Source organism: Paenibacillus sp. JJ1722 (assembly GCF_048282685.1).
GTDB classification, from domain to species: Bacteria; Bacillota; Bacilli; order Paenibacillales; family Paenibacillaceae; genus Paenibacillus; species Paenibacillus polymyxa_B.
The window spans coordinates 5548419-5606089 of record NZ_CP182500.1 but is presented as its reverse complement, the minus strand read 5'-3'; the positions used below and the strand labels follow the sequence as shown (position 1 = coordinate 5606089).

Sequence of the window (57671 nt, the reverse complement as noted above, 5' to 3'; positions counted from 1 at the left end):
ACGAATACGCGGCAGGCGCTGGTCATAAGACCTTGTCCTTCGTACCCGTGTCCAAGCCAGTATCCGATGCTAACGGAGCGGTGAGTCCAATTGATCTCATGGTAGCTAATGATGCCAGCAAGCTCGTTGTCTATCCAAATTCCGGCGGTCAGACTACCGTTCTCTGCGGCTTGTTTCAAGGCGCCCTGCACGAACTGCTCTGTGTGGCTGATTTCCGTGGTAGAGTCTACCCATGGAAGCCATTGACGCAGGCGGTCACGGGACATTTCGATCAGCTCAAACAGAGGCTGCACATGCTCCTTGGTGAGCGGCCGAAGGACTGTGCGTTCGTCCAACGCATATGTAAACATGATTGATCCCCTCTTTCACTCGGAAAATCGCTAAACCAGCCAGTCTAGCATTTAATCCCATGCTACCTTATTCTGCGAGAGTCGTCAAAAGGGAGAGGAAGCTTCAAATTCTATAGGTCCCACCCGGAACCGTTCATGCTCGTATACATATTTCAGATCCAAATCCCCTACAAATTCGCTTGGGGATACACTGCCAGATACAGTGGCTTGCAGAGGAAGTTGTTCGGCATCATACATTACGACAGAGCTAAAATCGAGATGCTTTGTAAATTGGGCTGGATCATCGTAAAATACTGATGCTTTAGGGTCCATCGTATGTGTAGCACCGTCAATCGTAACAGCAATATGGACCTGGCGGTCGTGATCACGTAGCTCCACTGAGCTGTGTACGCGCTGGGACACAGCATCTGCTGCCGATTCGACCGCATATTCTTCCATCGTGCGTGCGTTAACAATATGCAACTCCTGCAATTCGACACCCGTTCCCGAGGCACGCGTGAGGATTACGACGGCTTCACGGACACCATCCCCGTTCACATCCCTGTAATATAATTGTGGTGCGGTGGAGATATCTGCCGAGCCCGACCATCGGAATGTGCGGAGTTGCTGACCGATTTCCAGTACAGCCGAATGGAATAATCCCTGTGACGGATTAACAGCATATAAGCGGACGGATGAGTCTTCTGGAGCGCTGGCTAGCGGACGAGATTGTACGATTTCGTTCACCGGGTCCGGTGAAGGATGGCCGGAAGTCATGACGGAAGAGGACAAAAGCATAGACAGCAGGATCACAATGAGCAGCTTAAACACGGGTGGGTCTCCTTTTCCGGACAAAATAAAAGATATATACACTATAACGAATTTATTTGCCGAAAATGTTAACTCTTTTTCATAACTTGTCACTTTTTTTGCTGAAGCGAGCATAAGGATTTTCATTTTATTGAGTTATGCGGTGTGAAAGGGTATATTTAAGGGAACAGGTTTTACACAGATTATACGGAAGAAAGGTTGATTAGCGTGGAGAAGCCGATCACTCCCCCCAATTTTATTAAAAATGTTATTGAAGAGGATTTACGTACGGGTAAGGTAAAGGAGGTTGTTACACGATTTCCGCCTGAACCTAACGGATATTTGCATATTGGACATGCCAAAGCTATCTGGATCAATTTCTCGCTGGGAGATGAATTCGGAGGACGCACAAATCTGCGTTTTGACGACACCAATCCGGCGAAGGAAGACACGGAATACGTGAACTCCATCCAGGAGGACGTGAAGTGGCTCGGTTATGAATGGGAGGAAAAACATTTTGCCTCCAATTATTTCGAAGAAATGTACAAGCGTGCCATCCTGCTGATCCAAAAGGGTAAAGCCTACGTGGATGATCAAAGCGCGGACCAAATCCGTGAAACTCGTGGCACACTAACCGAACCGGGGCAGAATAGCCCTTATCGGGATCGAAGTGTTGAAGACAATCTGAAGCTGTTTGAAGAGATGCGTGCAGGCAAATACCAAAATGGTGAAAAGGTGCTGCGTGCCAAAATTGATATGGCTTCAGGAAACATTAATTTACGTGATCCGGTTATTTACCGCATTTCACACACAGCACATCACAATACAGGCGACACATGGTGTATCTATCCAATGTACTCCTATGCTCATCCGCTGGAAGATGCGATTGAGGGAGTAACGCACTCGCTCTGTTCGCTGGAGTTCGAAGATCAGCGCCCGCTGTACGATTGGGTTGTAGCTGAATGCGAGATGGAAAAGGTACCGCACCAATACGAATTTGGACGGCTGAACCTGGCTCAAACCGTAACCAGCAAACGTAAGCTCAAGCTTCTGGTCGATGAAAAGCACGTAGATGGTTGGGATGATCCGCGTATGCCGACGATTTCCGGTTTACGTCGTCGCGGCTACACGCCGGAGGCCATCCGCAGCTTCGTATATGAGACAGGCATTTCCAAAGCCTACGGAGTCATCGATTTGCAGGTACTGGAGCATTTTGTACGTGAGGATTTGAAGCTTAAGGCACCTCGCACCATGGCAGTCATAGATCCGTTGAAGGTGGTTATCACAAACTATCCTGAAGGACAAGTTGAAATGCTGGAGGCGGAAAATAATACTGAAAATCCGGAACTCGGTACACGTCAAATTCCGTTTTCCCGTGAAATTTATATTGAGCGTGAGGACTTCATGGAAAATCCGCCGAGCAAATACTTCCGTTTGTTCCCTGGTAATGAAGTACGTCTCAAGCATGCTTACTTCATTAAATGCAACGATGTGATTAAGGACGCAGACGGAAATGTAACGGAAATCCACTGTACCTATGATGTAGAAACCAAGAGCGGATCAGGCTTTACTGGACGTAAAGTGAAAGGCACAATCCACTGGGTAGAGGCTACTCAGGCTGTACCTGCCGAATTCCGTTTGTATGAGCCTTTGATTAACGCAGAGGACACGGAAGAGATTGAAGAGGATGCATCGGAAAAAACATTCCTTGACCAATTGAATCCGAACTCTTTGGAAATTGCTCATGGCTATGTCGAGCCGAACATGAAAGAAGCTCAATCGCAGGACAAGTTCCAATTTTTCCGTCATGGTTATTTCAGTGTCGATCCGAAGCTTTCCAAGCCGGGTGAGCCTGTATTTAACCGTGTTGTTTCGTTGAAAAGCTCTTTCCAATTGCCTAAGCAATAGATTGTTGGAAAGTGTGGGAGAGATGGTAGCTTCGTGCGACCAAGTTGAAAAGGAGTCTGCCGTCGGCAGACTCCTTTATTTTACGCATGCACACTCTTTATCCATGATCATTGACTTGACGATACTCTATTGTCTTTGCTAACAAGCCAGAAGGGAAGAGGGGATAGCTCATTCCTCTAGTGTTGTTAAGGGGCTTCTTCTATTCGTTAGTGCCCGCTGGCAGTCCTGGCTGATAACCGTTCTTGTACAGCATATACCACATGATAGCGAATCCCACAGAGCCAAGTAGGGCGAAAAAGACCCCTGCATGGTACATCATTTCTCCGCCAAAGTTCTGGAATAGCCAACCTCCCGCAAAACCTGCTACGATACCGGATATACCACTCCAGGTCAAGGTATATACGGCCTGTCCGGATGATCGGTATGCTGCAGGGGTAAATAGGACGGTCAACTGGGTGCCTACATAGAAGTATCCACCGAAGGTGACGCAATGAAGTGCCTGAATGAACACGATCTGAATCGGGTCTGTGGCCAGAGCCATCAGTTCCCACCGTAAGGCAAACAGCAAACTGACGAGTGCCAAACAACCGACCATCACGGTCATTCTTTTCTTCAAGAAGCGATCAAACAGCAAAAATACAATAATTTCGAATACCGATGACATAAAAACAGCAAAACCAAGCATCTGTTTGGACCCACCCAGTTCGGTGATATACAGGGACATAAAGGCGCTGTTGATCGAATTCGGGATGGATACAAGGATGCCCAATAAAATAAAGGATATAAAGTATCCGTTCATTAAAACGCTGCCAAAGCCACGCAAATGAATAGTTGCTGTCTCCACAGTGCTTTTCAGTGGTGGGATCGACAAGGTGCAGATCAATGCAGCCAGAAGAAGTACCGTAAAGATGGTGGATATGCTGGATATCCCCGTTTGGTCAATAACTATGCCAGCAACTGCTGCTGTCACAGCCCAACCGAAGGAGCCCCATATACGGAATGAACCAAATTTCCGGTCTGTGCCCTCAATATAGCTGAGAATTAGGCTGTTGCTTTGCGCAAATAAAGGGCTTTGGAAAAAATAAAAACCAATCATCGCCACATAAATCATGATATACGTATGGACATGAAATAAAGCTTGTAGCAATGACAAGGTACCTATAATCATAAATAGCAGAATACGTCGGAGGTTACGGCTTCGGTCGCTTGTATAGCCCCAAAAAGGGTTCGCGAATACGGATACAAAAGGTCCGATAGCCATCAGACTCCCGATCTCCAGCTTGTCCATGCCGATATCTTGCAGATACAACGGGAAGAAGCTGGAGAAAATGACCATAGCTCCATATAGAAAAAAATTATACAGTTTTAAGGAATATAGAGGAGTCTCTTGAATTTCTCTCTTTTGCAAGACAAGCCATTCCTTTCTTAGCCCGATAGAGAATTGCGCATCGATGCCGATCTGTGGGAGGTTCTTTATTCCAATGTATCATGTGTTGAAAGGGTTAACAAACCAATAAATTAACAATTATGTAATAATTAAATTTTGTTCAAGAATTCATATGCATATTTGCAATTGTTTTCAGAAAAAAAGGAGGATTTATTTGTGAAAGTGACTGGGATTATCGTCGCAGGAGGACGTTCCAGCCGAATGGGACAGGACAAGGCTCTGCTTGAGATTGATGGAGCTACTGTGCTTGAACGGACGTATACTACATTGCAGCAGGCGGCCCAGCGGGTTGTAGTAGTCACTCGTGACAGCCAAGGATATGGTCTGAGTGGTATGGAGACAGTGCCAGATGTTTTTCCGGGTATGGGGCCCTTGAGCGGTATCCATGCAGGATTATCTGCATCTACTACGGAGTGGGGGATGGTTGTCGCTTGTGATATGCCCTTTGTACAGCCAGAGGTGCTGCATGACCTGCTCGTTGTAACTGAGAAATGGACGGAGTTGCAAGGGACGACGGAACCAGCATTGCAAGCAGTAATCTCTTCTATGGATGGACGTATACACCCGTTGCTGGCTGTGTACCATCGGAGCGTGCTGCCGTCTGCCGAGGAATGTTTGCGCAGTAGACGGCTTCGTCTCACCGATTGGTTGGACAAGCTGAACGTTCGTTATGCGACGGTAGAGGATTTGCCGCGGGTGAGTGAAGACATGTGGCATAAGGCCGCGTTCAATATGAATAATCCGCAGGACTACGAGCTGGCGTTAGAGCAGTTGAAGCATAGTGTACAACAGAATACGCAGAACGTGAAGAATTTAAAGGAAATACGAGAGGATTAGAAACGTACAAGCTTCCTGCGCGAGGACTATTTAGGAGAGCAAATACTAGAGAAATATGATGGACTAAATTTGGGGGAATATAATTATGCTGGAAGCTATTATCCATGCTGTTTTATTAGCGCTGGGTTTGATTTTGCCTTTGGGGGTACAGAATGTATTTGTGTTTAATCAAGGGGCGTCCCAGTCGCGGTTTCGCAATGCACTGCCTGCTGTCATTACAGCGGGTATCTGTGATACAATCCTGATCACGCTTGCGGTTGGGGGCGTGTCTCTTATTTTGCAGCAATTTCTATGGCTCACGAACGTACTCTATGCAGCGGGCTGTTTGTTTCTGCTGTATATGGCCTGGACTCTATGGAGGTCGAAGGCAGCTTCCTCAGGAGAAAGTCAGGCGATGCGCCCGAAACGACAGATGATTTTTGCCGCTTCGGTATCGCTATTGAATCCACATGCCATACTCGACACTGTTGGGGTAATTGGAACCAGCTCCCTTCAATATGACGGCGGGGAACGCTGGGCCTTTGGTCTGGCTGCCGTGTCCGTATCTTGGATATGGTTTATCGGTCTGGCAACGGCGGGGCGTCTCGTGGGACGTATGGATTCAGAAGGGAAGTTTGGGACTGTGCTCAACAAAATATCGGCACTGATTATTTTAGGCCTGGCGATGTATATGGCGATAAATTTTATTACCAGTATGTGATCCAAGCCTGGTTAGAGGAAAAACTTCAAAACAGCGAATACCCCGCTCAAAGCAAAGGGAACACCGATCAAAAACAGCATAAAGGCCAGACAGCCAGCACCATTTATACCGCCTGCAATTCGGGCGTCCCGAGGGTTGGATGGATTGTATAATACCTTAATTTTGCTGCCAACCCGGTTGAGGCTTAGGTTGGTGCTATAAGGATTCCAGAATTCTACGGCTTCACCTGAAGCTGTATAGAAGCGTACCTTTAATCGGCGGGTGTAGCTAGTATCTACCGGATCATCTCGGTCAAAGGGAACGACATCAATATCTACTTCGATATGCGCATCAACGATTTGCCCCTTGGTACGGACCCAGTGGCGTTTACGATAACGATGACGACGGATCGTTCTGGATCCCAAATAGATGAGTAGCAGTCCAATCAAGCTGAACAATGGCATCAGCAGATCGGAGCTAAAATGAAACCAATACACATTGAAATCAATTGAGATGATAATCTACTCCTTTAAACAAAGCGATAATCAATATATCGGACTTTTTTTAGAAACAGTTTAATTCTTCCATAGAGATAACGGCAGAGCTGTATGGAATATAAAAAGATCCTACTTCACCGGGAAGTGGATCTTTTTAATAGCTGCGAGGATTACTTTTTGCTCGATAGGGACATATCAAAATCAACATCCTTGATAAATTCGATAACCTCACCATTAGGGCTGTGGACTAATGCATTTGTTACAATCAGAGGAGGTTCCCCAAGTGTAAGTTGATTGGGTTCCACAAAGGTTCTTGCTCCGTGGGCAAGGGCTTTTTGATATATTTCATCTACATTGTCTACGTAAAATGCCAAGTGTAATAAAGCCCCGTGAGCAATCTCTTGCTCGGATGAAGCTTTTTTTCCTTGGGCAGGAATGACAGCATCATTATCAAAAATTTCGAGACAGGTTCTCTGATCGGGTGAGATCAGCATGGAAGCCTCTTGAATTCGAAAAGACGGAAGACTCCAGTGATGTCCTCTTTTAAATCCCAATACCTTGGTATAAAATGCAATGGTCGCTTGATAGTCACGGGCTTGTATGGCAACATGCGCTAGTCCCTTTACGCTCATTTCAGATCCTCCTTATATGTAAGTGAACCTTATTATATGAATAATTATGTGGTGCTTATATATTTAAAGTAAGGTTTTTATACTATATTAATTATTAAATAAAAGTTAATTTGGGTGAAAAATATTATTTTTTAAATTCAGGTTAGGAGGGCTCGATATGCAGCATCACATTGACGATATAGATTACAAAATCATGAAATTGCTACAGCATGACGCTCGGATAACTATTTCCCAAATCAGTAAAGAAATCTCGATGTCACAGCCGTCTGTTAAAGAAAGGATAACCAAGCTTGAAGAACGAGGGATTATTTCTGGATATAGCACCGTATTTAATTTACGGGAAATGAATCGAGGGACGACTACATTTATTCTAATAAAGACAGAACATTGCCAAGAGCTGGTTGAATTTTGTAGAGAGGCGAAGGAAGTCACCGATTTATTTCGCATTAGTGGGGAATTTAATTATCTCATTAAGGTACAAACCGCGTCGGTAGAGGAAATTGCAGAGCTTCAGGATTCACTAGTCAAGCTGGGTCCTTCGAAGTCGCATATTTGTATGAAAAATATACTGGAAAACAGGGTTCTGCTGTAAGCAACTCGGAAAAGCTCATATTTGGAATATAGAGCATTCGGAATAACTGCTTTGTGAAATGAAAATAAGCGAATATTTAGATGAAATAAAAAAAGTGACGCTGAATTACAACAGCGTCACCGTAATGCCTTGCTCCAGACGTTTCACGTCCTGGAGCTCGATCTTCCCGGCCATGGCGTGCAGAGCTGCCGCTGTGCCGCAGGCCGCTCCCTGCCGTAGCATGGCCGGGAGATCCAGCCCTGTCGCCGCGCCGGTGACCAGTCCGGCGACCATGGCGTCACCGCTGCCGAGCGCGCTGACAATGTCCGCGTCTGGCAGGCTTACGCGGTAGCGCGCATCGCTCGTTACCGCCAGCGCCCCGCGCGCGCCGAGCGAGATGACGGCCAGCTGCGCTCCGGCTTCCAGCAGCTTTGCTGCCGCCGCTTCAGCGGCATCCGGGCGCGCTGCGTCGATTCCCGCAAAGTGGGCGGCCTCGTCCTCGTTAGGCTTCACGAGGTCGGGCTTTCCGCGCAGCCCCAAGCGCAGCGCCTCCCCGCTCGCGTCCAGCGCCACCCGCGCGCCGCGTGCCTTCGCCAGCGTGCACAGCTCGGCGTACAGATCGGGTGGGCAGCCGGGTGGCAGGCTGCCGGAGAATACGACCCAAGCCGAATCCTCGGCAAGGGTCTCGATTTTGCGCCGCAGTGCGGCTAATTCAAGCGGCCCAATGGTCGGTCCGCTCTCAATCAGCTCGGTCTGCGTGCGCGCGGACGGGTCGAGCACGGTAATGGCGAGACGGGTCTCCCCATGTGCCGTTTCAATGAAATCGGCGCTTACGCCTTCTGCGCTCAACCCGTCAATGAGTAGCCGTCCGGTGTGCCCGGCAGCAAACCCGGTCGCTCGTACAGGCTCGCCTAGCGTGCGAATGACGCGAGCGGCATTCACGCCCTTGCCGCCCGGCACCGTGAGGCCGCCTTCAATGCGGTGGACGGCATTCAAACCGAAGCCTGCAACCGTGTAGATTTTATCCACAGCCGCGTTAAGCGTTACGGTGGTAATCACAAGGCATCACTCCTTTAAGATCAGCAATTTGCAACATTTGATGCCATTCGCTCATGCTAAGATATCAGCTTTAATCCCAATGCTGCGGCAAGAATCATGGCGATGAATAAAACACGCAGTACGCTTTTTTGTTCACCGTACAAGAACATGCCTGTAATCGTGCTGCCAACCGTTCCGATGCCTGTCCATACCGCATAGGAAGTTCCCATAGGCAAACTTTTCATGGCATAGCTGAGTAGAGAGAAGCTAAGAACAAAGGATAAGACCATAAGCACTAAGGACTTCCAGCCTTTGCCCACCGTAACGCCCTTCATACCGATGACTCCTAACACTTCCGAGCATCCCGCGATAACCAATGCAATCCAAGCCATTATGCACCACTCCCTTCCTGAACATCACGGTCGGTAACTAACTTCAAGCCGACCACACCTGCCAGCAAAAGGGCAATTAACAGCGTTTTGGACCATTGAAACGGTTCCCCAAATAGCAGCATTTCGCCTACGACCGTTCCCCCTGTCCCCAGTCCGGTGAATACAGCATATACCGTGCCTACAGGCAAACGCTTCGCAGCCTTCATGATCAAATAAAAGCTGGCTACCACAGCCAGCACGGTTACAGCCCAGGTGAGTGCGGAATCCGCATGCTTCAAACCCGATACCCATACGACCTCAATCAGGCCGCCAACAAAAACGTAAATCCAACTGCGATTCATGATGAATGTTCTCCTCAAAAATAGATTTTATAAGTTCGACAGCTTCACGCTTCATGAGGTGAGGTTAACGTAATCCCACGCCAAAAAATAGGCCATGCAGCGTTCAGTCTTCGGTGGTAGTTGATGCTTCCACTGTACAGTAGCTCCACCATGATTCCGTCCACCAGTGTCATGAAGGCTAAAGCCACATCCACTGGCTCCATATGCCCAAAGGGTTCCCGATCCCGTGTATTCCGGAGGCGGCGAGTTAATTTTCGCTCCATTTTATCCAGAAAAGGATTAACAATATCCAGCACCTCGTGATACAACGATACAGGCGGAAAGAAGGAAAAGCGAAGCATAAACTTGGCTGAGTCGTTGCTTTCATATTCCTGTCCCATCCAAAACAAGAAGTCATGCAGGGTATGCTTAAGCGGCTGATCTTTACGTTCCGTAAAGTATTCGAAAATACGTAAATTCTGCTCTTGAAAAGCGTACCTCGCCACCTGTAGAAACAGATCCTCCTTGCCTTGGAAATGCGCGTATATAGACGGTTTTCGGATACCGACCTCAGCGGCAATACTGCTCAAGGAGGCTCCCTCATACCCATTGGTGGCAAACTGAAAAAGAGCGGCCTTTCGAATCTCTTCCATCCCCATTATTTTCACCTACCTAACGTTCGTTAGTTTATTTTTACACGAAAAAAAGTAAGTGTCAACCCAGCATCATTGCGTTTTGTATAAAGCTTTTCTTTGGATTTTTTTTATCAACATTTTAATAAAAAAGTGGGAAGAAATAAGGGGCTCATGTACAATATAATGAAGAATACCTGTCAAATGCAGTCCACTGGAAGTGAGGTTAGTTATGAGGCGAAGCTTACTGGCCGTATTGATCGCGGCTATGGTGTTTATTATTTATTATTTTGGCTTGTTTAATTACATCGGCAAAAATGAAGGAACTGTCATCAGTATTTTTTCCACTCTGACAGTGATCTCCATCAGTCTGATTATTTTTACGGAGAATCGTAATCCCTCCACCACGATGTCCTGGATTTTGCTGCTGGCATTGCTGCCAGTCGTTGGACTTCCTCTTTATTTTTTGTTTGGGCAAAATGTATTCAAGCGTCGCAAGTATGACAAAAAGGCATTGCGTGACCAACAGGCTTACGACCGCATTGAAAAGGATGCTTTGCGAGTCAAACGGGATCTGACCTGCTTTACAGATGAGCAGCAGCAGTTGATGCGTTTGGCCCGCAGACTGGCCCGCTCCCCGATTTATTTTGCGACAGAAACTCAAATTCTGAACAATGGAGATGAAACCTTCTCCACTTTGCTGGAAGAACTGCGCAAGGCGCAGCATCATATCCATATGGAATATTACATTTTCCGGTCGGATGATATCGGTACCAGCATTCAGAAGATTTTGATCGAAAAGGCCAAAGCGGGTGTTAAGGTTCGGTTTATGTACGACGCGGTGGGCAGTATTCAGTTGTCGAAGTCATTTTTGAAGGAAATGAGAGATGCAGGAGTAGAGGTCGTTGCATACGGTGGTGCTCGGATCTTGTTTTTCTCCAGCCGGGTAAACTATCGTAATCACCGTAAAATTGTAGTTATCGACGGTAATATCGGATTAATTGGTGGACTAAATGTAGGGGATGAGTATCTCAGCCGCAACAAAGCCTACGGCTTTTGGCGTGATACGCATATGATTGTGAAGGGCGAAGCTGTGCGGACGTTGCAGCTTATATTTTTACAGGATTGGCTTCACATGACGGGCGAGTCGGTGCTCGATAGCGAATATCTGTCTCCCAATATTGAACCCATTACGGATGGAGGCGTGCAGATTATTGCCAGCGGCCCGGATAATGAGCGGAGAGTACTTAAAAATCTCTTTTTCTCCATGATCACATCTGCCCGAAAATCAGTCTGGATTGCCACTCCTTATTTTATCCCGGATGAAGATATCCTGACTGCCTTACGGATGGCTGCCTTGTCCGGGTTGGACGTGCGTATTCTGTTTCCCGCAAAACCGGATAAATGGCTACCGTTTCTCGCGTCTCATTCGTACTTCCAGTCGTTGCTGGAGGTTGGAGTCAAGGTATATGAATATGAAAAAGGGTTCCTCCACTCCAAGCTCCTCATCATTGACGGGGAAGTTGCGACCATCGGGACAGCCAATATGGATATGCGTAGCTTTCATTTGAATTTTGAAGTTAACGCTCTGTTAATTCAAACGCACAGTGTGCAGCAGATGGTAACAGACTACGAACGAGATTTGCACTCTGCCAGTCTGATCGTACGCGAAGAATTCATGAAAAAACGTCTGTTCAAACGTTTGATGGAATCACTCGCGCGGCTGCTTTCACCGCTGCTGTAACATAAACGAATTCGCTACAGCAGTATCCCGTAGTTAAAATGTAGTAAAGCCTAAAATATCCTGTAGACGGTATATAATATCTTTCCAAAATGTTGAATGATCCTCGTAAGCTGCTAGATCCAAACTGTATTCAGCCCCCTGATTATTCCATAGCTTATCAAAATAGGCCGCAACCTGTCGGGTCAGCTTGCTGTCCGCCGGAGCGGCCACCCACAATTCATTTTCCAGATTCAAATCATCCAGATTACGGGGGGTCAGATTGGTAGAGCCACCCCAAATGATATGCTCTCCTTGTGCCTTGGCGATATAAATCAGTTTGGTATGGAACTGCTCATGGGTGGTATGATACCAGCGAATTTGAATGTTCCCGCCCGATTTATCGGACAACTCCTGGGCAACCGGACGATTGGGGATGCCGATTTTTTCCTGACCAAACGCGTTTTCATTGGGGTCCAGCAGCAATTGGATGTTTACACCGCGCGCAGAGGCATCCAGCAGGCTGTTCAATACTTTGCGGTCAGCCAAATAAAACATGCCCATATGAATGCTGTCACCTTTTTTCGTCTGCGCAATGCCATCCAGAACTGAGGTGTACACCTTGCCCTCAGTTAGATATTTGATCCGGTAGCTGTCCTTACTCGATGGAACTTTGGGTTCGGCTTGTGGTGTATAGGCAGGAAGCTGCCCACCGCCCGAAAAGTCCAACACCGCCTGCTCTGTTTGTAAAATGTCTCCGATGATAGGCCCCTTCACCTCCAGCGCTACATTGGAGTGATAGGCGCTCGCGTCGTGCACGTTGCCTGTAGAAATGAGCGCTGTCTGTTCGTTGGCAACCAATTTTCGGTGATTGGCCTTGACGTTTAACAGCTTAAGATAGGAGCGAGCCGTTACATCAGGTCCGTCACTGGCCATCAGGTTGGGAATCCAGCCTGTGCCCTGCTGCCCGAACCATTGGAAAAAGGTACGCCACACTGCCGAATATATGGGGGTGGAGTCCCGCAACGGGTCTACATCGGTCTGCACCACTTGAATCCCTGCTCGCTTCATATTCTCCAACAAAGGATTGGGGGCAGAATTATAGTTGGTATTGACTTCATCTGTAATGAAAAAGATAGGCATATCCGGATGAGCTTTCTTTTTGGCAATAAGATGCTCGGTCATTTGTGCGCTGACTTGGGGGAAGTGCTGACCTTTATGCTTATAGTCATTGAACAGAAACAGGTCGATGACGATAAATTGTTGGGCTTCATCAATGATCCCGAGCATACGATTCAAAATTTGTCCTTCATGCTGTGCAGTGCTTCCATCCCCGGTCGGATAGGTCAAATCCGTCCAGAAGTTTACCTCATGGGTTGAATACTCCTGACTCTCATAAGAGACGAACGGAGGCAATGGTTTATGGGTCTGATACAGCATGACGGCAATCAGCCAGAGGATAAGTACCAGAATGGCGATTTTAAGAGTACGGCCCTTTTTCCCGGTTTTTCTTTGATATTCCGGCACAGAATGCAGCGGATCACGTGTAGTCATATGACGATCAACTCCTCAATTGAATACTGCATTCCATTTTATCGTGCCGGAACATGCAGTTTTATGATGGGATACTGTCAAGTTATTAACGCAAGTGTGCAGGATTGACGCGGATACTGAATGGAATGAAATGGAGTATGTTTTACTATTCATTGAGGACATATGTCCTTTATAGAGAGTCTGCCCTATACTTTAATATATAGAAAAGTCATTTACATGGGGAGAATAACGATTTATGAGAGGAATCTTGTTTGCTTTTCTGGGAGGAGCTTGTATTACGCTACAGGGGGTAGCGAATACACGGATTAGTCAGGATATCGGTACATGGCCGGCGGCCACTGTTACTCAGCTAATAGGCTTTATTTTGGCAGCATTAGTCTGGATGTTTACAAGGGATGGTAATGTAGCTGAAATGAAACAGGTAAAGCCAATGTATCTTTGGGGCGGTGCCTTTGCAGCTATTATTATATTTAGTGAAGTCACGGCAATCCAACATATTGGGGTTACGTTCACGATCTCGGCGTTGTTGATTGCGCAGTTGTGTTTAACCTTCTTGGTAGATATCAAGGGATGGTTCGGTATAGTGAAGCAAAAGATGAAACTGCCACAATTTATAGGTATTGGTATGATGATCGCGGGTGTAATTATTCTGAAGCTCTAAAATAGAATTTTAACTTGTAAAGAAAGCTTAGTATGTAGAAATTGAAGGTGAGCTTAGGAATGAGAGAAATTCAGGATCAAGAGCAGCTAAAATATTTTTTGCAGCTGCATGAGTTGGAATCCATACTCTACGAGCCACTACATCCTTATTTGTCGTTGCATCGTTTGGAGCAAGGGGAAAGGCTCTGTTCACAGGGAGACTCCATCGAACATCTATATATACTGGTGCAGGGCAAGGTCAAGATTTATACCAGTTCTACAGAAGGGAAGACCCTGATCCTTTGCTTCAAAACACCGATCGAGGTCATAGGAGATGTTGAATATATTCGGAGTAGTCACGTTATCAACACAGTAGAGGCAGTGTCTCCGATCTATGTGATCGGTATTCACCACCAATGGATGAACAAATACGGCAGAGACTATGCTCCTTTGCTGCAATTTCTATTGGATATTGTCACGCGAAAGTTTTGCCTGGACTCCGACTTTTCCAGTTTCAATCTCATGTATCCGGTGGAAGTCAGGCTGGCGAGCTACCTGCTATCGGTTTCTTTTGACGAATCGAATACGGCTTTTCATGAGGAATTACGTGCATCTAGTCTGGTAGATGTGGCGAATTTGATCGGAACCAGCTATAGACATCTCAACCGTGTCATTCGCAAAATGATTGAAGATGGATGGGTTGAACGGACCAAAGGTTACATTGTCATTCGGGACAGAAAAGGTTTGAGTGAACTGGCAGGACATAATATTTATGAATCATTGTAATAGGAGCATTTAGGATAAAGGCAGAAGAATATCAGGGATCATCAAGGGAGAGTTAAAATATGTTATTAGGAATTGTATTGGCGATTATCGCAGGTGCCTTGGTCAGTCTGCAAACGATATTCAATAATAAGGTGAATGAACGGACAGGATCGTGGGCCACAACAACATTGGTGCTGGGAACAGGGTTCTTGGCTTCCTTACTCGGGAGTCTTATTTTTGAAGGGAAAAATACATTTGCTTTACAGCATATGCAGCCGTGGTACTGGTTCAGTGGCATGATTGGTGTCGGTGTTGTGTTCTGTCTGGTACAAGGAATGAAGCGACTTGGCCCGACCTATGCGATCTCCATTGTATTGACGGCGCAATTAGGTACCGCCCTGTTGTGGGATTCGTTAGGATGGCTGGGATTAGAAAAGATTCCGTTTACCTTTAATAAGTTGATCGGAGTATTGGTCATTATCGGTGGTATTCTCGTATTCAAATTTGGACATGGGCGTACGAAGGAGCAAGCAGAAAGCATTTCATCTGTACCTGATTCGATGAAGGGATAAAGGAGATTGTAAAGACCTTTATCTTGCTGGGATAGGGATTGTCCTTTCGAATAGGCATTTTGCAGAAAAGCGGCAGCTCAATTAGGAGCGGCTTTTCTGTAGAGTTTCCGAAAGAAAAAATGTTCACGATCGTGTATATATTTTTCCATCCATGATACAATGAAAGTATCTTAAAATAGCCACATTAAGGGCTACGATATTTGATATAAGAGACGATAAATAGATCGGTTACCGTGTTCGGGAACGGTCTTATTTGTGCTTCTTGAACTTGATACAATAAACAGAGTGACTTTGGATGAGGTGGAACATAAATGAGTAGTACAGAAAATGAAAAAGGAGCACCTGACGGTTTTAATAGATCCGGCTCTTTGTTACCTGCCGCACGGACAGGCGAACGGAAGATTGAGCACGTCCGCCTTTGTTTGCAAGAAGATGTGGCCGGACAAGGCATCACCAGCGGGCTAGAGCGATATGCCTTTAAGCACTGCGCTCTGCCGGAGTTGCATTTTGACGAGGTTCGTCTGGATACTACCTTTTTAGGACAGGCTGTACGAACACCGCTACTTATTAGCTCCATGACAGGCGGCAGCGCCGAGACAGGAGCGATTAATGAGCGATTAGCAGAGACAGCGGAGAGACGCGGCTGGGCGCTGGGCGTCGGTTCGGTACGGGCTGCGGTGGAAAGGGAAGAATTAGCTTCAACCTTTGCGGTTCGCCGTCTAGCACCCAGCATCCCGGTCCTTGCCAATCTGGGCGCGGTGCAGCTGAACTACGGATTTGGCGTGGACGATTGTCGCCGTGCAGTGGAAATTGCCGGAGCAGATATGTTGGTGCTGCATTTGAACGGATTGCAGGAGATTTTCCAGCCCGAAGGGAATTTGGATTTTAGCGGCCTGCTTCAGCGCATCGAGGAGTTGTGTCGTCAGCTTTCAGTGCCTGTAGGAGTGAAGGAAGTAGGCTGGGGCATAGATGGCGAGACGGCATCGAGACTGTATGATGCGGGTGCTGCCTTTATTGATGTCGCTGGCGCAGGTGGGACAAGCTGGAGCCAAGTGGAGAAATTTCGTAATCCTGATCCTGTGCGTCGTGCCGCAGCGGAGGCGTTTGCGGATTGGGGAAATTCAACCGCTGATTGTATCGTGGAAGTTAGAGCTGCTCAGCCACATGGTGCTCTGATCGGTAGCGGTGGACTGAGAGACGGTGTCGATGCAGCGAAGGCGCTCGCTCTGGGGGCTGACATGGCAGGCTTCGGGCGTTCTTTGCTCGGTTCGGCGGTTGCCTCCAGCGAAGCACTGGAAGCACGCCTGGAGCAGGTGGAGCTGGAACTCCGAACGGTCATGTTTGGGATTGGGGTAGATGGAATAGAAGGGCTTAAAGACACGACTCGACTAAGAAAGAAGGTAAACGGATGAGCGGACTTATTACATTGGTTCCGATGAATGCGGAGCAATATGATCGATTTGAACAACGCTCGCTTGCCGACTATGCGGATGAGAAAATCCAAGCAGGTACATGGACGGTAGAAGAAGCACCAGAACGTGCGGCAGAAAGTTTTGCTCGATACCTGCCACAGAGGCTAGACACACCTCATGCTCACCTGTATATGTTGATGTTTTCCGATGCCGGGGGGCAGAGTCAGGAGGAAGCTGGCTATATCTGGTTCAATATTACGGACGGCGCGCAAGGAAAAGAAGCTTTTCTACTGGATATTCTTGTATACGATTCATACCAGGGGAGAGGTCTAGGTACGCTGGCGATGGAGGCTTTGGAAAAGGAGGCTCGCAGACTGGGAGCTGTCCGCATCGGTTTGCATGTATTTGGGCATAATGAGCGAGCTTTGCATGTATATCGCAAATCGGGATACCGGGTTACGGATATCCAGATGAGCAAAGAAATCTAAATAGGGATATAGCAAAATCCTGAATTTCATAACCGTATGCTTGCCGCGTGTATAGGTTCTCATATATAATGTGGGTTGGTAAACTAACGGATGGCATAACGCATATTTTATATAAACGGGAGTTGTTCTGATTATGGCTTTAAAAGCGGGGATTGTGGGCTTGCCGAACGTGGGCAAATCAACACTTTTTAACGCAATAACGCAGGCGGGTGCGGAATCCGCAAACTATCCATTTTGTACGATTGACCCCAATGTAGGCGTTGTTGAAGTACCAGACGAACGGCTGGATAAGCTGACCGAACTGGTTGTGCCGAATAAAACGGTGCCAACGGCATTTGAATTTGTTGATATTGCAGGACTTGTGCGCGGTGCGAGCAAGGGCGAGGGTCTGGGTAACAAGTTTCTGGCTCATATTCGTGAAGTGGATGCGATTGTACATGTGGTACGTTGCTTTGAAGATGAGAACATTACCCATGTGGACGGCAAAATTGACCCGATCAGCGACATTCAGACCATTAATCTGGAACTGATTCTGGCGGATATCGAAAGCGTAGACAAGCGTATTGAACGTTCCCGCAAAAACATGAAGGGTGGCAACAAGCAGTACACCCAAGAGGTTGAAGTGCTGGAGCGGATCAAGGAATCGCTGTATGCTGATAAACCGGCGCGTAGCTTAGAATTGTCGGATGAAGAACGGTTGATTGTACGCGATCTTCATTTGCTTACGATGAAGCCTGTATTGTACGCAGCTAATGTCAGCGAAGATGGCGTAACGGAAGCTGACAGCAATCCATATGTGCAAAAGGTACGCGATTTTGCCATAGATGAAAATGCAGAAGTGGTGCCGATCAGCGCCAAGGTAGAATCTGAAATTGCTGAGCTGGAAGGCGAAGACAAGGCGATGTTCCTTGAGGAGCTGGGATTAGCTGAATCCGGATTGAACCGTCTGATTAAAGCAGCTTATCGCTTGCTGGGCCTGTATACGTATTTCACAGCAGGTGTGCAGGAAGTACGCGCTTGGACTATTCACAAAGGAACGAAAGCACCGGGTGCTGCGGGCGTAATTCATACGGATTTTGAACGCGGATTTATCCGTGCCGAGGTTGTATCCTACAACGATTTGGTCGCTGCTGGTTCGATGAACGGGGCTAAGGAACGTGGTCAGCTTCGTCTGGAAGGTAAGGAATATGTAGTGCAGGACGGAGACGTTATGCATTTCCGTTTTAATGTTTAATATATAATTTCCAGAGTACAATGCTCGATTCGGATATATAAAAGACGATGATTCAATGTATGTGTGTTCTGAAATGTGCTAGATTATGTGGTCGCTGCCTATATTAGGGCGGCGACTTTTTATTGTATTGCATGTTGTGTGGATTTTTGCAAAATCCTAAATTAGTCAGTATTTCTTGTAGCTAATTCATGAATTAGTTGGTATAATAAAGAGCTGTAGCCAGTGAAATTGAAGCTGGTTTCATATTAATTTAACTGAAGAGGTGAATCGCTTGTTGGACCGATTGCAATCATTGGCGGACCGCTACGATAAACTGAGCGAACTGCTCTGCGATCCGGATGTAGCGAACGATAGCAAAAAACTTAGAGATTATTCCAAAGAACAGTCTGATTTACAGCCTGCTTATGAAGCATATACCGAATATAAAAATGTCGTTGAAGAGCTGGAAGCTGCAAAAACCATGCAGGGTGAAAAGCTGGACGACGAGATGCGTGAAATGGTCAAAATGGAGATTGATGAACTTAGTGTTCGCAAGCGGGAGCTGGATGAAAAAATTCGTATTTTGCTGCTGCCGAAGGACCCGAATGATGATAAAAACGTTATTATCGAGATTCGTGGTGCAGCGGGTGGTGACGAAGCGGCACTGTTCGCAGCTGACTTGTATCGGATGTATACTCGTTATGCCGATACCCAAGGCTGGCGTGTAGAGCTGATGGACGCAAACATGAATGATCTCGGGGGCTTTAAAGAGGTTATTTTCATGATTAACGGCCGTGGTGCATACAGCAAAATGAAATTCGAAAGCGGAGCACACCGCGTACAGCGGATTCCGACGACGGAATCAGGTGGACGTATTCATACGTCGACATCTACAGTATCCGTTATGCCTGAGGCAGAAGAAGTGGATATTGAAATTTCCGACAAGGATATTCGCGTGGATACGTTCTGTTCCAGCGGTGCAGGCGGGCAGTCCGTTAATACGACCAAGTCGGCGGTGCGTGTGACACATATGCCTACAGGTATTATGGCAACCTGTCAGGACGGCAAATCCCAGAACTCCAATAAGGAGAAGGCGTTGCAAGTTTTGCGTGCCCGTATTTCGGATATGCTGCGTCAGGAAGAGGAAGCCAAATATGCAGGCGAGCGTAAGAGCAAAGTAGGTACTGGAGACCGCAGTGAGCGTATCCGGACCTACAACTTCCCGCAAAGCCGTGTAACGGATCATCGTATTGGACTAACTATGCATAAGCTGGACCAGGTGATGAACGGGGAGATCGAAGAAATCGTATCAGCGCTCACGATTGCAGAGCAGGCTGATTTGATGGAACAAGAGGTTTAAGTTTTGGGGAACGAACGCGATTGTGTGTATCGGATGTCGCCGGAACGGAACATGAGTGTCAGAGAAGCCTTAGTTGAGGCTTCTTCTTTTTTAGGAAGCTGTGGTGTTCTGGAGCCGCAGCACAATGCCCGCTTACTGCTGGAGCATGTGCTCGGGTTGGAAGGCACGGCGTTTTACGCTGCTCTGGGTGATTCGTTCCCTTCCTCCGTCAAGGAGGCGTGGGAACGGATTATAGCCCGCAAAGCTGCGGGTGAACCGGCGCAGTATATTATCGGACGGCAGGAATTTTATGGCCGCCCGTTCGCGGTTTCGCCGTCGGTGCTGATTCCGCGCCCCGAGACAGAACTGCTCGTCGAGGCGATACTCCAGCACGGCGACCGGCTGTGGCCAAGCGGCGCTCCGCAGGCGCTCGACATCGGCGCAGGCAGCGGTGCGATTGCCGTGACGCTGGCGGCTGAGCGACCGAGCTGGCGCGTGGCGGCAGGGGATATTTCGGCTGCCGCGTTAAAAGTAGCGACTCATAATGCTGCTGCGAACGGCGCAGCCGTAGAATTCCGCGAGGGCGATCTGCTGGCGCCGTTCGTGGGAACGGCGGTGGACATTCTCGTGTCCAACCCGCCGTACATCCCGGCTGCTGACATCGCTGGCTTACAGCCAGAGGTACGCGACCATGAGCCGCGGATGGCGTTGGATGGTGGTCCTGACGGGCTCGGCCCGTATCGGGCAATGCTGGAACAGCTCGGACTCCTTCAGGCTCCGCCGCGGCTAATCGGGTTTGAGCTGGGGATGGGACAGGCCAGAGACGTGGCTGGTCTGCTGGCACAGGCAGGTCATTGGAAGAACATTATAATCGTTCCTGACCTTGCAGGGATCGAGCGACATGTCCTAGGTGTCTCGGAGTAGTGCTGCATTTTCTTTTTGCGAGTCTTTCCTTTAGAATAAGAGGAGTATGACCGAGAAACGGCTCAGGGGGAAATCATGCTTCAGAAATTGAAAAAAATTGACGGTCCGGTTATCTTTATTCTGGTTTTGCTCATGGCGATTAGTATCATAACGGTATACAGCGCAGGTAGGGGCCCTACGAACTTGGCAGAGCACGGCAATGACTACCAGAAGATGATCGGGTATTATATATTGGGTTTTGTGGCGATTTTGGGTTTAGCGATGGTCGATTTTCGGATATTCATTAAAAAAGCCTTGTACGTATATGGAGGCGGAATATTCTTGTTGGGTCTCGGATTTTTTGGCGGGACGGTTAACAACTCTCAGGGCTTTTTGAAAATTGGTGGCTTGAATCTTCAGCCTGCTGAGGTATTCAAGCTGGTCCTTATCGTTTTTCTGACTTATATGCTGATCAAAAAGCGCAAGAGCAAGCTGTATTTTATTCAGGATGTTCTTCCGGTCGCACTGGTGAGCTTTGTCCCGTTTGCCATGGTTATGGCACAAAATGACTTGGGTAATGCGCTCGGTTATATTGTCATCGTCATCGGTATGCTATGGATTGGTAATGTGAAGGCATCCCATGCGTTGATCGGATTCATAGTATTTGCAGTCGCTGTTGGCGGCGGGATCAAAGCTTATATTTCGTTTCACGATGAGATTGATTCCTTTATGAAGGGGATTGGCCGTAGTCACTGGGTTGAGCGTTTGGACCCTTGGTTGGTACCGGAAGAGGCAACCGCGAAGGCGTCTTATCATACCAAAAATGCCAAGCTGGCGATAGCCTCTGGCGGGATGATGGGCAAGGGCTTTTTGCAAGGAACCTCAGTACAGTCCGGGCGTGTTCCTTATACGTACGCGGATTCTATTTTTGTGGTCGTAGCGGAGGAATTTGGCTTTGTAGGCTCTTCAGTGCTGCTATTGTTATATTTTATTTTGATTCACCGCATGATCCTGATTTCGCTGGAATGCCGGGATCGCGCCGGACCGTATATTATTGTCGGGATTGTGTCCATGTTGCTGTACCAGATTTTTGAGAATATTGGTGCGTTTCTGGGCATTATGCCGCTTACGGGGATTACGCTCCCGTTCATAAGTTATGGTGGTACCTCGTTGCTTATTAACATGGCTAGTATCGGCTTGGTTATGAGTATTAAGGTGCACGGCCAAGAGCTGGAGGATGATCTGCCACAGCCTTCCAGACTAAGCTTGACGAAGGCGAAAAAAGCCTAGTACAGGTGGAATGTGGCTAGATAATGATTGGTATTTGTGTGAGTTGAAACGGTGCAACGAGAGAGTCCAGATTGTGAAATCTGGGCTTTTTCATATTCCTCGGTGAGGGTCAGAAGCTTGGTGTAGCATGATTTGAGGGTATTTTTGAAAAAATCTGTAAAGTGGTCCTGAATCTTTTACAAGAATCATAGGTTTAGACTCTCCCAAACCGGACAGACTGATAGACATGATAGAGTTTGGGTTTGGGGGAGACGAAGATGAGAAATTGGATCAAGCAAGCTGCAATGATACTATTTTGTATTTCGATATTAATGATGTCTTGGGAAGGTCAAAAGACGGATGCTGCTATGACCACTGGAACAAGAGGAACCTTAGCATCAGGAGTAGCTACAACAGGGCTGAATGTGATTCCACATGACTCCATTCGACTGCGTATTTTGGCCAATTCGGATCGTCCGGAGGATCAGCTGGTTAAACGCGAAATACGGGACGCTATTGTACAGCAGATGAATGCCTGGGTGGGTGAGCTGGAAAACCCGCAAAGCTTAGACCAAGCGAGATCATTGATTGATGCTCATTTACCTGAAATTGACCGTTTGGTAGGTATGGAACTGGCTCGTCGCGGCATTGCGTATGATCATCAGGTGGAACTGGCGAGCGTACCTTTCCCAACGAAAATGTACGGTGGTCTTGTCTACCCGGCAGGGAATTATGAGGCACTTCGGGTTACGCTGGGGCAAGGAAAAGGTCAAAATTGGTGGTGCGTGCTGTTTCCTCCGCTATGTTTTATTGATGCAGGCAGTGGGGAAGCAACGGCACAAACTGTATCAGCAAAAACGAATCACGGAGATAGTCGGACGAATGCTACTGACAAGGAGCCGGAAGTACGTTTTTTTCTGTGGGATGCACTTACGGGACTGTGTAACTGGGTGAGTGGTTTGTTTGCCTAAACGTTGAGGAGTGTAAGTTTCCCCATATGCTATAATGGAGCTTACGATAGATATACACATGGCAGAGCCAAATGAACTGATCTTTCAAAGTAGCTTTATGGGGATCAAACGAAATCACTGGCCTGTATGACAATAAGATATGGGATGATCTGATATGAGCGATAAATCGAATCAAATGCAAGACTTGCGCGGAGAATTTGTGCAAAAGGAAAAACCTGAGCAAAAGCTAGATGAACAGGGAATTCGCGAGCTGAAGCAGGCATTGAAGTCTTCCCATACACAATGGTGGGATGTAAGATGTTTGGTTCCTGTGAGCAACACTGACGGGGATGTTTCTGACGAAATTTGGGATGAACAGGCTCGGATTGCGGCGGAAAAGGGCATACGCGAGGCCGCCTTACTCCTCCAAGCTGGAGAGACGGTAGCCTTTCCTACGGAGACCGTGTACGGCCTGGGGGCCGATGCGCGTAGTACAAAAGCGGTGGAGGCGGTATTTGCTGCCAAAGGACGCCCTTCCGATAACCCGCTCATTGTACATATTTCTGATGTTGATCAATTAGAGGGTATGGTAGCAGAAATAAACGATACAGCCCGAGCGCTGATGAATATGTTCTGGCCGGGACCACTGACTCTCGTATTGCCGGTAGTGCCGCAGGCACTGTCATCGCGTGTGACAGCCGGGCTGGACACGGTTGGTGTGCGCATGCCGGATCATCCGATAGCGCTTCGTTTGATCGCTGAAGCGAGTTGTCCACTGGCTGCGCCAAGCGCCAACCGGTCGGGAAGACCCAGTCCCACCCTTGCACAGCATGTGCGGGAGGATCTGGAGGGCCGCATCGGCGGCATTTTGGACGGAGGTCCCACGGGGGTGGGGCTGGAGTCCACGGTAGTGCAGGCGGGTGACGACGGAACCGTCACCATCCTGCGCCCCGGCGGCGTGACGGCTGAGCAGCTCGCTGCGGTTGCTCGCGCTGTCGTGCTGGACCCGGCGTTGGCCGCTACGCCCGGGGAAGACGCGGACAGCCCGGCGCCGCGCTCGCCAGGCATGAAGTACACGCACTACGCGCCGCGAGGCCGCTTGAGCGTGGTACAAGGCCCGTCGTCCGTTGAGGTGACGGGCTGGATTCGCGCCGCGCTGGCGGAGGCTTCCGCGCGCGGGGAGCGCACGGCAGTGCTCGCGTTCGACGAGCATGCCGCCGGCTACGCCGGAGAGCGCGTCTACACGTTAGGCAAGCTGGACGCGCTCCATGAGGCAGCGCAGCGCCTGTACGGCGTGCTGCGCCGCTGCGACGAGGACGGCGTCACCTACATTTTGGCGGAATCCTGTCCGCCGAAAGGATTGGGAGACGCCGTCATGAACCGCCTGCTTAAAGCGGCAGGTCACCGAATCGTCCGCTTGTAGCTTCTGTCGAATCAGAGCCTCTTATATTAAATTTTCCTCCCTCCTCATCTCGGTATTGGGTACTTTCAGTGTATGCTTGTACTGATTTCCCCCTTGTCCGCATAACGTGTACAAGAACAGACGGATAATGGAGGGATGGAGTATGCTGGCAGCCTCTGCCCATGCCGGGCAGGTTGTAACGATTCTGATCATGGCGGTAGCGCTAGGAATGGATGCGTTATCGCTGGGCGTAGGGATCGGCATGAAGGGGATACGCCTGCGAGACGTGCTGCGCATCAGTACTGTTATTGGCTTTTTTCACATTCTGATGCCATTGCTGGGAATGTTCACAGGCCATTATATGAGTTCTTTATTAGGTCATGTGACGGCCTACTTCGCAGGGGGGTTACTCATCCTTTTGGGCGGGCATATGGTGTATAATTCCTTTAAAGGGGACGGCGTACAGGTATTGGATCATCGTTCGCCTTTAGGCCTTTTGCTGTTTGCACTTGGGGTGAGCGTTGACTCATTTTCTGTAGGAGTGTCACTAGGTATGTTCCAAAGTGATCTGGTGCTGTCCGTTTTGGCGTTTGGTTTTTGCGGGGGAGCAATGGCGATGTTGGGTCTGCTGCTGGGTCGCAAGGTCAGCCGCAATCTAGGAGATTATGGAGAAGCAGTGGGCGGTGCCATTTTGCTGGCATTCGGCTTTATGTTTATGTTTTGATTTTAGCGTAGACAGTGTAAAATAAATGCAGGATTATAGTAAGGGATTAGAACTATAGTAATCCTCTGTTTATATATTTTTTTAACATACGGGGGGTGAAAACGTTGAAGAATATCTTATTCGTATGCACAGGGAATACCTGTCGCAGTCCAATGGCTGAAGGGATGCTGCGTAAGTTGGCTGCTGAGCATGGGCTAGAACTGGAAGTACGTTCTGCGGGAGTAGCCGCGATGGAAGGCACGCCGATATCCCGACATGCAGAGGCGGTTCTACGTGATCATGATATATCCGATCAGATCACTTCAACCTCTTTGAGCGACGGGCTTGCCGGGTGGGCGCATCTGATCTTAACCTTGACGCAAGGACATAAACAGCACGTAATTCAGCGCTTTCCCCAAACGGCGGGCAAAGTATTTACGCTTAAGGAATATGTGGAGAACCGGGATGCGGTGTTGAATGATGTACAGGAGTTGGATAGTTTATATGCTTCACAGCAGTTGATGGCTTCACTCGGACAAGAGCTATCGGCGCAGGAGCGTGAACGAATGATTGAATTACACCAACGGATTCCGGGCTTTGATATTTCTGATCCGTTTGGCGGTTCGCGAGAAGATTACGATGTCACAGCTGCGGAAATCCGTACGGCACTGCATAAGCTGCTGGACAAGCTAAAGGCATCTTCCGAATAAAATTGGTATTACTCATCTGTTTTGTACGGAATCTGTTGATTTTCGGCGGTTAATCCGTTAAGATAAGGTGGAAAAATGAGAATCCGATGTAACTGGCGACAAAAGTGGGATTAACCACGATGGAGCATCGGATATACGGCCGGTCGCCTGGGCAAAAGAGCAATTCCACATAGGTGTGGACTGCTCTTTTTTTCATATACAAGTTATGCCAGATTTTTAGCTGAGAGTTGATTCCATTAAAGATTCTTCCATTTTTTCTGCTCGAAATCTGAAACATCGGCTATAATATAGTCAGATTGTGATCAGGAGAGAGTGTGTTGAACTTGGGGCATGAGACCGTGCCTAGTCTCTGAGAGGCTGTTCAACCAAAGGAGGTTCCAATGGTGGAACAATTAGATCATGAGATTCCGCTGGAAGCACAGACCACTTCTGTCGTGCGGGAAATCGCAGAAGCAGCCAGTCTCAAGGCTGGTCGCCTGCTGGTTATCGGCGTTAGCACAAGTGAAGTGGCTGGAAGTCGGATTGGTACGGCGGGAGCGCTCGATGTGGCTCAGCAACTGTTGTCTGGAGTAGAGTCTGTTCGCAGGGAGTATGGCTTTGATGTGGCGTTTCAATGCTGTGAGCATTTGAACCGAGCGCTGGTCGTTGAACGGGCTGTGCTGGAGCGATTGGGACTGATGGAGGTTGCAGCTGTTCCTGTTCGTACAGCAGGAGGCTCTATGGCTACCGTCGCCTATCGTTCTATGAGCGACGCGTGTTTGGCGGCGAACGTGCAGGCTCATGCCGGGATAGACATCGGCGAAACGCTGATTGGCATGCATCTGCGACCCATTGCTGTTCCGTTTCGCCCAAGCCTTCGCTGGATTGGCGAAGCACGTGTGACAGCAGCGTTCACCCGTCCTCCACTTATTGGCGGACAACGGGCGGTGTACAGTCTGGAGCAAGAAGTCGGCGGAAACTGCGATTAGCATTTGGCATGGCGGCATGTTTGTACTAATCTTTTTTGCATTGATGATGAGGTACCCAACAGAGGAGCAGGCGTTTGCTTGTATATCCGACAATTGACTATGGAGAGGGAGTAATCAATCATGATGGAACACCTGCGTAAAAGTGACCCGGCAGTGATGGAAGCAATGGGACTTGAACTGAAACGACAACGCCACAATATCGAGCTAATCGCATCCGAGAACATTGTCAGTGAAGCAGTAATGGAAGCTATGGGCTCCGTGCTGACGAATAAATATGCTGAAGGTTATCCGAACAAACGCTACTATGGTGGCTGTGAGCATGTAGATATCGTTGAAGACATCGCACGTGACCGCGCGAAAGAACTGTTCGGCGCCGAGCATGCTAACGTGCAGCCTCACTCTGGAGCACAAGCCAACATGGCGGTGTATCTGGCAGCTCTCAAACCTGGAGATACTGTACTGGGTATGAATCTGGCGCATGGTGGCCACTTAACACACGGAAGTCCGGTTAACGCTTCCGGCTTGTTGTATAACTTTGCTGCCTATGGTGTACGCGAAGACAACTTCCGCATCGACTACGATGAAGTGCGCAAGGCAGCCTTCAAGCACCGTCCTCGTCTGATTGTAGCTGGCGCGAGTGCATATCCGCGTACTATTGATTTTGAAGCTTTTGCTTCCATTGCCAATGATGTAGGTGCTTTGTTCATGGTGGATATGGCACATATCGCAGGTCTTGTGGCAGCGGGAATTCACCCAAGTCCAGTTCCGCATGCCCAATTTGTAACAACAACGACACACAAAACGCTGCGTGGTCCGCGTGGGGGTCTGATTCTGACTCGCAAAGCATGGGCGCAAGCGATTGATAAAGCTATTTTCCCTGGTACTCAAGGGGGGCCACTGATGCATGTGATCGCGTCCAAAGCGGTTGCTTTGGGTGAAGCGCTCCAGCCATCGTTCAAAACCTATGCGCAAAACGTAGTCCGCAACGCACAGGTGCTGGCTGAAACACTGCTGGCTGAGGGGATTAACATTGTATCCGGTGGTACGGATAACCATCTGATGCTGTTGGATACGCGCAATTTGAATATCACAGGTAAAGAAGCGGAGCATGTATTGGATTCCGTGGGCATCACGGTCAATAAAAATGCGATTCCTTTTGACCCGACCAGTCCATTCGTAACAAGCGGAATTCGTATTGGTACACCTGCTGCAACATCTCGTGGTATGGATGAAGAGGCTATGGTCAAAATCGGTAAAATCATTGCTGAAACCCTTAAAAACCCGAAAGATGATACTGTATTGTCCAAAGCAAGCCAAGCGGTTGGCGAGTTGACAGACAAGTTCCCGATCTATCCAGGAACTCAATACTAATTCATCGATATTCATAATCTTTATGTTAAAGGCTGTTTTCCTTCCATAAGCCGGAGGAGAACAGCCTTTTTTTGCTTCCGAACGACTCGAAACATACATTTTTGGGTAATAAGCGATTACAGTAAGGGTTTATGCGCGCTTTCCTTCATGATCTACGACAAAGGAGTGATTGCATTGAGTCAAAGAAAATCCGCGCAATTATTGCAGCAACTCGTATTTGTGGGACCGATGGCGTTGTTTTTCGTCTTGATTATGGTCATTCCGTTCCTGCTGGGGCTGTATTATTCCATGACGAACTGGGATGGAGTATCTGAAAATATCCGATGGCTCGGACTAGGGAATTACGTTCATATTTTTAGGGATGATCCAGATTTCCGTAATGCGTTCTGGTTTACGGTCCGGTTTACCGTATGTGGTGTCATTCTGACAAACCTGATTGGCTTTTTCCTAGCCTATGCACTTACCAAACCGCTGCGTACCCGTAATGCACTGCGAACTGTATTTTTTTTGCCCAATATGATTGGCGGCTTGCTGCTCGGTTTTATCTGGCAATTTATTTTTGTACGAGGCTTTTCTGCGGTAGGAGAGGCGACAGGGCTTTCCTTTTTTAAACTGCCGTGGCTGGGTGATGGGCCAACTGCTTTTTGGGGGACTGTCATTGTGTTTGTATGGCAATATGCAGGTTATCTCATGGTTATTTACATATCCTCGTTAAATAATGTCCCGCATGCCCTTATTGAATCGGCCCAAATCGACGGTGCGAGCCGAAGACAGATTTTGCGTCATATTGTAGTGCCACTTATTATGCCAGCGGTGACCGTCTGCTTGTTCCTGGCGATATCCTGGTCCTTTAAAGTATTTGAGTTGAATTTGGCTCTCACGAAGGGGGGACCTTTCAAGTCGACAGAGTCTGTAGCGTTGGACATATATAATGAAGCGTTTACAAATAATCGACTTGGATTAGGGACTGCCAAAGCTATGATTTTCTTTGTGGTCGTTGCGATCATTACCAGCATTCAGGTGCGTCTCACGAAGAAAAAGGAGGTCGAAATGTAATGGGAAAAACGTCAAACTATCGTTTGGGCACATGGGCTGCTGAATTATTGCTTATTGTGATCGGGTTAATCTTTCTGGTTCCGTTCTATTTTTTGCTCGTAAACTCCGTTAAATCCTTTGGCGACATTTTGGCCCATTCCGCTTCGTGGCCGACAACCTTCCGTTTTGAAAACTATGCTAACGCCTGGAATAAAATAAACTTTCCCACAGCACTGGGGAATTCACTGATTGTCACGATCGTCAGTAATGCGCTTTTGCTGCTAATCAGCTCAATGGCCGCTTACCAGATGGTTCGGCATGACACTCTTTTTAATCGTTGCCTATTCGGTTTGCTTGTGGCTGCGATGGTAGTCCCTTTTCAATCAATTATGTTGCCGCTTATGGAAGTGTCCAACGTATTGAGCTTGAACAACAGTATACCGGGACTGATCTTATGTTATCTGGGTTTTGGAGCGCCTTTGTCCGTTTTTCTTTTTCATGGCTTTATTAAAACGGTACCTATTGAGATCGAGCAGGCGGCAAGGGTGGACGGTTCATCCCGGTACGGGGTGTTCTTTCGCATCGTTTGTCCACTGCTGCTGCCTATGTTCGTAACCGTACTTATTTTGAACACCTTATGGATCTGGAATGACTATCTGTTGCCTTCACTCATTTTGAATGTTCCAGAGTTGCGCACCATTCCGATTGCAACCTATATGTTGTTTGGTCAGTACACCAAGCAATGGGATTTGGCGCTGCCAGCACTGGTATTGGGGATCGCGCCAGTTGTTGTGTTTTTTCTGGTGATGCAAAAATACATCGTTTCTGGCATTGCAGCCGGTGCGGTCAAAGGCTGATGGGAGGGATAACCGATGAAAAAAACAGCGTTACTTGTCATCTCCTTGATGGTGCTGCTCGCATGTACACTTGCAGGTTGTGGAAATACGAAGGCTCAACAGAGTGAGACGAAAACGATACACATTTATCAATTCAAAGTAGAGATTTCGGAACCGCTAAATAAGCTGAAGGCAGAATATGAAAAAACGCACCCTGGCATCAAGCTGGATATCCAATCTGTCGGTGGTGGTACGGACTATGGTGCTTCGTTGAAGGCTAAATTCGCATCAGGCGATCAGCCGGACATTTTTACAAATGAGGGCTACCAGGACCGCGATACGTGGCTGGAGTACTTGGAGGATTTGTCGGATCAGCCATGGGTGAAGGACCTGGACGATTTTGCTCGTAAGCCGATGACGGTTAACGGTAAGATTTATGGACAGCCTATGAACCTAGAAGGATTTGGTTTTGTTTATAACAAGGATTTGTTCAAAAAAGCGGGCATAACCAAATTGCCTCAGACGATAGATGAACTGGAGGAAGCAGCTAAGCGACTGAAAGCAGCAGGGATTATACCTTTTGCTAACGGGTATGCGGAATGGTGGGTTCTGGGAAACCATTTTATCAATATCCCGTTTGCCAGACAGCCGAACCCGGAAAGTTATGTTGCAGATTTAAACAAAGGGACGGCTCGCATCCCCGGTAACCCCGTGTTCGATCAGTGGGTGAAGTTGCTTGACCTGACTATAAAATATGGGAACCGCAATCCGCTCACGACGGATTACAATACACAAGTGACACTGTTTTCGACAGGTAAGGCTGCTATGATGCACCAGGGGAACTGGACGCAACCGCAAATGGATGGAATTAATCCTAACTTGAATTTGGGTATTCTGCCTGCTCCTATAGACAATGATCCCTCCACAGGAGGTAGACTCGCTGTCGGAGTAGCCTCGAACTGGGTGGTCAACAAAAATTCGCCTGTGAAGCAGGAGGCAAAAGAATTCCTCAATTGGTTGGTCACATCAGAAACAGGCAAGCATTATATCACCAAGGAATTTAAGTTTGTTCCCGCCTTCAAAAGTATCACGTCCAGTGACGAGACGACAGGCGATCTAGGTGCAGAAATATCTCGGCACGTGAGGGAAGGCAAGATATGGAGCTGGAACTTCCAACGCTTCCCGAAGGGGCTGAATCAGGATTTAAGCAGTAGTATGCAAGCCTATATTGCAGGGGTTATCACGAAGGATGAAATGCTTCAGCAATTTCAGGGAGCATGGGACAATTTGAAGTATAGATAAAAGAATAGCGCTGCATGAGGATGCAAAGGGGATAGGTCGGGCAGGAAGCTTAAAGTCCACAGGCTTTGACGGTCAAGTGCCGTCAGGGCCTTTTTGATGTGTTTTTATGTGACGAAAGTCACACGTGAAGTGGTCTTAATAAGTATTTTACATGTCATATCTTTCCCTTGACAAAAGGTTGCGGTGGCAGGTGTTAAATCAATCAAGGGAATGTTATAATAAACAGGATTTACAGGCACGCATTGCATCTGTGCTTATTTGGTTTGTACAAATAGGTTACATAGATCCTTTCGACTCAGGATAGTTCGATATGCTGGCGCGAAAGAACGTGACGATAATACCGGAGGGAATATATTATGGCGAAACTGGTGGTTTGCGATCACCCTTTGATCCAACACAAACTTACATTTATCCGCGATGTGCGGACAAACACCAAGGATTTCCGCGAGCTGGTGGATGAAGTAGCAACATTGATGGCTTATGAAATTACACGGGATATCCCGCTGGAAAGCATTACGGTGCAGACACCGGTTGCTGAGACAGAAGGTAAAGTGATTTCAGGACGTATGCTGGGTCTTATTCCGATTCTGCGTGCAGGCTTGGGTATGCTGGATGGCGTAGTAAAGCTGCTGCCTGCAGCAAAGGTAGGCCATGTGGGACTGTTCCGCGATCCTGAGACGCTGCAACCCGTAGAATACTATACGAAGCTGCCTACAGATGTAACTGAGCGTGAATTGATCGTGATTGATCCGATGCTTGCAACGGGGGGCTCGGCAATTGCGGCGATTGATGTGTTGAAAAAGAGAGGTTGCACTCAAATTAAAATGATGAATCTGATTGCTGCTCCTGAAGGAGTCAAAGCTGTGCAGGATGCGCATCCTGATGTAGACATCTACGTCGCTGCATTGGACGAGCGTCTGGATGATCATGGATACATCATTCCAGGTCTTGGTGACGCGGGAGACCGCTTGTACGGAACCAAGTAGACTGCCTTTGGCGGTTCGGCAAAATCTATGGACGTTATGACAGGTCATTTTTCTGAATAATGGAAGATCTGTGAAGCGGACATTTATTATGAAAAGGGGTTCAACAGAAAATGTCCAAAATCAAAGTGATGACAATTTTTGGTGTGCGTCCGGAAGCGATTAAGATGGCTCCTCTTATTTTGGAGCTTCAGCGTCACCCGGAGCATATCGAGTCCGTGGTATGCGTTACGGCTCAACATCGCCAGATGCTTGATCAGGTTCTGGAAGTTTTCAATATTCACCCTGACTATGATCTGGACGTAATGAAGGATCGCCAGACACTGAATGAAATCTCCATGCGGGTACTTCAAGGTCTGGAACCTGTATTGCGTGAGGCCAAGCCCGATATCGTGTTGGTTCACGGCGATACGCTGACCACTTTCCTCGCCAGCTATGCAGCCTTTATGCAGCAGATTGAAGTAGGGCATGTGGAAGCAGGCTTGCGGACGTGGAACAAGCTTTCTCCATATCCTGAAGAAATGAACCGTCAGCTCACAGGCGTGCTGTCTGATCTGCATTTCTCGCCTACTTCTTTATCGGCTGGAAATTTGCGGAAGGAAAATAAGCCTGAATCGCGAATATATGTTACAGGCAATACAGTAACTGACGTATTTCAGTATACGGTTCGCCAGGATTACGAGCACCCCGTACTGGACTGGGCTCAGGGCAAACGCCTGATTCTTATGACAGCACATCGCCGGGAATCCCAAGGGGAACCGCATCGTCAGATTTTTAATGCGGTTAAGCGAATTGCGGATGAGTTTGAGGATATCGCTATTGTTTACCCGGTTCATCCGAGCCCGGCTGTGAAGGAACCTGCATTTGAGATTTTAGGCAACCATCCGCGTATTAAGCTGATTGATCCGCTGGATGTTGTGGATCTGCACAATTTTTACCCACATACACATCTGATCCTTACGGATTCCGGTGGGCTTCAGGAAGAAGCGCCTTCGTTCGGAGTACCTGTTCTGGTGCTGCGTGATACGACTGAAAGACCGGAAGGAATTGAAGCGGGCACCTTGGAACTGGTGGGTACGAGTGAAGAGAACGTGTACAATCGGACCAAGGCACTTTTGACAGATTCCGCGTTGTACGAATCTATGAGCCAAGCAGCGAATCCTTACGGCGATGGCCAAGCATCAGTAAGAATTGTCAATGCGATTTTGCACCATTATGGTGTTCAATCCGAACGCCCTGAAGAATTTCACACAATGTTCACAAAAGGTGTTCGTCCGATATAATTATTCTTTACAAGGCAAGCATACAGTTAAACTGTACGGTTACCAAGGGATACAGCAATTTAAGATGCTTTGTCGTTTGATTTTATACTTTAGGGCACTAAAATATCTCAATTGACAAAGTATCTTATATTTAAGTAAAATGGACTGGAATTGCAGGGGTGACATGGAAAAGTGGTCAAACCTTCCAAGCAAAACAACAACCGAAATAACACCGGAAATGCCTTTAAGGCTATAGGACTGGTGAGCGCGATCGGCATTGATTTGGCGATATGCACACTGGGTGGTTTCTATGCAGGAAAATGGCTTGATGCCAAACTTGGTGGCTCCGGAATTTGGATTGGCGTAAGCGTTCTCGCAGGCTTGGTTGTAGGCGCATTAAGTATTGCCCTTGTGATCGGAAAGGTACTGAGGGATAACCATGAATGAGATGACCCGTATGCAAAAAATGTTATGGATCGTAGCGCTTGGTATTATGGCTCTGTGTTTCCTGGTCTCCGCCTTCATGCCCCAACATCGTGACATTGCTCACGGAATCATTCTGGGAACGGGAGTAAGCTGTCTAAATGTGCTGTATATGGCCTACAAAATTCGACAGGTTGCGAGTGCGGCCGCCGGTGAAAGAAAGAAGAGAGTGTTTGGTATTGGCTTTGGCGTTCGATTAGGGACCTCAATTTTGGCAGTGGTGCTGGCGATAGAATTTCCGGCCTATTTCCATGAGATCGCTGTAATGGCAAGCCTGGTGACTGGGCAATTTCTTCTGTTAATTATAGGCATCATATTCGCGCTTCAGGAAAAATGATGGCTCAACTGAGAAAGGGGTGAGAAAACATGTTGCATGAATCACCGATTATCCAATTGGGCGGGTTTAACATTGACTTGTCCGTCATTATTATGCTTATTGTGACTTGTGCGATTGTATTTGGACTGGCATTTGCTGCAACGCGCAATTTGTCTGTGGACAATCCAAGCAAGTTGCAAAATTTTATGGAATGGGTCGTAGAATTCGTTCAAGGACTGATTACCAGCACGATGGATTTGAAAAAAGGGAAGCCATTCCTCTCCTTGGGGATGACGCTGATCATGTTCATTTTCGTGGGGAATATGCTGGGCTTACCGTTCGGGATTGTGACCGAATTCGATAATGCGCAAAGTGCCCAAGTATTTGGACATGAAATCATTCCAGTCAAAGAAGCATTAGAACAAGCACAGGCGTCTCACCCAGGCGAAGCTGCCCATGTAGGCATCAGCTGGTGGAAATCACCTACTGCAGATGCAGGGGTATCTATTGGACTCGCTTTAATGATCTTTGTCCTGGTTCATTTCCTGGGAATCTTCCGCAATACCAAAGCTTACTTCAAGCATTACGTTCAGCCATTTCCATTCTTTTTGCCAATTAACTTGATTGAGCAGTTCTCAAAACTATTGACACATGGTATGCGTCTATTCGGTAATATTTTTGCCGGCGAAGTTTTGATCAGTGTTCTGCTGAAATTGACAGCACTTGGTGTAGGAGGCTGGATTGCTTCCGTATTGGGACTCGTTGTTTGGCAAGGATTTAGTATCTTTGTCGGCAGTATTCAAGCGTTCGTCTTCACGATTCTGACGTTTGTATACATTTCGCAGTCCATTGACACGCATGAAGAAGAGCATTAGACAAGCTCGTTTTCCGGTTTTTAGTTAAGTTCAGGAGTACGCTTCGCTCTTAACTGCAAATACATGTACAATATAAATACACATCACTAAGGAGGATTTTTAAAATGGGAGTTTGGGCATATATCGCAGCTGCAATCGCAGTAGGTTTGGGCGCTTTGGGCGCAGGTATTGGTAACGGTCTGATCGTAAGTAAAACAGTTGAAGGTATCGCTCGTCAGCCTGAAGCAAAAGCAACGTTGCAAACGGTAATGTTTATCGGTGTAGGTCTGGTCGAAGCCCTGCCAATCATCGGGGTCGTTCTGGCATTCATTTTCTACGCAGGTGCTTAATTGAATGGAAGCAAGGTTTGGCGGGGAAGGCACAGCCATCCGCGCCTTCTTTGTTCGTTTGAACATGAAAGATCCAGAACCGACGTTCACCGGAAAGGAGTGACTTCAATTGAGTTTAAATTGGACAAGTATCGTTTTCACAATCATTGCATTTTTGATCTTGTACTGGTTACTGACGCGTTATGCATTCGGCCCTCTCTTTTCCGTTATGGAGAAGCGGCGTCAGCTTGTATTACAGCAAATGAATGAAGCGGCACAGACGCGTGAACAGGCTGCTGCTTATGTTGAGGAGCAAAAGCAGGCTCTCCAGCAGGCACGTAAGGAAGCGTACGACATTATCGAGCAGTCAAAACAAACAGGTAACAAACAAGCGGAGCAAATTATTGTTCAGGCTAAAGACGAAGCTGTCCGCCTGAAAGACGAAGCTGTTCGTGAAATCACAAGCGAGCGTAATAAGGCGGTTGCCGAACTGCGCAGCGAAGTGGGTAAAGCTTCGGTACAAATTGCTTCCAAACTGATTCAAAAGGAAATCAAGGAAGACCAAGTCCAGGGAGAGCTTGTCGACCAATACCTTAAAGAGGTAGGAGGCAAAGCATGAGCCGGGATACGGTAGTAGCCAAACGGTATGCGAAAGCTTTGTTTGAAGTGGCAGAGCAGGAACAGACAATTATGGAAACCGAGCAGGAGCTACGTGCTTTTGTAGAGGCTGTATCGGGGGATGCTGAAATCCGTAAATTCATTAATTCTCCTAACATTACGGAAGCGGTCAAGCTTCAAGTTCTGGCTAACAGTTTTGAAGGCAAGCTTTCTGCCTCGCTAATTAACACGATCAAGCTGTTGATTCAGCGTAGTAGAGCAGATTTGTTCGAATCTCTCCTTGCCGGATACCTCGATATTCAGGCATACAAGCTGGGAATTGCTCATGCAAAGGTGTATTCGACTTATGCTTTAAGTGATCAGGAAAAAACAGCGGTAGCCGAGGAATTCGGAGCCCGTGAACATAAAACAATCCGTGTGGAAAATATAGTGGACCCGAGTCTACTGGGCGGATTGAAAGTGGTTATCGGCGATACACTGTACGACGGCAGTCTGGCCGGCAAGCTGGATCGTCTCGAGAAATCCTTTAACAGACGAGTATAGAAGATAGGGGTGAACACACTTGAGTATCAAACCTGAGGAAATCAGTTCATTGATTAAAAGTCAGATTGAACAATATAAAAATGATATCGAGGTCGTTGAAGTCGGCACTGTTGTTGAAGTCGGCGACGGTATTGCCCGCGTCTACGGACTGGAAAAAGTTATGGCCGGTGAATTGGTTGAATTCGACACTGGCGTATTGGGCTTGGCGCTCAACGTGGAAGAAAGCAATGTCGGTGTTGTTATTTTAGGTCAATTCTCCGACATTCGTGAAGGCGGTCAAGTAAAACGTACAGGTCAGATCATGCAGGTCCCTGTAGGGGAAGCATTGATCGGACGTGTAGTTAACCCACTGGGACAACCAGTAGACGGTAAAGGACCGATTGCTACAACAGAATTCCGTCCGGTTGAAAGTCAGGCTCCAGGCGTTATGGCCCGTAAATCGGTACATGAGCCTATGCAGACGGGGATTAAAGCTATTGATGCGATGGTTCCGATTGGTCGTGGTCAACGTGAGTTGATCATCGGTGACCGTCAAACAGGTAAAACTTCTATCGCAATTGATGCAATTTTGAACCAAAAAGGTAACGGCATGAAATGTATTTATGTCGCTATTGGTCAAAAACAATCCACGGTAGCTCAAGTTGTTGAAACATTGCGTCGTCACGGTGCGCTGGAATACACGATTGTCGTTACGGCATCTGCTTCCGAACCATCACCATTGCTGTACATTGCTCCTTACTCTGGCTGCGCCATGGGTGAGTATTTCATGTACAAAGGCGAGCATGTCCTTGTAGTTTATGATGACTTGACTAAACAAGCATCAGCTTACCGGGAACTGTCCCTGTTGCTGCGTCGTCCACCGGGTCGTGAAGCATATCCGGGTGACGTTTTCTATCTTCACTCTCGCTTGCTGGAACGTGCAGCGAAGCTAAATGATGAGTTGGGCGGCGGATCACTTACCGCATTGCCGTTCATCGAGACACAGGCTTCCGACGTTTCTGCATATATTCCAACCAACGTTATTTCCATCACGGATGGACAGATCTTCTTGGAAGCTGACTTGTTCTATGCAGGGCAACGTCCGGCGATCAACGTAGGTATTTCTGTATCTCGTGTAGGTGGTTCAGCTCAGATTAAAGCGATGAAAAAGGTAGCAGGTTCCCTGCGTCTGGATCTTGCTCAATATCGTGAGCTTCAAGCGTTCTCCCAATTCGGGTCCGACTTGGATAAATCCACAAAAGCCCGTCTGGATCGCGGCGCACGCATGATGGAAATTTTGAAACAAGGTGTTAACCAACCGCTTGCTGTAGAGCAACAAGTAGTGAGCTTGTATACTGCTGTAAAAGGCTTCCTTGATGATATCCCTGTAGCGGATGTAAAACGTTTTGAAAAAGACTTCCTGTCTTTCATGGTGTCTGACCATCAAGACGTGCTTCAATCTATCCGCGACACGAAAGACTTGGTTGCTGATAACGAAGCGGCTTTGAAGGCGGCTATCGAGAAATTCAAAAAATCATTCGCCACGTCGGTTTAATACATTGGAATTTGCCTGTTTATGATGAAAGATGTACTAAGGAAGCGTGCCCTCCGGGTTTTGGCTTCCTTGGCATGTTTTACCCTCAATAACAGGCCCTTTAACATATGTCCGGCTGGATTTGAATCTTACGAAGTGCTTGGACTTGGCCCAAGCTAAGGGATTGCTTACGAAGTTAGCTTTGGCTTTGCTGGAGCTTAAAGGTGGTGAAATCATGGCAAAAGGTATGCGCGAGATTAAACGTCAGATTAAAAGTGTGCAGAGTACGAAGCAGATCACGAAAGCGATGGAAATGGTCGCTGCATCCAAGCTGAGAAAAGCTCAGGAGAAAGCGGAGTCGGCTCGTCCTTACTCGGAAAAGCTTAAGGAAGTTGTGAGTAGCATTGCTTCTGGAGCGAATAACATCAAGCATCCAATGCTGGAAACGCGTCCGGTTAAAAAGACTGCTTATCTCATCATTACATCTGATCGTGGTCTGGCTGGTGGTTATAACGCCAATATTTTACGACAGGTTACGCAGACGATTTCTGAACGTCACCGTTCACAGGATGAATTTGTGATTTTCATCATTGGACGAAAAGGACGGGATTATTTCAGACGTCGTGAATTTCCTATCGCTGAATCGGTAACAGATCTGTCGGATACACCTGCTTTTGCAGATATCAAAACAATTGCAAGCAAGGCTGTACAAGGCTTTGAACTTAAAGAATTTGATGAGCTTTATCTATGCTATAACCGCTTTGTCAACGCATTGACTCAAATTCCAACAGTTGACCGTCTGTTACCAATGGCAACACCGGATTCAGCTACAGCTTCATCCTCAATTAACTATGAGTATGAGCCTTCACCAGAAGGAGTGCTGGAAGTATTGCTGCCGCGTTACGCGGAAACGCTCATTTACGGCGCTTTGCTGGATGGTAAAGCTAGTGAACTGGGAGCGAAGATGACGGCGATGGGATCTGCTACGAAGAATGCTTCCAAGTTAATTGGTGAGCTTTCCTTGACCTATAACCGTGCTCGTCAAGCGGCTATTACCCAGGAAATTACGGAAATCGTTGCAGGGGCAAGCGCTCAGTCTTAATCAGGCTTGTTGCGACTGTTTTATAGCAGGGTCTACACTATTATGATAAATTGCGGGCGCAAAACAAATCAGAGTGGTTCGGATTTGCGGCTGTGCAAGCTTGTAGGAGGGAAACCAAAAGATGAACAAAGGACGCGTAGTGAGCATCATGGGTCCGGTTGTCGACGTTGAGTTCGAACGTGGACAACTTCCGGAAATCCTGAATGCCATTCATATTGGGACTGTGCTGGAGAGCGGAGTCAAAATTGATCTGACGCTCGAAGCTTCAAAACATCTAGGTGACAACCGTGTGCGTTGTATTGCCATGTCTTCCACAGATGGTTTGGTTCGTGGGGCTGAAGCCATAGATCTGGGAGCACCTATTTCAGTACCTGTCGGCGAAGCTACTCTTGGACGCGTATTTAACGTGCTTGGAACGCCAATTGATAATGGTGCTGATATGAGTGAAACGGCTAGAAATCCGATTCACCGTCAAGCTCCTTCTTTCGATGAGCTGACAACTCAAGCAGAGATGCTCGAAACCGGTATTAAAGTTATCGACTTGCTGGCTCCTTATGCTAAGGGTGGTAAAGTCGGATTGTTTGGTGGTGCTGGTGTAGGTAAAACCGTAACCATTCAAGAATTGATTAACAATATCGCTCAGGAGCATGGTGGTATTTCTGTATTTGCGGGTGTAGGTGAACGCACACGTGAAGGAAATGACTTGTACCATGAAATGAGAGATTCCGGCGTTATCAACAAAACAGCGATGGTGTTCGGACAAATGAACGAGCCTCCGGGTGCACGTTTGCGTGTAGCTCTCACAGGTCTGACGATGGCGGAATACTTCCGTGACCAAGAAGGCCGTGACGTGTTGCTCTTTATTGATAACATTTTCCGCTTTACTCAAGCAGGTTCTGAGGTTTCGGCCCTGTTGGGACGTATGCCTTCAGCAGTAGGTTACCAGCCTACGCTGGCTACTGAGATGGGTCAATTGCAAGAACGGATTACTTCTACTAAAAAAGGTTCTGTTACTTCCATTCAGGCGATCTATGTGCCTGCGGATGACTACACTGACCCGGCTCCTGCTACAACGTTTGCCCATTTGGATGCTACAACGAATCTGGAACGTAAAATTTCCGAAATGGGTATTTACCCGGCGGTTGATCCACTCGCATCAAGCTCCCGTATTTTGGCTCCAGACGTTGTGGGTGAAGAGCATTACAATGTAGCACAAGGGGTAAAACAAATTTTGGCCCGCTACAATGAGCTTCAGGATATCATTGCCATCCTGGGTATGGACGAGCTGAGTGAAGAAGATAAAATGTTGGTGGCACGTGCACGTAAAATCCAGCGTTTCCTTTCTCAACCTTTCCACGTTGCCGAAGCATTTAACGGCTTCCCAGGTAAATATGTGCCGGTTAAAGAAACTGTACGAAGCTTCAAAGAAATTTTGGAAGGCAAGTATGACCATCTTCCAGAAGCGGCTTTCCTTTTTGTAGGAGCCATCGAAGAAGCAGTTGAAAAAGCTAAAACGTTGTAAACAACAGGCAAAGAATAGCCGAGCCTTACGAAGTGAGCTGTCTGCGGACAGCTTCCAGGAGGGATTCAAGTGAGCACGTATTTACTAGAGATTGTGACGCCGGAGCGCCTGGTTTATACAGAACAGGTAAACAGCATCAGTGTTCGCGGCTCGGAAGGCGATCTTGGGATTTTACCTGGACACCTTCCCTTGGTCACTCCCTTGAAGATTGCACCGATACGCATTAAAATCGGTGGTCAAACCGAAGTGATCGCGGTCAATGGGGGCTTTCTTGAAGTCCGCAAGGATAAAGTGGTCATTTTGGCTGAGAGTGCGGAACGTTCCGAAGAAATTGATGTGGAGCGTGCCCGTGCGGCAAGGGAGCGGGCAGAACTGCGGCTCCAGAGCAAGCAGGAACAGATAGATCATCATCGGGCGGAAGTAGCTCTGCAACGGGCGCTTAACCGTTTAAATGCTACAAGCATCAGAACCAATAAGAATTAATATTGGATTTTAAGTGGAATTTTAAAAGGGTTCGGCATAGTATACGGATGGAACGACAAGGAGACCACTTCATAATTTCTGCCAAAGAATGTCCGGTAGAAGGTGAGGGAGAACCTTGCTTCCTTCGATCACTGTGATCGGGCCCTTTTTTAGCTGTTATTACCAAATATACAGTCCTATTTCTTGCCCGGCTGCTAGGTATTTAGTACCTTTTAAATTCACGAAACAGAAGTGATTAATCACATTTTGTCGAAATAAATGTCCTGAAAACAGAAATAGCACTGGCATATTAGGCGTTCGCCGAGTATTATAAAGAAGTCTGTGACGCAGATGGGAGGAATTATGGTTGAACGGGAAACAGCAATTGGCTGAACAGCTAAGTCAATCGGCGAGTATGACCGCGCTGATCTCCATGATCGTGTCGCTCATCTGTATAGCGTTAGCTTGGTGGGCTTTACAGAGTTTTAAGCTGGATTTGTTAATCCGGCAACCCAAAGGACCGCAAGGCAGATTGCTACACTTGTTTCTTGCTATAATTTTGGGACAGTTGGTTTCTGGGTTCCTGTTGAGCTACATTTCTTGGAGTCAGATGCTCTAGAATTTGTTTTAACATGAAGTGGGCGGGTTATATGACCTTATGACTGTGTCTCTGCGGGAATTGTCGAATAACATCGCGTCATATTGTTAACAATGGTAAACAAAAGAACCATACATGTATAGCTGGCTGAATCAGTCAGAGTACAATGGTCGTCAAGTACAAAAAACGCTTGTATACTTGTTTTAATCAGTGGTATGATGGCAGTTAGGGTATTAGTAAAATCTTGTTTTTTTATGTAATGAAAAAGCAAGGCATGAAAATAGCGGAATATGTTCTTTTTTTCCAGAATGGAAAAGGGAAATGACGCGCGGAGGGAACCATAGATGAGCAAATTTATCGTCCGCGGTGGCAACAGATTGACCGGGAGTGTCAAAGTCAGCGGAGCCAAAAACTCAGTTCTGCCGATCATCGCCGCTTCTCTGCTAGGAGAAGAAGGAGAAAGTGTTATTATTGATGCACCTCCTCTAGACGATGTGATGACCATTAACAAAGTGCTGGAGTCCTTAGGAGCAGGCGTTACATACCAAGATGAGGTCATTCGTGTTGACGCGCGGAAGATAATTTCCTGTGAAGCCCCTTACGAGTGGGTTAGGAAAATGCGCGCATCATTCTTGGTTATGGGGCCGCTGCTTACACGTTTGGGACGTACAAGGATCTCGCTTCCAGGCGGATGCGCAATCGGAACGCGACCAATTGATCAGCATTTGAAGGGTTTTGAGGCATTGGGCGCGGAGATTAGCCTGGGCCAAGGTTTTATTGAAGCTAAAAGTAACGGGCGTCTGCGTGGAGCTAAAGTTTATTTGGATGTAGCCAGCGTAGGAGCAACCGAGAATATTATGATGGCCGCTACTCTTGCTGAGGGCGTAACTACCATCGAGAATGCTGCTAAGGAACCTGAGATTGTTGATCTCGCAAATTTCCTGAATGGAATGGGTGCCAAAGTACGCGGTGCGGGCACGGGCGTTATTCGTATTGAAGGCGTTGAGAAGCTGCATGGTGTAAAACATACGGTCATTCCCGACCGGGTAGAAGCAGGTACTTATATGGTTGCTGCTGCGATCACAGGCGGGAACGTATATGTAGAAGGCGCAATATCCGATCATTTAGGACCGGTTATTTCCAAGATGGAAGAAATGGGTGTAACCATTCAACCTGATGAGAACGGAATTCGTGTCATTGCAGATAAGCCGTTAAAGGCCGTTGATGTTAAAACATTGCCTTATCCTGGTTTTCCTACCGATATGCAGTCTCAGATGATGGCACTTCAACTTGCCGCTGAAGGAACGAGCATTATTACGGAAACCGTGTTTGAAAATCGTTTCATGCATGTGGATGAATTTCATCTCATGAATGCGGAAATTAAGGTTGAAGGTCGTTCCGCCATTGTAACTGGTAATGCTAAGCTGACAGGTGCGAAAGTAACCTCTACAGATTTGCGTGCAGGTGCTGCGTTAATTCTGACCGGACTCATTGCGGAAGGTACAACGGAGGTATCCGGCGTACATCACATCGATCGCGGTTACGTTCATTTGGCTGAGAAGCTGACTGGATTGGGAGCGGACATTTACAGAGTGACCGTGGAAGAGTCCAAACTGAATCATTCGCCCAGTACAGAGCGCGTAATGCCAGAAGAGACGTCGGGAAATCTGTTTAAGAAGATCCAGCCTTCCCTCGCCTAAGCTTTAACGTATGTCGCTTCATGTTGCATAAGTATATTCTTGAACAATAAGGAACCAAGTCCGAAAGGGCTTGGTTTTTTTGTTGTTTGCAACCAGTTTTTTTCATTCTTTCAGTTCTCTTAAAACGGTTCTATCAAAGTGGACGACTTCATATGATTGAAAATATCTGCTGGAGTATATCTGTACTTCCAGCCGGACACTTAGCCCTTTGATGGAGGTTTCAGCCTATGAAAGATTCACAGGTTCGCATCCGTATACCCATTCATCATCCTAAGGAACATCGCCAGGCTTCACTTGCGGAGGAAGGTTCTGGCTCTATAGCTACTTCGTTACAAAAAAATAAGCTTATGCAACAGCAGCCGGACACAAGAGGTACATTGCCGATTGGCGTCAAGCCCAATCGGCGTACAACAGCCGTGCCTTCCGCTGTGAACTCCGTTGATACGGCTTTGCCTATTGCTGGAGCAGCGGTCCATGACACACGCGCTGCAAGCCCGCTGCAGGTGCCGCTACCGCACCTGCGTCCTTCCGCCGGGCGTGCCCCGCGCTGGGGCAGCCGCCGCCCATGGCTGCCATTCGCCGCCATGGCAGGGGTGCTGGTGCTTGCCATGGCTGTGCCCGCGCTAATGGCGTGGCCTCGCCAGACGGCGCAGCAGGTGCCACCGAGCAGTCGCACGGCAGCACCGGCTGCACCTAGCGTAACGGCAAAGGGCGGGACGCCCGTCACGCGCCTGCCGGGTGTCCCGCCGATACCGGCGGTGCCCGCTGCTCCAACGCGCAGCGTGCCGGTGGTGGCAGAGCCGGACGTGCGTGTGTACGTCACGTCTACCGGTCGCACGGAGACGTTACCGCTGGAGCAATACATTGTCGGCGTAGTAGCCGCCGAAATGCCGCCCAGCTTCGAGGGCGAGGCACTGAAAGCGCAGGCCATTGCCGCGCGTACCTTCATTGCCCGGCGTTTGCTGGCTGATGACACCAGCGGTGCCCCGGCGGGAGCAGATGTGACGGATACTGTTAAACATCAGGCTTATATCTCTAAAGCTAAACTTACTAGAGAATGGGGGCACTCTGGTAAATCCGCAGAGCTGGCTAAAATTCAGCAGGCCGTACGAGACACCAAGGATACGATCATGGTATATGAAGGCAAGCCCATTACGGCCTCTTTTTTTTCTACTAGCAATGGCTACACCGAAAATTCAGAGGATGTATGGGCGAAGGCAGTGCCCTATTTACGAAGTGTGTCAAGTCCATGGGACAAGCAGTTGGCCCCACGTTATACAGAAACCGTCACACTGAGTCGTCAGAGTGTGTTCGATAGATTGGGGTTGAGTCGTACTGCGATAGCTGCTTCTACTGGAGGAGGGAGAATGCCAGAGATTCGTATACTCTCTAAGACAGAAGGACATCGCATCAAGAAGATTGAGGTTGGTGGTTCAATCTTTACAGGGCCGGAAATCCGTAACAAACTGGGGCTGCGTTCGGCTGAGTTTACGTGGAAGGCTGAAGGGGATCGGATTGCTATAACAACCTATGGTTATGGTCATGGTGTTGGTATGAGTCAGTGGGGAGCCAATGGAATGGCCAAGGAAGGTCATACTGCCACTCAAATTCTCCTTCACTATTATACTGGCATTTCTTTTGCGCAAGCCTCTCGTATTCTAAGTTAGTAAATATTTCGAAACTTTGAAGTATAAAAGAGTTGCACCCGGTAACACTGGTTACTGAGGTGATGAGCAAATGAATGAACAAAATAAAAACCAGAACCAAAACCATGAAGAAACACCCAAAACCTTTCAGGGTGGAAGAGCTTCACGGCCGTCTTCGTGGAAAAAGCTGTTGTCCAAAAGGTGGGCATACCCGGCAGCCTACATTGCCGCAGCAGCCATTATACTAACCTTAGTGTGGGTCTATCAGGATGCCAGCCAGAAGTCTTTCAAACCTGACCCAGCTAGTCCATCGGTACAAAGCACAAGTGCAGTGAACACCGATGTTAACGGACAACAGCCAGAAAGCGTGGAAGTAGTTGCCCAGTCGGAAAATATCGCATGGCCAGTAGCAGATGCTGGCGCAGTACAGGTCGTAAAGCCGTTCTTTGATGAGAACGCGACCGCTGATGAGCAGGCGGCAGCTATGGTAGAGTACGATAAAACATTTACCGCTAACACTGGGATTGATCTTTCCCGGGCCGACGATCAGGCGTTTGAAGTGAGAGCCGCCCTGAGTGGCAAAGTATCTCGTGTGGAACAACATCCGCTGGTAGGTAGTGTCGTAGAAATCACGCATGATAATAATCTCAAAACGGTGTACCAAAGCTTGAGTGATCTGAAAGTAAAAGAAGGCGATCAAGTGAAACAAAACGATGTGATTGCTTCAGCGGGTCGTAACGAGCTTGAAAAGGATTTGAAAACACATCTGCATTTTGAAGTGTATCAGGATGACAAGCCTGTAAATCCAGCTGGTCTGCTTCCTAAAAAATAAATTTGGTCATGGCTTTGCATGCAAAGCGGGGAATCCACATTCCCTGCTTTTTTCTTGTGTAGTTTTTGTGCATAAGGTAAACATAAGCTGCTTTTGCCAAATAAATAGGCCTTCGGAAGCATGTCTTCCCGCCAAACCGCGAATATATAGGCACGCTCCTCATATAATGTACCAAACTATCCACAGTAGGGAGGCGGGAGCGTGCACGATTACATCAAGGAACGGACCATCAAAATCGGTCGCTGTATCGTGGAAACAAGGAATACGGTCCGTACGATTGCCAAGGAATTTGGTGTCTCCAAGAGCACGGTGCATAAAGATCTGACCGAACGGCTGCCTGAAATCAACCCGGATCTTGCCGATCAGGTGAAGCACATTCTCGAATACCATAAATCCATCCGCCATCTGCGGGGAGGAGAAGCGACGAAAATTAAGTACAAAAAAACGAGTGGCAAACGAAGGGAGATTCTCGTTTCTGGCAAGTCCTAAAAATATATAGTGAATTGGCTGGCAAAGCCATTGAATCAACCCCCTGAAGTATGATATGTTAAAAGATGGTACAAGACGAAAAATGACATGTAACCGTAGGTTTATACATATATTTGCCGCTTCTTGTCGAATCTTAGCTTTTTAAAATATCACTTTGGGGGCCTTTTTAATATGTTCAGTAATGATATCGGTATCGACCTCGGTACGGCCAACGTGCTTATCCACGTCAAAGGGAAGGGGGTTGTTCTTGACGAACCTTCCGTTGTCGCGATAGAAAGCGATTCAAAAAGAGTTCTGGCTGTCGGAGAGGAAGCGCGCCGCATGGTGGGACGTACTCCTGGTAATATCATAGCCATCCGTCCATTACGTGATGGTGTCATCGCCGATTTTGAAGTAACAGAAGCGATGTTAAAATATTTTATCAATCGGGTAGGGGGAAAAAGCTGGTACAGCCACCCTCGTATTCTAATTTGTGCGCCGACGAACATTACCTCAGTGGAGCAAAAAGCGATTCGTGAAGCGGCGGAGCGTAGCGGGGCCAAGGAAGTATTTTTGGAGGAAGAGCCAAAAGCGGCTGCCATCGGAGCAGGAATGGATATTTTTGAGCCTAGCGGCAACATGGTAGTGGATATTGGTGGCGGAACGACTGACGTTGCAGTCCTCTCTATGGGGGATGTCGTAACAGCTTCTTCCATTAAAATGGCAGGAGATAAATTTGATACAGCCATCATGAAATATGTAAAAACGAAGTACAAGCTTCTGATCGGGGAACGTACGGCTGAGGATATCAAGATTGCTATCGGAACCGTGCATCCGAGCGGACGTCGTGCAGAGATGGACATCCGTGGACGGGATATGGTATCCGGATTGCCTAAAACGTTAAGTATTTCTGCGGATGAAGTGCAGGATGCGCTTAGAGATCCTGTATCGGCGATTGTTGCTGCGGCCAAGTTTGTATTGGAGCAGACCCCACCGGAACTGTCAGCTGATATTATTGACCGTGGTGTTATTTTGACTGGTGGCGGCGCCTTGCTTAGCGGATTGGACGAGCTGCTTGCTGAAGAACTGCGTGTTCCGGTACTGGTTGCCGAAGATCCGATGCATTGTGTTGTTAAAGGTACAGGAATTATGCTGGATAATTTGGATCATGTGGTTAAGAAAAAGTTCTAATCTGCCGATAGTGACTATAAGAGACTCGTGTGCGGTTAGACAGGTTGCCTAGCATTTTGGCTTTCGTGTATCCGCGCGAGCATATGATTTTAGCAGAGTATAGGATTGGGGTGCACGATACATGTTGAGAGGTTTATATACTGCGGCCGCCGGATTGATGACACAACAACGACGCCATGACACTGTGACGCAAAATATTGCTAATATGAATACGACGGGATACAAACAGGAGAACAGTGTTCAGCGTTCTTTCCCCGAAATGCTTATTTCCATGACGGGTGGTAACCCTGATAACCCGGACCGTACGGTCGGCAAGCTCAATACTGGCGTTTTTGCTGAGGAAAGCCTCTCCCCTTACATTCAGGGAGCATTAAAGGACAGTGGACAAGCGACGGATTTTGCGATACAGTCCAATATTAATGTGAACGACCCAGCTACTGGTCAACCTATGGCTTTTGATCAGGCAGGGAAATTCATCAATGCTAACGGTGAAGTCACCTACCGTCCAGAAGCATTTTTTACGGTGCGGGACAGTAATGGTAACGTTCGTTATACACGTGATGGACATTTTCAAGTAAATGGAGCGGGAGCATTGCTTTCATCGACTGGCTCAGCGGTGCTGGATACGAATGGAAACCCGATTCAATTGACGGGGGCTGTCTCAGAGCTTAAAGTAAATGAGCGGGGCGAATTGGTAGATAGCCAGTCCAACCAGACATTGGGAACGACGCTCGGTATTAGTGTCATTGATCGTCCGTACCAGCTCGTTCGTGAGGGCAATGGAAATTTTCGCCTGAATGATACTGACGGTGCTACAGCTAGAATGATGACTGCTAACGATGCTGTATCCGTTCGTCAAGGTTATCTGGAGGTATCTAATGTAGATGCTTCACAGTCGATGGTGGATATGATGGCTGCGTTAAGAGCGTATGAGGCGAATCAGAAGGTAATTCAATTTTATGATAAAAGCTTGGACAAGGCCGTTAATGAAGTAGGCCGTGTATAACAGGGGGTAAGTGATGAACAACTCCATGATTGGCGCAATGGTATCTATGGCCAGTGTGCAGCAGCGTTTGGATTTAATTGCCGATAATATTGCTAATATCAATACAGTGGGTTATAAGAGTAAACAGGGTTCCTTTGAAGATGTATTGGCCAATGTGCAGCAACAGCCTTCAACGTATCTCCAAAATGGACGGGCCATGCCGCTCGGCTATAATTTGGGCTACGGAGTTAAAACGGCCGCAATCATGAAAAATATGGAGCAAGGTCCGCTCAAGGAGACGGGACTTCCTACCGATCTGGCGATTCAAGGTAATGCCATGTTTGAAGTTCAGGGAAATGGGCAAAAAGCTTGGACCCGTGACGGTAGCTTTCATTTTGTTCCTGATCCGAATGATAGTGCGACGATGATGTTGACCACTGCTGAAGGTTATTCCGTGCTGGATAACAATGATGTTCCTGTGACTGCTCCAGCGGGTTCCAAGGTGGCTATTAACTCGGATGGCGAATTGCTGATTCGTGCTAATGGAACTGGGGCTCCGACAGTTGGTCAGAGAATCAAGCTAATGGATGTACAGCGTCCAGAAGGACTGGAACAGCGGGATGATAACCTATTCGTGTTGTTGAATGGTGTAACAGAGGCAAATGTATTCGGAGCTGCAGGTGTGGCAGGTGCTGTTCCAGCGGACGTATCTTTGCGTTCCGGTTATCTTGAGGAATCTAATGTGGATTTAGCGGGCGAAATGACGGATATGATGCAAGTTCAGCGGATGTATCAAATGGCGGCACGGGCATTAACTTCTAGTGATACGATGATGAACCTGGCCAACAATCTGAGGGCTTAAGGATTTGGTGATGAAAGAAGAACAATCTGATTCCCGTCCGGTGCCTGAAAAGACGAAGTCCCGCTGGCGTACTGCTCGTTATTTCGTAGTTCCGTTGCTGCTTCTGTTCTCGCTGTTAGGCGGCTTAATTGCAGGATATGTAATTGTAGGTAAGCAAGGGTTGTCAGGCGTATTCGAATGGAAAACCTGGCAGCATGTGATTGATCTTATATTTGCGCCTTAGTTTACTTTAAATGAGTGGGGGCGGGAAAAGGTCGCTCCGCGAATGATTTGATCTTACGATCGCTATTGCAGCGGGATTTTCTTATTTGATAAATTATTCAGATGTAAAAATCCCGTTGCAAAGGCGAACGCTCGCGCTTCTCCAGATTCAAATCCTTCGCTCCGCTGCTACCCGCCATCAGGGCCACTTTTATTAAAATAACCCCCCGCAATTTGTGTGGGGAGTATAGCATAACAAAACCCTGTGCCAGTGGCGCAGGGTTTTGTTATGCCTAAATCGTGCTTCAATGCAGCACGTCTTTTGGAACGCCAATGTAGGCTATCATAGAGGCCTTCGGTTGTTTCACTGCCCTTCACGGCAAGCGAGTATTATTGAAGCGAGGCTTTCCTTTTGAGCCAAAAGTAACTCGGCGGAGGGGATGGAATCGTTCTGAAGAAGCGATAGCGTTCGCCTTTAACCTCGGATTTTACCTTTGAATTCTTATACAATGAAAAAATCCGAGGTTAACAGCGATCGGAAGAATGATCCATCCCCGTAGCCCTTTCCCCCCCTTGACTCAAATGAAACTTCGCTTCACCCCCATAATAGGAGCACCCAATATGGTACTTCCGCGTAATTTTCTTTTTGTATCTGATAACTGTATAATGATGGGGAAGTTTATAACACTGCGGGGTAAAACCAAGCACGGGCAAAAGGGCTTCTTCGCGCCTCAGGTTGCATAACCGGCGGAAAAAGCCCCTTATCTCAACCTCCACTTCTGCAGTAGGTGAAGGATATCTAACATTGTTGCCGCCAAGAGCTGTTTTTATGCAGCGCAGGCGGGGTAATATTATGCTTGCAGTAACTCATGACTGATACAGAGTCAAACCTGCAAGCGGGAGGAGTTATTAAGGTAAATGGACAAATTGCAATTGGATGTTAATCAAATTCAGGAGATTATCCCACATCGAGCGCCATTTTTATTGGTGGATCGTATTATTGAGCTGGAGGAAGGGAAAAGAGCAGTGGGCATTAAAAATGTAACGATGAATGAGCCTCATTTCATTGGACATTTTCCGGGGTATCCCGTTATGCCTGGTGTGTTGATCACCGAAGCACTGGCTCAAGTTGGGGCTGTCGCATTACTGCATCTAGAGAGCAATCGTGGCAAAATCGGGTTCTTGGCAGGGTTGGATGGTTTCCGTTTCCGTGGACAGGTGGTTCCTGGGGATACGCTTACGCTTGAAGTGGAAATCACTCGTTCCAAAGGCGCATTTGGCAAAGGGAAAGCTACGGCTAAAGTAGGCGATACGGTAGTAGCTGAGGGCGAAATTATGTTTGCTTTATCTGACCCTCCCCAATAAATAAAGCTCTGCCGACATAAGCACGACGTCTGAACTGAGTGCATGTGTACATAGAAATCCTGTTTTGACAACCCAAAAATGGAGAGGGGAAATTCCGTATGACGCAGTTGAGTAAAAAAGCATTAGAAGGCATTGAGAGCTGGCTGCAAGACCCTTATATTGATGAAGAGACCAAACAGGAGTTGCGCGCATTGGAAGGCAACGAGCAGGAACTGGAGGATCGCTTTTACAAAGAGCTGGAATTTGGTACAGGCGGTCTGCGTGGAGTGATCGGGGCAGGAAGTAACCGGATGAACCGTTACGTCATTGGACGTGCGACTCAAGGGCTGGCTCGCTATATTTTAGAACAGCATGCTGGTAAAGAAGGCAAACCTTCGGTTGTCATTGCACATGATTCGCGTCATTTTTCACCAGAATTTGCTCTGGATGCAGCTTTGGTGCTGGCAGGCAATGGTATCGTGGCTAAGTTGTTCCCTTCCTTGCGTCCAACGCCACAGCTTTCGTTTAGTGTACGTCATTTGGGAGCCAGTGGAGGGATTGTTGTGACAGCGAGTCACAATCCTCCTGAGTACAATGGATACAAGGTATACAACGATGAAGGGGGTCAGCTTGTTCCTGATCAGGCTGAACAGGTAATTGGTTATATCCGTGAGGTTCCTTCTTTTGCCGACATTCGCAGTCTGACACGTGAAGAAGCTGAGGCACAGGGATTGTTGGTTTGGCTTGGAGAAGAGGAAGATGAAGCGTTTGTAGATACGGTAGCCAGTGTGAGTGTGAACCGTGAGCTGATTGCAGCCGGACCTGGCAAAAACTTCAAAGTTGTGTTTACACCTCTCCATGGTACTGGAAATGAACCGGTTCGTCGTGTGCTGAAGAAGATCGGTTTTGAACAGGTGCATATAGTGCCTGAGCAAGAGCTGCCAGATGCTGAGTTTTCGACTGTCAAGTCGCCAAACCCGGAAGAACGTGATGCGTTTAAACTGGCAATCGCGCTGGGTGAGAAAATTGGTGCGGATCTGTTGATCGGAACAGACCCTGATGCTGACCGTATGGGTGCAGTTGTGAAAAACCGTGATGGCGAATATGTGGTATTGTCCGGTAATCAGTCTGGCGCGATCATGGTTTACTACTTGTTGAATCAGCTGAAAGAAACAGGCAAGCTTCCGAATAATGGGGCGGTTATCAAAACCATCGTAACCAGCGAAATGGGTGCAGTCATTGCCGAACATTTTGGAGCAACTGTGTTTAACACGCTAACTGGCTTCAAGTATATTGGCGAGAAAATGAACCAGTTTGACGAAACTGGCGAGTACACCTACCTGTTTGGCTATGAAGAGAGCTATGGTTATTTGGCAGGGAATTATGCTCGCGATAAGGATGCTGTCTTGGCGGCTATGCTGATCGCTGAAGCTGCTGCTTATTACAGCACACAAGGTAAGACGCTCTATGATGTTTTACAAGAGCTGTATGAGCAGTTTGGCTACTTCCTTGAGAAGCTGGAGTCTCGTACCCTTAAGGGTAAGGATGGAGTGGCACAAATTCAGGGCAAAATGACCGATTGGCGTAGCAACGCGCCTCAAGAGATTGCAGGCGTGAAGGTAGACAAGGTACTGGACTACTCACAAGGTCTGGACGGACTTCCACAGGAAAATGTACTCAAATTTTTACTGGAGGACGGTTCGTGGTTTTGCCTGCGCCCTTCGGGAACGGAGCCAAAAATCAAAGTATACTTTGCGGTACGCGGTTCCTCGCTGTCAGACGCGGAGCAAAGAATTAGCCACCTGGTCGATGCTGTTATGGCTCGCGTAGACGCTTGAGAAAAATCCCTTTATAATAGAATAGGTTAAGGTAATTGGATAAGATTTAGTAATCGGTGACCTCTCACGGCAAAGGGCAGTACGCCGTGGAGGTCATTTCTGTATTGCAGAATAACCTGGAAGAGGCTTTGGGAAAATAGCCTTATTCCGGCAACGGAGGATTTTGCAAAATTCAATGAGTGACCTACCAAAAGGCTGAGTACGGCAAGGTGGGCAGCATTGAATTTTGCAAAATCCCGAATATTAAGGAGGTTCTTTGGTGTATCAGAAATGGCAGTATTGGAATACGGCTTCTCGAAAATGGTTATGGATTTTGGTGGCTGTCGGCTTGCTGGCTTCCATTCCGGTCATCGCCGATCGTGTGAAGACAGAATCCTCGAGTAAAAAAGTAGAGATTGTATTCGATTATCGGGATTTGACGGAGGCAGCCTCGTATCAGGCTCACCCGCAGGACTATCTGAATGAGCAACTTGACCGCTTACAGCAAGCGGGTGTGAACAGCATGGCTATGTATGAAAGTACGTTGGATGATTTCCGTAAAGCGGGTCGCGTCGTAACCTATACGACTCAGAACGTTGCCGATATGGAAAAACGGCTTTCACCTGCAAATGAGAATTTTACGTATATTGTTTTCGCTGATAAAGAAAATGCCGAGGCATTAAAGCCGTTAATTTTACGTACGTTTACAAGCCTGGACATCAATGTAAAACCTTGGACTTATCAGGGACAGGAAGGGTTAGTTGTGGAAACATCTCCAGAGGATGCGTATCTCAAGCCCATGCAGCCTGACCCGATTGCGATGAAGCAGCTTCGGAGCAAAGGATTTTTTATTGTTCCACGGATGAGCGACAGTCTTCCTTACAACCAGGAGTTGACGGAAGAGATGCTTGCTTCCTTTCAGCAGAATGGTGTAAAACGCATTTTGTTTGAAGGTGATTCAGTCAAAGGCTTCACTGATAACGAGAAAGAGCATAGCTTGGCGGCATTTGCTAAATTGCTGAACAAATACGATATTGGCCTAGCTGCTATCGAAAACTTAAAAAAACCGCAAGCAGGCTTCAATAAGCTCGCTTACGATATCCACTATAACGTTGTGCGTTTATACTCATTGAGCGATAAAGATTCAACGCTCGATGTGGAAACGTTGGCCGATCGTTTTGCATTGGCTACCAAGGATCGTAATATTCGCATGTTGTATCTGAATACCGCGCCTAGCCGTAGTATTGCTGAAGCCAAGGTGAAGGATTCGGTAGATAACCTAATCCACAGCTTGGACAAGCCGGGTAACGCTGTACAACGGATGGAGAAAAAGGGGTTTGAACTTGGACAGGCTGAACCGTTCCAAGTCGTCGATTCGTCCATTCAGCGCTATCTGAAAATGATTGTCGTACTGGGTGCACTGGCATTCTTCTCCATTATGGTGTCCTATTTCGTCCCAGCATTGACTTTGCTGGCATTTTCACTCGGTTTGGTAGGTTCAGCAGGACTTTATGTTTTGAACTCCAGCTTGATGGAGCAAGGTCTAGCCCTACTCGCGGCGATTAGCGGACCTACGGTTGCAATGATTATCGCCGTGCGTACGATTAGAATTAAACGTGAACAGGGGTCCGAACTTTCTGTAGGTCAGCGTTTGATTCAAACGCTTATACTGTACGTACAGACAGCGATTTTGTCGCTGGCTGCAGTGCCTTTTGTTATTGCTCTGTTGAATAGTATTGCTTACAGCCTTGTGCTGAACCAATTTAGAGGTGTAAGCTTGCTTCACATTCTGCCGATCTTCTTAGCAGCGATATATATTTTCTTTTATCGTGGTGTTTCTATACGGGAGGAAATTTCCAAGCTGCTACGTACGCCGATTACTGTATTGTGGGTGATCGCACTGGCTGTTATCGCAGCCGCAGGCTATTACTATTTGACTCGTACCGGAAATGCGGGTACGGTGTCGAACACGGAGCTGGTTTTCCGGAACTTCCTTGAAAATGCGTTTGGTGTACGTCCGCGCAATAAGGAATTTTTGATGGCTCACCCACTGTTTATTGCAGGGGCGTTCCTGGCTTTGAAATATCGCAAAGCAATCTATTTACTGATTATAGCTGCTATTGGCCAAGCCTCTATGGTGGATACCTTTGCTCACATTCACTCTCCAGCGGCACTGTCGCTTAGTCGCGGGCTGTTAGGATTGGGCTTCGGTCTGGTGCTGGGAATCATCGCAATTGTCGTGTGGCAAGTGCTGGAAGGGTGTTGGAAGAAATGGTCACCACAGCTCAAACGATAATCATCTCGGGTTATTACGGCTCTCACAATAGTGGAGATGAGGCCGTGCTTAAGTCGATTTTGACAGCTTTAGAGGAGGAGAGTCGTCAGGCGGGGATTACAATCAAACCTGTTGTTCTGTCTTCTGACCCCACTTGGACACAGAAAATGTACGGAGTAGAAGCTGTACCGCGGATGAGTCTGGGGGAAGTTCGTAGAGCGATTAAAAACAGCGATGGGCTAATAAGTGGCGGCGGGAGTTTGCTCCAGGATGCAACAAGCCCTAAAAGCATTCCGTATTATCTGGCAATTCTGAAACTGGCCCAATGGGCTGGAAAGCCGACGTTTGTATATGCTCAGGGCATTGGTCCGGTACAACGGAAGATATTTTACCCTATGATCCGTTCTGTGTTTCAGCGCTGTGAATATGTTTCTGTAAGAGATGAGCAGTCTGCCGCACTGCTGGGTACTATGAAACTGAAGCGCCCGGTTGTCAAAGTTGTTCCTGATCCGGTAATGGGGCTTCCATTGCCCGCGGGTTCCGAGCTGCATAAAGCAGCATTTGAGACTGATATGGATAAAATTCCAATCGTTGGCGTATCTGTACGTTACTGGGATAAAGAACGTCGCGATTTAACGGCTATTGCGGACGGCTTAAAAAGATTAGCTGCTGAGCGCCGTGTACACTTACGCTTTTTACCTTTCCATCTGCCTGATGACGAGCAGGCTTCAAGGATGGTAATGGATTTGTTGGGGGATATTAGGGGGACGGGGAGCCTTGTCAGCATGTGTGATCAAGTCACCGATCCTCAACAGATGCTTTTGGAAGTCAGCCGTTGCAGTTTGATGATCGGGATGCGATTACACAGCTTGATCTATGCAGCATCCCACCAGGTGCCTCCGTTGGGGATATCCTACGATCCTAAAATTGACCATTTCCTCAGCCGTGTCGGTAGCCAGCCTGTAGGCACTACAGAGGCACTGGATGGACAAAAACTGGCTAATGAGTCTATGCGGTTGCTAGATCAGCGAAGTCAATGGATCGAGAGCCAGGGAGCGGCCATTGCTTTGTTAAAAAGTGAGGCTCGCTTACCGGCACAGCATATCGTTAATTACTTGTGTCGCAAAGGATGATGGATACAGTGACAGTTGATAAGGTTACGAATGTGCCTACCGTCCCGATTTTCGGTGTTCCGGTATCAAGGCTTAATATGAAAGATACATTAAATGTATTAGTTCAAGCAGTGGAGTCTCGCCAGCCCCATCAAGTGATCACTGCCAATCCGATTATGGTAATGGCTGCATTGGAAGATCCAGTGTACATGAACGTGATGAAACAGGCAGAGTTGATTGTTCCGGATGGGACTGGCGTGGTCTGGGCTGCAAACTATGTAGGACATCCTGTACCTGAGCGGGTAGCGGGCTTTGACTTGTTACATGAATTACTTGCAGCTGGAGAAAACTATCATTGGAAGGTTTATTTACTGGGATCAACATCTGAGGTGATTCAAGCGACCGCAAAGCGGGTACATGAGCTTTATCCCGCAATTACGGTTTGTGGCAAGCGTGATGGTTTTTTTGGACCTAAAGAGGATGAAGCCGTGATTGCAGCCATTCGTGAAGCAAATCCTGATTTGTTGTTTGTAGCACGTGGAGCGGACACGCAGGAACCCTGGATTGGTAAATATAAGGAACAGCTGGGTGTACCGGTGATGATGGGGGTTGGCGGTAGCTTCGATGTTATATCAGGCAGAACCAAACGCGCACCTAAATTGTTTCAAAAGCTACGGGCTGAATGGTTATATAGACTCCTTAAAGAGCCAAGCCGTTACAAAAGAATGCTTGCGCTGCCGAAATTCGCCGCGAAAGTGATGCGCGAAAAAGAAAACGTCACAAAAGTGTGATAAATAGCTTGAATCTGCCTACAAAACCCGCTAATTTGCCAGAATATGAAGCTTGGTATTTATTTTTGATCAGAGTATAATTCAATGCGGTTACATCTGAAAAGGGATTGCTTTAAAATTGGGGGTCGAATGATCAAATGTTATTGATCTATATTATTGGGTTCATCATGGCACTGGGACTTGCGCTGTTACTGACACCGCTCGTCAAGAAATTCGCTGTGAAGGTTGGAGCCGTCGATGTACCGAATGCCCGAAAAGTACATACCCGAATTATGCCGCGTCTTGGCGGACTGGGGATTTTCTTGGCATTTCTGTTGTCCTTATTGGCGGTGTTACCTTTTGTGCCTGACGGAATGCTGTCCTCTCGGGATATTAACTTTATCGCAGCCTTTCTGATTGGTGGTACGCTGATTACACTGATTGGTGCTCTCGATGATCGTTTTGATCTCAATGCAAAATTGAAATTTTTGGCTCAAATTGCCGTTGCGTGTATGGTCGTGTTTGCTTTTGATATTCGTGTAGATTTTGTAAATGTACCTTTTCAGGATGCATACTCATCTTTGGAAAGCTGGATTTCCATTCCGCTTACGATTTTTTGGATCGTAGGTGTAACGAATGC

At 47.5% G+C, this 57671-nt stretch carries 60 protein-coding genes and 1 riboswitch (2 of these 61 cut by a window edge); of the genes, 50 read left to right on the top strand and 10 right to left on the bottom strand.

The features are described 5' to 3' along the window. Together ACM1ND_RS24885 and ACM1ND_RS24880 are read right to left on the bottom strand one after the other, a co-directional pair. Positions 1-350 carry the 5' portion of a GNAT family N-acetyltransferase gene (locus tag ACM1ND_RS24885; RefSeq protein ID WP_028540721.1) on the bottom strand. 199 nt of this gene lie to the left of the window's left edge, so the window shows 350 of its 549 coding nt (coding positions 1-350); it begins with the start codon at positions 348-350; the stop codon falls past the left edge of the window. A gap of 84 nt (positions 351-434) precedes the next feature. Continuing rightward, positions 435-1160, bottom strand: a complete 726-nt coding sequence (locus ACM1ND_RS24880; protein ID WP_418026752.1) for a copper amine oxidase — start codon at positions 1158-1160, stop codon at positions 435-437. A gap of 207 nt (positions 1161-1367) precedes the next feature. Between ACM1ND_RS24880 and ACM1ND_RS24875 the strand changes: the two genes are divergently transcribed. Continuing rightward, complete coding sequence (locus tag ACM1ND_RS24875; RefSeq protein WP_028540719.1) at positions 1368-3047, top strand: glutamine--tRNA ligase/YqeY domain fusion protein; 1680 nt, start codon at positions 1368-1370, stop codon at positions 3045-3047. Between the two features lie 199 nt (positions 3048-3246). On the opposite strand, the gene ACM1ND_RS24870 is transcribed toward ACM1ND_RS24875, so the two are convergent. Beyond that, positions 3247-4455, bottom strand: a complete 1209-nt coding sequence (locus ACM1ND_RS24870; protein WP_418026750.1) for an MFS transporter — start codon at positions 4453-4455, stop codon at positions 3247-3249. A 195-nt stretch (positions 4456-4650) separates the two neighbouring features. Between ACM1ND_RS24870 and mobA the strand changes: the two genes are divergently transcribed. Both mobA and ACM1ND_RS24860 read left to right on the top strand, forming a co-directional pair. Further along, positions 4651-5331, top strand: a complete 681-nt coding sequence (mobA, locus tag ACM1ND_RS24865) for a molybdenum cofactor guanylyltransferase (protein ID WP_023990739.1) — start codon at positions 4651-4653, stop codon at positions 5329-5331. A gap of 85 nt (positions 5332-5416) precedes the next feature. Continuing rightward, a complete protein-coding gene (locus ACM1ND_RS24860; RefSeq protein WP_023990738.1) occupies positions 5417-6031 on the top strand; it encodes a LysE/ArgO family amino acid transporter in 615 nt (204 codons plus the stop codon). Between the two features lie 11 nt (positions 6032-6042). On the opposite strand, the gene ACM1ND_RS24855 is transcribed toward ACM1ND_RS24860, so the two are convergent. Next, entirely contained in the window at positions 6043-6507 is a 465-nt protein-coding gene (locus tag ACM1ND_RS24855) for a DUF3592 domain-containing protein (RefSeq protein ID WP_418026748.1), read from the bottom strand. A 170-nt stretch (positions 6508-6677) separates the two neighbouring features. Then, on the bottom strand, positions 6678-7139 hold the full coding sequence (locus tag ACM1ND_RS24850) for a VOC family protein (protein ID WP_023990736.1): 462 nt from the start codon (positions 7137-7139) through the stop codon (positions 6678-6680). Between the two features lie 157 nt (positions 7140-7296). On the opposite strand from ACM1ND_RS24850, the gene ACM1ND_RS24845 reads away from it, so the two are divergent. Beyond that, complete coding sequence (locus ACM1ND_RS24845) at positions 7297-7731, top strand: Lrp/AsnC family transcriptional regulator (RefSeq protein WP_069081118.1); 435 nt, start codon at positions 7297-7299, stop codon at positions 7729-7731. A 105-nt stretch (positions 7732-7836) separates the two neighbouring features. Here ACM1ND_RS24845 and ACM1ND_RS24840 read toward each other — a convergent pair whose 3' ends face one another. Genes ACM1ND_RS24840 through ACM1ND_RS24825 form a run of 4 tightly spaced genes read right to left on the bottom strand, consistent with a single transcriptional unit; the run spans position 7837 to position 10119 of the window. Further along, positions 7837-8769: a 1-phosphofructokinase family hexose kinase gene (locus ACM1ND_RS24840; protein ID WP_418026746.1), complete on the bottom strand. Its 933-nt coding sequence runs from the start codon at positions 8767-8769 to the stop codon at positions 7837-7839. 56 nt (positions 8770-8825) lie between these two features. After that, a complete protein-coding gene (locus tag ACM1ND_RS24835; RefSeq protein WP_013312355.1) occupies positions 8826-9140 on the bottom strand; it encodes a DMT family transporter in 315 nt (104 codons plus the stop codon). After that, positions 9140-9481, bottom strand: coding sequence for a DMT family transporter (locus ACM1ND_RS24830; RefSeq protein WP_076264502.1), 342 nt, complete (start codon positions 9479-9481; stop codon positions 9140-9142). The genes ACM1ND_RS24835 and ACM1ND_RS24830 overlap by 1 nt, the downstream gene beginning before the upstream one ends. 44 nt (positions 9482-9525) lie before the next feature. Then, positions 9526-10119 (bottom strand): TetR/AcrR family transcriptional regulator, encoded by a 594-nt coding sequence (locus ACM1ND_RS24825; protein ID WP_023990732.1) that lies wholly within the window; start codon positions 10117-10119, stop codon positions 9526-9528. Between the two features lie 205 nt (positions 10120-10324). Here ACM1ND_RS24825 and cls point away from each other — a divergent pair, with 205 nt between their 5' ends. Further along, the gene (cls, locus tag ACM1ND_RS24820) at positions 10325-11836 is read left to right on the top strand and encodes a cardiolipin synthase (protein ID WP_023990731.1); all 1512 of its coding nucleotides are present in this window, start codon (positions 10325-10327) and stop codon (positions 11834-11836) included. Positions 11837-11869: 33 nt separating this feature from the next. Here the strand turns inward: cls and ACM1ND_RS24815 are convergent, their stop codons facing one another. Further along, on the bottom strand, positions 11870-13366 hold the full coding sequence (locus ACM1ND_RS24815; RefSeq protein ID WP_053326276.1) for a phospholipase D family protein: 1497 nt from the start codon (positions 13364-13366) through the stop codon (positions 11870-11872). A gap of 235 nt (positions 13367-13601) precedes the next feature. On the opposite strand from ACM1ND_RS24815, the gene ACM1ND_RS24810 reads away from it, so the two are divergent. The 45 genes from ACM1ND_RS24810 to ACM1ND_RS24590 all read left to right on the top strand — a co-directional run. Continuing rightward, complete coding sequence (locus tag ACM1ND_RS24810) at positions 13602-14027, top strand: DMT family transporter (protein WP_023990729.1); 426 nt, start codon at positions 13602-13604, stop codon at positions 14025-14027. A gap of 59 nt (positions 14028-14086) precedes the next feature. Then, positions 14087-14791, top strand: coding sequence for a Crp/Fnr family transcriptional regulator (locus ACM1ND_RS24805; protein WP_053326275.1), 705 nt, complete (start codon positions 14087-14089; stop codon positions 14789-14791). Positions 14792-14850: 59 nt separating this feature from the next. Beyond that, entirely contained in the window at positions 14851-15342 is a 492-nt protein-coding gene (locus ACM1ND_RS24800) for a DMT family transporter (protein ID WP_023990727.1), read from the top strand. Positions 15343-15653: 311 nt separating this feature from the next. Next, on the top strand, positions 15654-16754 hold the full coding sequence (gene fni, locus ACM1ND_RS24795; protein ID WP_053326274.1) for a type 2 isopentenyl-diphosphate Delta-isomerase: 1101 nt from the start codon (positions 15654-15656) through the stop codon (positions 16752-16754). Beyond that, complete coding sequence (locus ACM1ND_RS24790) at positions 16751-17242, top strand: GNAT family N-acetyltransferase (RefSeq protein WP_053326273.1); 492 nt, start codon at positions 16751-16753, stop codon at positions 17240-17242. Before fni ends, ACM1ND_RS24790 begins: the two co-directional genes overlap by 4 nt. 133 nt (positions 17243-17375) lie before the next feature. Then, positions 17376-18476 carry a redox-regulated ATPase YchF gene (ychF, locus tag ACM1ND_RS24785; RefSeq protein WP_023990724.1) on the top strand — a complete coding sequence of 367 codons (1101 nt, stop codon included), beginning with the start codon at positions 17376-17378 and terminating at the stop codon, positions 18474-18476. 271 nt (positions 18477-18747) lie between these two features. Beyond that, positions 18748-19815: a peptide chain release factor 1 gene (gene prfA, locus ACM1ND_RS24780; RefSeq protein ID WP_023990723.1), complete on the top strand. Its 1068-nt coding sequence runs from the start codon at positions 18748-18750 to the stop codon at positions 19813-19815. A gap of 3 nt (positions 19816-19818) precedes the next feature. Then, positions 19819-20718 carry a peptide chain release factor N(5)-glutamine methyltransferase gene (prmC, locus tag ACM1ND_RS24775; RefSeq protein WP_023990722.1) on the top strand — a complete coding sequence of 300 codons (900 nt, stop codon included), beginning with the start codon at positions 19819-19821 and terminating at the stop codon, positions 20716-20718. Between the two features lie 75 nt (positions 20719-20793). Beyond that, a complete protein-coding gene (locus ACM1ND_RS24770) occupies positions 20794-21987 on the top strand; it encodes an FtsW/RodA/SpoVE family cell cycle protein (RefSeq protein ID WP_028542184.1) in 1194 nt (397 codons plus the stop codon). A 257-nt stretch (positions 21988-22244) separates the two neighbouring features. Next, positions 22245-22937: a stage II sporulation protein R gene (gene spoIIR, locus ACM1ND_RS24765; protein ID WP_076156423.1), complete on the top strand. Its 693-nt coding sequence runs from the start codon at positions 22245-22247 to the stop codon at positions 22935-22937. A 154-nt stretch (positions 22938-23091) separates the two neighbouring features. Further along, the gene (locus tag ACM1ND_RS24760) at positions 23092-24339 is read left to right on the top strand and encodes an L-threonylcarbamoyladenylate synthase (RefSeq protein ID WP_071558131.1); all 1248 of its coding nucleotides are present in this window, start codon (positions 23092-23094) and stop codon (positions 24337-24339) included. A 142-nt stretch (positions 24340-24481) separates the two neighbouring features. Continuing rightward, the gene (locus ACM1ND_RS24755; protein WP_023990719.1) at positions 24482-25042 is read left to right on the top strand and encodes a manganese efflux pump MntP family protein; all 561 of its coding nucleotides are present in this window, start codon (positions 24482-24484) and stop codon (positions 25040-25042) included. A gap of 104 nt (positions 25043-25146) precedes the next feature. Then, on the top strand, positions 25147-25731 hold the full coding sequence (locus tag ACM1ND_RS24750) for a low molecular weight protein arginine phosphatase (RefSeq protein ID WP_023990718.1): 585 nt from the start codon (positions 25147-25149) through the stop codon (positions 25729-25731). A gap of 78 nt (positions 25732-25809) precedes the next feature. Beyond that, a riboswitch (ZMP/ZTP riboswitch) is annotated at positions 25810-25891 on the top strand. A gap of 220 nt (positions 25892-26111) precedes the next feature. After that, entirely contained in the window at positions 26112-26699 is a 588-nt protein-coding gene (locus ACM1ND_RS24745; RefSeq protein ID WP_023990717.1) for a TIGR01440 family protein, read from the top strand. 120 nt (positions 26700-26819) lie between these two features. After that, positions 26820-28070, top strand: coding sequence for a serine hydroxymethyltransferase (gene glyA / locus ACM1ND_RS24740; RefSeq protein ID WP_013312336.1), 1251 nt, complete (start codon positions 26820-26822; stop codon positions 28068-28070). A 174-nt stretch (positions 28071-28244) separates the two neighbouring features. Continuing rightward, positions 28245-29126: a carbohydrate ABC transporter permease gene (locus tag ACM1ND_RS24735; RefSeq protein ID WP_023990715.1), complete on the top strand. Its 882-nt coding sequence runs from the start codon at positions 28245-28247 to the stop codon at positions 29124-29126. Further along, positions 29126-29962, top strand: a complete 837-nt coding sequence (locus ACM1ND_RS24730; RefSeq protein ID WP_023990714.1) for a carbohydrate ABC transporter permease — start codon at positions 29126-29128, stop codon at positions 29960-29962. Before ACM1ND_RS24735 ends, ACM1ND_RS24730 begins: the two co-directional genes overlap by 1 nt. A gap of 15 nt (positions 29963-29977) precedes the next feature. Beyond that, positions 29978-31243, top strand: a complete 1266-nt coding sequence (locus ACM1ND_RS24725) for an ABC transporter substrate-binding protein (RefSeq protein ID WP_023990713.1) — start codon at positions 29978-29980, stop codon at positions 31241-31243. A 356-nt stretch (positions 31244-31599) separates the two neighbouring features. Beyond that, the gene (upp, locus tag ACM1ND_RS24720) at positions 31600-32229 is read left to right on the top strand and encodes a uracil phosphoribosyltransferase (RefSeq protein WP_013312332.1); all 630 of its coding nucleotides are present in this window, start codon (positions 31600-31602) and stop codon (positions 32227-32229) included. A 110-nt stretch (positions 32230-32339) separates the two neighbouring features. Further along, a complete protein-coding gene (wecB, locus tag ACM1ND_RS24715; RefSeq protein WP_023990712.1) occupies positions 32340-33509 on the top strand; it encodes a non-hydrolyzing UDP-N-acetylglucosamine 2-epimerase in 1170 nt (389 codons plus the stop codon). 171 nt (positions 33510-33680) lie between these two features. Beyond that, positions 33681-33935, top strand: a complete 255-nt coding sequence (locus ACM1ND_RS24710) for an AtpZ/AtpI family protein (RefSeq protein WP_023990711.1) — start codon at positions 33681-33683, stop codon at positions 33933-33935. Next, complete coding sequence (locus tag ACM1ND_RS24705; RefSeq protein ID WP_013312329.1) at positions 33928-34308, top strand: ATP synthase subunit I; 381 nt, start codon at positions 33928-33930, stop codon at positions 34306-34308. Before ACM1ND_RS24710 ends, ACM1ND_RS24705 begins: the two co-directional genes overlap by 8 nt. 29 nt (positions 34309-34337) lie before the next feature. Then, positions 34338-35162: a F0F1 ATP synthase subunit A gene (atpB, locus tag ACM1ND_RS24700; RefSeq protein WP_028542178.1), complete on the top strand. Its 825-nt coding sequence runs from the start codon at positions 34338-34340 to the stop codon at positions 35160-35162. A 104-nt stretch (positions 35163-35266) separates the two neighbouring features. Beyond that, positions 35267-35491, top strand: a complete 225-nt coding sequence (atpE, locus tag ACM1ND_RS24695) for a F0F1 ATP synthase subunit C (protein ID WP_007432750.1) — start codon at positions 35267-35269, stop codon at positions 35489-35491. Positions 35492-35600: 109 nt separating this feature from the next. Continuing rightward, complete coding sequence (gene atpF, locus ACM1ND_RS24690) at positions 35601-36089, top strand: F0F1 ATP synthase subunit B (RefSeq protein ID WP_023990709.1); 489 nt, start codon at positions 35601-35603, stop codon at positions 36087-36089. After that, positions 36086-36631: a F0F1 ATP synthase subunit delta gene (locus ACM1ND_RS24685; protein WP_023990708.1), complete on the top strand. Its 546-nt coding sequence runs from the start codon at positions 36086-36088 to the stop codon at positions 36629-36631. The genes atpF and ACM1ND_RS24685 overlap by 4 nt, the downstream gene beginning before the upstream one ends. Before the next feature lie 19 nt (positions 36632-36650). Continuing rightward, the gene (gene atpA / locus ACM1ND_RS24680; protein ID WP_013312325.1) at positions 36651-38165 is read left to right on the top strand and encodes a F0F1 ATP synthase subunit alpha; all 1515 of its coding nucleotides are present in this window, start codon (positions 36651-36653) and stop codon (positions 38163-38165) included. A gap of 214 nt (positions 38166-38379) precedes the next feature. Further along, positions 38380-39246, top strand: coding sequence for an ATP synthase F1 subunit gamma (gene atpG, locus ACM1ND_RS24675; protein WP_023990707.1), 867 nt, complete (start codon positions 38380-38382; stop codon positions 39244-39246). A gap of 121 nt (positions 39247-39367) precedes the next feature. Further along, a complete protein-coding gene (gene atpD / locus ACM1ND_RS24670; RefSeq protein ID WP_013312323.1) occupies positions 39368-40768 on the top strand; it encodes a F0F1 ATP synthase subunit beta in 1401 nt (466 codons plus the stop codon). Positions 40769-40837: 69 nt separating this feature from the next. Continuing rightward, positions 40838-41251, top strand: a complete 414-nt coding sequence (locus tag ACM1ND_RS24665; RefSeq protein WP_013312322.1) for a F0F1 ATP synthase subunit epsilon — start codon at positions 40838-40840, stop codon at positions 41249-41251. Positions 41252-41597: 346 nt separating this feature from the next. Continuing rightward, the gene (locus ACM1ND_RS24660) at positions 41598-41849 is read left to right on the top strand and encodes a DUF1146 family protein (protein ID WP_013312321.1); all 252 of its coding nucleotides are present in this window, start codon (positions 41598-41600) and stop codon (positions 41847-41849) included. A 323-nt stretch (positions 41850-42172) separates the two neighbouring features. After that, positions 42173-43528 (top strand): UDP-N-acetylglucosamine 1-carboxyvinyltransferase, encoded by a 1356-nt coding sequence (murA, locus tag ACM1ND_RS24655; RefSeq protein WP_028542175.1) that lies wholly within the window; start codon positions 42173-42175, stop codon positions 43526-43528. Between the two features lie 227 nt (positions 43529-43755). Further along, the gene (gene spoIID, locus ACM1ND_RS24650) at positions 43756-45195 is read left to right on the top strand and encodes a stage II sporulation protein D (protein WP_023990705.1); all 1440 of its coding nucleotides are present in this window, start codon (positions 43756-43758) and stop codon (positions 45193-45195) included. A 70-nt stretch (positions 45196-45265) separates the two neighbouring features. After that, the gene (locus ACM1ND_RS24645; RefSeq protein ID WP_013312318.1) at positions 45266-46006 is read left to right on the top strand and encodes a M23 family metallopeptidase; all 741 of its coding nucleotides are present in this window, start codon (positions 45266-45268) and stop codon (positions 46004-46006) included. A gap of 201 nt (positions 46007-46207) precedes the next feature. Beyond that, a complete protein-coding gene (gene spoIIID, locus ACM1ND_RS24640) occupies positions 46208-46495 on the top strand; it encodes a sporulation transcriptional regulator SpoIIID (RefSeq protein ID WP_007432737.1) in 288 nt (95 codons plus the stop codon). Between the two features lie 171 nt (positions 46496-46666). Continuing rightward, positions 46667-47665, top strand: a complete 999-nt coding sequence (locus ACM1ND_RS24635) for a rod shape-determining protein (RefSeq protein WP_013312317.1) — start codon at positions 46667-46669, stop codon at positions 47663-47665. Between the two features lie 121 nt (positions 47666-47786). Next, positions 47787-48671 carry a flagellar hook-basal body protein gene (locus tag ACM1ND_RS24630; RefSeq protein WP_023990702.1) on the top strand — a complete coding sequence of 295 codons (885 nt, stop codon included), beginning with the start codon at positions 47787-47789 and terminating at the stop codon, positions 48669-48671. A gap of 13 nt (positions 48672-48684) precedes the next feature. Next, positions 48685-49512, top strand: a complete 828-nt coding sequence (locus ACM1ND_RS24625; RefSeq protein ID WP_028542172.1) for a flagellar hook-basal body protein — start codon at positions 48685-48687, stop codon at positions 49510-49512. A gap of 10 nt (positions 49513-49522) precedes the next feature. Next, complete coding sequence (locus tag ACM1ND_RS24620) at positions 49523-49735, top strand: DNA-directed RNA polymerase subunit beta (RefSeq protein ID WP_028542171.1); 213 nt, start codon at positions 49523-49525, stop codon at positions 49733-49735. 896 nt (positions 49736-50631) lie between these two features. Next, on the top strand, positions 50632-51078 hold the full coding sequence (gene fabZ / locus ACM1ND_RS24615) for a 3-hydroxyacyl-ACP dehydratase FabZ (protein ID WP_013312312.1): 447 nt from the start codon (positions 50632-50634) through the stop codon (positions 51076-51078). A gap of 98 nt (positions 51079-51176) precedes the next feature. Beyond that, positions 51177-52895: a phospho-sugar mutase gene (locus ACM1ND_RS24610; protein ID WP_023990696.1), complete on the top strand. Its 1719-nt coding sequence runs from the start codon at positions 51177-51179 to the stop codon at positions 52893-52895. A gap of 259 nt (positions 52896-53154) precedes the next feature. Beyond that, positions 53155-55170, top strand: a complete 2016-nt coding sequence (locus ACM1ND_RS24605) for a DUF5693 family protein (protein WP_025724240.1) — start codon at positions 53155-53157, stop codon at positions 55168-55170. Next, entirely contained in the window at positions 55146-56282 is a 1137-nt protein-coding gene (gene csaB / locus ACM1ND_RS24600) for a polysaccharide pyruvyl transferase CsaB (protein WP_068938915.1), read from the top strand. The genes ACM1ND_RS24605 and csaB overlap by 25 nt, the downstream gene beginning before the upstream one ends. A gap of 8 nt (positions 56283-56290) precedes the next feature. After that, entirely contained in the window at positions 56291-57052 is a 762-nt protein-coding gene (locus tag ACM1ND_RS24595) for a WecB/TagA/CpsF family glycosyltransferase (protein ID WP_025724242.1), read from the top strand. Positions 57053-57189: 137 nt separating this feature from the next. Continuing rightward, positions 57190-57671, top strand: the 5' portion of a protein-coding gene (locus ACM1ND_RS24590) for a glycosyltransferase family 4 protein (RefSeq protein WP_013312307.1). The gene runs 649 nt beyond the window's last position; the window shows 482 of its 1131 coding nt (coding positions 1-482); it begins with the start codon at positions 57190-57192; its stop codon lies off the right edge, out of view.

Coding starts and splice junctions, on each gene's coding strand:
- ACM1ND_RS24860 (WP_023990738.1), top strand. CDS start 5,417: ATGCTGGAAGCTATTATCCATGCTGTTTTATTAGCGCTGGGTTTGATT.
- ACM1ND_RS24850 (WP_023990736.1), bottom strand. CDS start 7,139: ATGAGCGTAAAGGGACTAGCGCATGTTGCCATACAAGCCCGTGACTAT.
- ACM1ND_RS24845 (WP_069081118.1), top strand. CDS start 7,297: ATGCAGCATCACATTGACGATATAGATTACAAAATCATGAAATTGCTA.
- ACM1ND_RS24835 (WP_013312355.1), bottom strand. CDS start 9,140: ATGGCTTGGATTGCATTGGTTATCGCGGGATGCTCGGAAGTGTTAGGA.
- ACM1ND_RS24830 (WP_076264502.1), bottom strand. CDS start 9,481: ATGAATCGCAGTTGGATTTACGTTTTTGTTGGCGGCCTGATTGAGGTC.
- ACM1ND_RS24825 (WP_023990732.1), bottom strand. CDS start 10,119: ATGGGGATGGAAGAGATTCGAAAGGCCGCTCTTTTTCAGTTTGCCACC.
- cls (WP_023990731.1), top strand. CDS start 10,325: ATGAGGCGAAGCTTACTGGCCGTATTGATCGCGGCTATGGTGTTTATT.
- ACM1ND_RS24815 (WP_053326276.1), bottom strand. CDS start 13,366: ATGACTACACGTGATCCGCTGCATTCTGTGCCGGAATATCAAAGAAAA.
- ACM1ND_RS24810 (WP_023990729.1), top strand. CDS start 13,602: ATGAGAGGAATCTTGTTTGCTTTTCTGGGAGGAGCTTGTATTACGCTA.
- ACM1ND_RS24805 (WP_053326275.1), top strand. CDS start 14,087: ATGAGAGAAATTCAGGATCAAGAGCAGCTAAAATATTTTTTGCAGCTG.
- ACM1ND_RS24800 (WP_023990727.1), top strand. CDS start 14,851: ATGTTATTAGGAATTGTATTGGCGATTATCGCAGGTGCCTTGGTCAGT.
- fni (WP_053326274.1), top strand. CDS start 15,654: ATGAGTAGTACAGAAAATGAAAAAGGAGCACCTGACGGTTTTAATAGA.
- ACM1ND_RS24790 (WP_053326273.1), top strand. CDS start 16,751: ATGAGCGGACTTATTACATTGGTTCCGATGAATGCGGAGCAATATGAT.
- ychF (WP_023990724.1), top strand. CDS start 17,376: ATGGCTTTAAAAGCGGGGATTGTGGGCTTGCCGAACGTGGGCAAATCA.
- ACM1ND_RS24770 (WP_028542184.1), top strand. CDS start 20,794: ATGCTTCAGAAATTGAAAAAAATTGACGGTCCGGTTATCTTTATTCTG.
- spoIIR (WP_076156423.1), top strand. CDS start 22,245: ATGAGAAATTGGATCAAGCAAGCTGCAATGATACTATTTTGTATTTCG.
- ACM1ND_RS24760 (WP_071558131.1), top strand. CDS start 23,092: ATGAGCGATAAATCGAATCAAATGCAAGACTTGCGCGGAGAATTTGTG.
- ACM1ND_RS24755 (WP_023990719.1), top strand. CDS start 24,482: ATGCTGGCAGCCTCTGCCCATGCCGGGCAGGTTGTAACGATTCTGATC.
- ACM1ND_RS24745 (WP_023990717.1), top strand. CDS start 26,112: ATGGTGGAACAATTAGATCATGAGATTCCGCTGGAAGCACAGACCACT.
- glyA (WP_013312336.1), top strand. CDS start 26,820: ATGATGGAACACCTGCGTAAAAGTGACCCGGCAGTGATGGAAGCAATG.
- ACM1ND_RS24730 (WP_023990714.1), top strand. CDS start 29,126: ATGGGAAAAACGTCAAACTATCGTTTGGGCACATGGGCTGCTGAATTA.
- ACM1ND_RS24725 (WP_023990713.1), top strand. CDS start 29,978: ATGAAAAAAACAGCGTTACTTGTCATCTCCTTGATGGTGCTGCTCGCA.
- upp (WP_013312332.1), top strand. CDS start 31,600: ATGGCGAAACTGGTGGTTTGCGATCACCCTTTGATCCAACACAAACTT.
- wecB (WP_023990712.1), top strand. CDS start 32,340: ATGTCCAAAATCAAAGTGATGACAATTTTTGGTGTGCGTCCGGAAGCG.
- ACM1ND_RS24705 (WP_013312329.1), top strand. CDS start 33,928: ATGAATGAGATGACCCGTATGCAAAAAATGTTATGGATCGTAGCGCTT.
- atpB (WP_028542178.1), top strand. CDS start 34,338: ATGTTGCATGAATCACCGATTATCCAATTGGGCGGGTTTAACATTGAC.
- atpE (WP_007432750.1), top strand. CDS start 35,267: ATGGGAGTTTGGGCATATATCGCAGCTGCAATCGCAGTAGGTTTGGGC.
- ACM1ND_RS24685 (WP_023990708.1), top strand. CDS start 36,086: ATGAGCCGGGATACGGTAGTAGCCAAACGGTATGCGAAAGCTTTGTTT.
- atpG (WP_023990707.1), top strand. CDS start 38,380: ATGGCAAAAGGTATGCGCGAGATTAAACGTCAGATTAAAAGTGTGCAG.
- atpD (WP_013312323.1), top strand. CDS start 39,368: ATGAACAAAGGACGCGTAGTGAGCATCATGGGTCCGGTTGTCGACGTT.
- murA (WP_028542175.1), top strand. CDS start 42,173: ATGAGCAAATTTATCGTCCGCGGTGGCAACAGATTGACCGGGAGTGTC.
- spoIID (WP_023990705.1), top strand. CDS start 43,756: ATGAAAGATTCACAGGTTCGCATCCGTATACCCATTCATCATCCTAAG.
- ACM1ND_RS24645 (WP_013312318.1), top strand. CDS start 45,266: ATGAATGAACAAAATAAAAACCAGAACCAAAACCATGAAGAAACACCC.
- ACM1ND_RS24635 (WP_013312317.1), top strand. CDS start 46,667: ATGTTCAGTAATGATATCGGTATCGACCTCGGTACGGCCAACGTGCTT.
- ACM1ND_RS24630 (WP_023990702.1), top strand. CDS start 47,787: ATGTTGAGAGGTTTATATACTGCGGCCGCCGGATTGATGACACAACAA.
- ACM1ND_RS24625 (WP_028542172.1), top strand. CDS start 48,685: ATGAACAACTCCATGATTGGCGCAATGGTATCTATGGCCAGTGTGCAG.
- ACM1ND_RS24620 (WP_028542171.1), top strand. CDS start 49,523: ATGAAAGAAGAACAATCTGATTCCCGTCCGGTGCCTGAAAAGACGAAG.
- fabZ (WP_013312312.1), top strand. CDS start 50,632: ATGGACAAATTGCAATTGGATGTTAATCAAATTCAGGAGATTATCCCA.
- ACM1ND_RS24610 (WP_023990696.1), top strand. CDS start 51,177: ATGACGCAGTTGAGTAAAAAAGCATTAGAAGGCATTGAGAGCTGGCTG.
- csaB (WP_068938915.1), top strand. CDS start 55,146: ATGGTCACCACAGCTCAAACGATAATCATCTCGGGTTATTACGGCTCT.